Below are 55,827 nucleotides of genomic sequence, written 5' to 3' on the forward strand. Positions count from 1 at the left end.
GCGGTCGACACCACCAAGGGCTACGCCGGGATCTGCACCGGCGCCGACGCGCTCACCGGGGTCACCGTCGTGGTCGACTTCCAGGAACTGGACGGCAACGGCGGGACCGCCGCGCCGACGATCACCCGCTGCTCGCCCAACGCCTCGCCGGGCACCGCCCGCACGGGTATCAAGGCCTTGCAGGACGCGGGGATCGCGGTCGCCGGCACCGCGCGCTGGGGGCTCGCTTTCGTCTGCCGCGTGGAAGGCCGCCCGTCCGCGACGGAGACCCTCCCGCTCTCGACCAACCCGAACTACAAGGAGGCGTGCGTCACCACCCCGCCCGCAGGCGCGTACTGGGGCTACTGGCACGCCAACGGCGCCGGAAACACCTGGACCTACAGCACCACGGGTGCCGTCAACCGGAACGTGACCCCCGGCGGCTTCGAGGGCTGGTCGTTCTCGCTGAACAAGTCGGCGTCGACCAACCCGCCGCCCGGTGTCACGCCGAGGAACCCGGCCATCCCGTGAGAAGGGTTCTTCCCGCGGTGGCGGCGGTCTTCCTGATCGCCGCCACGGCACCTTCCGCGCACGCCGTCGACCAGAGCAAGGGATATCCCGGGTTCTGCAAGGACGACACCGGGGTCACCGTGGTGGTGGACTTCCAGCAACTCGGCGGAACGGCCATCGTCCGCTGCAATCCCCAGACCACGCGCGGCACCGGGCTGGACGCGCTCAAGGGCGCCGGTTTCCAGATCGCCGGGGTACAGCGCTGGGGCGAGTCGTTCGTCTGCCGGATCGAGAATCGTCCTTCCGCGGCCGAGAACATCCCGGTCAGCGGCCGCGAGACGTACCGGGAGTCGTGTGTCGACACGCCTCCCGCGCAGGCCTACTGGTCCTACTGGCACGCCGCGAACAACTGCGCGTGGGACTACAGCCAGTGGGGACTCAAGAACCGCGACTTCACCCCCGGCGGGTTCGAGGGCTGGTCGTTCTCCTTGAACGCCAACGCTCAGAGCAACCCGGTCCCGCGGGTCTCCGCCGTGCGGCCGGGGACCGAGGGGCAGCCGTGCGTGCCGCGCGACGAGGCCAAGCCCGTCACCGGCGACCCCGGTGAGCAACAGCGGCCGCAGCCAGGGAGCGGGCAGGCCGACAGCCCGCAGCCGACAGCCGGTGCGGGGGAGGCCCCCGCCGCGGGTCCGAGTTCCGGCGCGCTGCCGCCGCCCAAACCGCGGCCGAGTGCCTCGGCGCGGCCGAAGGCGCAGGATCCGTCGTCGAACGTCGCGTTCACCGGCGGGGAGAACGCCGAGGACGTCAACGCGATGATCGAACGCGAGTCCGGCGCCAGCGACTGGGCACCCTGGGCGGCGGGCGCCGCGATACTGGCGTTGTGCGTGGCAGGGTTCCTGGTGGCCCGCAGACGCAAACGCGCACAAGGAGCTGGATGAGGTCCTACTTCCTGCCGCGCGACCTGCATCCGGCCGCGTGGTGGGTGTGGGCGCTGGGGCTCGCCGTCGCCGCGACCCGCACGACGAACCCGTGGCTGCTGCTGACCATCGTGGCGGTCGCGGGTTACGTCGTCGTGGCCCGGCGCGGAGAGGCGCCGTGGGCGCTGGCGTTCCGGCTCTACCTGTACCTCGGCGCGTTCATCGTCGCGATCCGCGTGTTCTTCCGCGTCGTGTTCGGCGGTGCCGAAGGATCCACGATCATCCTGCGGCTGCCCGAGATCCCGTTGCCGGAATGGGCGGCGGGTCTCCGCCTCTTCGGCGACGTGTCCGCGGAATCGTTGCTGGGCGGGCTCTACGACGGGATGCGGCTGGCGGCGATGGTGATCTGCCTCGGCGCGGCCAACGCGCTCGCGAACCCGAAACGGCTGCTCAAGGCGATGCCGCCGGCGTTGTACGAGGTGGGCACGGCGGTGATCGTCGCGCTGTCGGTGTTCCCTCAGCTGGCCGAAAGCGTGCTGCGGGTCCAGCGTGCCCGCAAACTGCGGGGCGGTTCGGGCAAGAAGAAGATGAAGGTCCTGCACACCGTCCTCATCCCCGTGCTGGAGGACGCGCTTTCGCGTTCACTGCAGCTGGCCGCGTCGATGGACTCGCGCGGCTACGGCCGTGCGGGGCTGGTCGAGGCGCGGACCCGACTGATCACGGGGACACTGATGATCGTCGGCCTGCTGGGTGTCTGTGTCGGCGTTTACGCCACTTTGGACGGTTCCACGCCCAGGTATCTTGCCGCGCCGGTGCTTTCCGTGGGAGTCGTGATCGGGCTGATCGGCTTCTGGTCGGCGGGCAAACGGGTCCGGCGCACGCGGTACCGGCCCGATCGCTGGCACCTGCCGGAAATCGTCGTCGCGGTCAGCGGGATCGGGGTCGCGGTGACGTTGTTCGTGACCTCCAGCGTGAACCCGATGAACATGAACCCGTCGCTGATCGGCCTGTCCTGGCCGACGCTGTCCTGGGTGCCGTTGCTCGGCGTGCTGCTCGGCGTGGTGCCCGCCTTCCTGACCCCGGCCCCCGAACCTCCGTACGCCGCACTAGAAGAAGCGCACACATGATCGAACTCGACCACGTTTCCTTCACCTATCACGGCCGCACCGAACCGGTGCTGTCCGACGTGACGATGTCCATCGGTGAAGGCGAACTCGTGCTGTTCGCGGGCCAGACGGGGGCGGGCAAGTCGACGCTGCTCGGCACGGTCAACGGTCTCGTCCCGCATTTCACCGGCGGCCACCTCGAGGGCACGGTGTCCGTCGACGGCGTGACGACGCGCTCCCGGCCGCCGCGCGAGTTCGCGCACCTGGTCGGCGTCGTCGGGCAGGATCCGCTCGCGGGCTTCGTCACCGACACGGTCGAGGACGAGCTCGCGTACGGCATGGAGCAGCTCGGCCTGAGCCCGCAGGTGATGCGGCGCCGGGTGGAAGAGACGCTCGACCTCCTCGGTATCGCGGAACTGCGCAGGCGCGCGCTGCGGACGCTGTCCGGCGGGCAGCAGCAGCGGGTGGCCATCGGCTCGGTGCTGACCACACACCCCAAGGTGCTGGTGCTGGACGAACCGACGTCGGCGCTGGACCCGACCGCGGCGGAGGAGGTGCTGGCGACACTGGCCAGGCTGGTGGAGGACCTCGGCACGACGGTGCTGATGGCCGAGCACCGGATGGAACGCGTGATCCCGTTCGCGGACCGGATGATCCACGTCCCCGGCACCGGGGGAGTGATCGACGGGACACCACCGGAAGTGCTGAAGGACATGCCGATCGCGCCCCCGATCGTCCACTTGGGACGGTTGGCGGGCTGGGATCCGCTGCCGATGTCGGTGCGTGACGCCCGGCGGCGCGCTTCGTCGCTGACGCTCGGGGCTCCCCCCGCGCGGAGCACCACCGTCGGCGAGGAGCTGCTGACCGCGTCCGGCGTGGTGGTGCGGTACGGGCCGAAGGTCGCGGTGCGGGAGGTCGACCTGACCCTGCGCGCCGGCGAGGTGCTGGCGATGATGGGGCGCAACGGCTCCGGCAAATCGTCGCTGCTGTGGGCGGTGCAGGGCTCCGGGCCCCGGCAAGGCGGCAAGGTCACCATCGAAGGCAAGGACCCGAAGGCGCTGAGCAGCGCCGAGGCCCGCGCGCTCGTCGGCATGGTGCCGCAGACCGCGAGCGACCTGCTGTACTTGCAGACGGTCGCCGCCGAATGCGAAGCCGCCGACGCGGAATCGGCCGCGGAGCCGGGGCATTGCCGTGGCCTGCTCGACAGGCTCGCTCCGGGTATCGATCCCGCGTCGCATCCGCGTGACCTGTCGGAGGGCCAGCGTCTCGCGCTGGTGCTCGCCGTACAGCTGTCGGCCGCGCCCCGGATCATGTTGCTGGACGAACCGACGCGCGGTCTCGACTACACCGCGAAGGCGGCGCTGGCGCAGATGATCGCCGCGCTGACGGCCGAGGGCAAGGCGATAGTCGTGGCCACCCACGACGTCGAGTTCGTCGCGACCATCGCGCACCGGGTGATCGTGATGGCCGAGGGAGAGGTCGTCTCGGACGGACCGACCGGCGAGGTGCTCGGCGGTTCCCCGGCGTTCGCCACGCAGATCGCGAAGATCCTCGGCGAGCCTTGGCTCACCGTCGACGAGGTCCGGTCGGCGCTTCCGCAGGAGGGTCCGTGACCACGACGGCACCGGCGGTCCGGCTCGGCCCGCGCTCGGCGACGGTCCTCGGTCTCGCGTCGCTCGCGGGGCTGATGATGTTCGTCTGGCCGCTGCTGGTCCGCGTCGAGCCGCAGTCGATGCAGCACGGCCCGGACGCGCCGTTCGTGTTCATCGGGATCCTGCCGATCCTGATCGTCATCGTGCTGGCCGAAATGTCCGAAGGAGGCATGGATTCCAAGGCTCTCGCGATGCTCGGCGTGCTTTCCGCGGTGAACGCCGCCCTGCGGCCCCTCGGCGCCGGGACCGCGGGTATCGAAACCGTGTTCTTCCTGCTGGTGCTGGCCGGGCGGGTGTTCGGTCCCGGCTTCGGTTTCGTGCTGGGCTGTACGTCGATGTTCGCTTCGGCGTTGCTGACCGCCGGGGTGGGACCGTGGCTGCCGTTCCAGATGATGTGCTCGGCGTGGATCGGGATGGGCGCGGGACTGCTGCCGCGCCGTGTCACCGGCAAGGCCGAGATCGCGATGCTGGTGGGCTACGGGATCCTCGTCGCGTACGTCTTCGGATTACTGATGAACCTGTGGTTCTGGCCGTTCATCACCGACGCCGAGGTGCCGTATCACGACGGGCACATCTCCTACGTGCCCGGCGCCCCGCTGCCGGAGAACCTGCACCGGTTCGCCGTGTTCACCCTGCTGACCTCGACGGCGGGCTGGGACACGGGCCGCGCGATCACGAACGCGGTGGCGATCCTGGTGCTCGGGCCCGCCGTACTCGCGACGTTGCGCCGGGCTTCACGGAAGGCTTCCTTCGGCGTGATCCCTTCCTTCACTGACCGCAGTTGGTCCCCTGAATGCGGGACTTCCGGGGCACGACGTGGCAGGCCACGGCGAACGCCACTCCCACGGCCACGATGAGCGTGGCGAAGACGGGATGCATGTCCTTGGACAGGCTCTGTGCGCGTTCGGGGCCGATCGCCCAGAGGGCCAGTGGCGTGGCGTAGGCCGCGGTGAGGGCGATCGCGCCCCAGCGGAGCGCCTTGAGCCGGGTGTCGCGCAGGGCGCCGATCAGAACGAAGGCGACCGGGACGATGGCGAGCATCGCGAACTGGCCGACGATCATGACCGGCACGGCCCAGGCCGAGACGAGGACGGCACGCGGGGCGCGGCGGACGGTGATTTCGCGGTCGAGTGTCGGGGTGGACATCGGTTCGGTTCCTCCGGGTTCGGAAGGCGGTCGACAGTGCTCATTAGCGGCCGTCGCGATAGTTAGAAGCTATAACCGTCTCGACGTGAGTGTCAATAGGAAAAGTGATAGCTTCTAACTTAATGAGCCTCGGAAGGAGCCGTCGATGGACGTGAAGACCTCGCGTGAGCGCTACCGGGCCCAGGTGCGTGACGAGATCAAACGGCACGCGTGGGAGCAGCTGGGCACGGCGGGCGTCTCCGCGCTGTCCCTCAACGCGATCGCCAAACACGTGGGTATGAGCGGTCCCGCGCTGTACCGGTACTTTTTCGGTCGCGACGACCTGATCACGGACCTCGTCCGCGACGCTTACCGAAGCCTCGCCGACGTCGTGCGGGCGGCGGCCGAGTCCGGTGGTGTGGCCGAAGTCGCTTACGCGATCAGGGAATGGGCGCTGGCGGATCCGCAGCGATACCTGCTCGTCTACGGGACGCCGATCCCCGGCTATCGCGCGCCCGGTGACACCGCGGAGATCTCGAACGAGATCATGGGCGTGCTGCTCAAGGCGCACGCGGCGGTTCCGGACGACGGGCGGGTGACGGCGTTCGACGGTCATCTGGAGGAGCATCGCGAGTGGGCGGGCGGGCTACCGGTGTCCACGGCGGTCCTCCGTCGTGCCGTGACGTTCTGGACCAGGATCCATGGAGTCCTGTCCCTGGAGCTGGCCGGGCATTTCGCCGGTATGGGGTTCGATCCCGGCATGCTGTTCGCCGCCGAGTTCGGGCAATTGTCCACAAAGGACGGTTTCCGCTGATCGGGGCACCGTCGCCCGCTGTGCTAACTTCCGGGGATGCGCAAAGGATCCAGGGTTCCTTTCGGTCGTACGTTCGCGGTGATCGCGTCGGGCCTTCTGGCCTCACTGGTCGGGCCCGGCGCTGCCGCGAACGCGTCCGGCGGGCACGGCTGTGAATGCGCCACTCCGTCGATAGACCGGTTGCAGCACTGGCTCGCCTCCGGTGAGGGCACCACGGTGCCGCAGACCGGCAGCCTGCTCGTCCGCGAACGCGGCGGTTACGCCGCCAAGGTGGCCTTCCTCAACGCCGAATGGCACGTGGTCGTCGTCTGGCTGGGAAATTGGTTCGAAGCGCAGGCCGACCTTTCGAAATCCGCCGGTTTCTGGATGACCTACAGCGCGACCGACGACCTCTACGTCCAGCTGCGTCCGGCCTCGCAGTGGAGCGGCGGGAACAAGTGGCTCACGAAGGTGCCGTCGACCGGTGGGAAGAGGGTGAAGAAGTTCTTCGGCTTCAAGCCCGAAGCCTGGACGACGCTGCCCGAGCTGGGGACGCCCGGCCACTCCTTCGCCTCGGCGCTGACCGAGGTGCGGGGCCTGGTCTTCGTCGGCAAAACCCCGAACGAACTCGATTTCCGCGGCCTCTCGATCGATCGCTACCAGCCGCCCTGTCTCTGACCACTCCCCGGTATTCACCTGTCCGGAGCGGCGATGTCGCGCACCGTGCCCGTTTTGTCCTGTACGGTGAACATTCAGCCGCTTGCGCACGACCGATCCGAGGAGTACCCCTGATGAGCCTGTTCGACTCGCTGAAGGAAAAGGCCGCCGAGCTTCTCGGTGGCGCGGGCGACAAGGTCAGCGAGCTGACCGGCGTCGACCTTTCCGGTGCCGCCGACCAGGTCACCGAGTCCGCCGGCGGGCTGGCCGAGACCGGCCAGGGGCTCGCCGAGAACGCCACCGCCGCGGGCCAGGGCGCCGTCGACTCGGCCACCGCGGCCGGTCAGGGCGTCGTCGACTCCACCGGTGCCCTCGGCGACGCCGCCACCGGGCTGGCAGGCGACGTGATCGACCCGAACGCCCGGGGCTGAACCGCCCCCGGTCTCCCCGGTATCCCATGGATGCCGGGGAGATCGTCATGCCATGGTGCCCCGTTCGGGTGCCGGGAAAAATGAGGCCCGCCCGGCCGTCGTTCGCCGCTAGTCTTTGTCGAAACTGACTGATCTGCGGGGGAGCGGACCATGGTCGGAATCTGGATAGCCCTCGGAATTCTCTCGTTGGTGATCGGTGTCGCCGTCGTCACCGATCTGCGCGATCGAGGTCGAGGCGGGACACGCAAGTTCCTGTTGCCGGGCTGGGCCTCGCGGCGTGCCGACTACACGGAGAACGACCTCGTCCACGGGCGCTGGACGGAAAAGCCGCCGCGTGCGCAGGACGAGGAGCTCCAGCGCAAGTACCGGGCGGGTGACGAATAGGGAGTCGCGTGGTCGGCCGCGCGTTGCGGATTCCCGTGCCGGATTCCCTTCTTTCCGTGAATTCCGTGGCGTGAATGGTGTCATGTCAAAGGTGGTGACCCCGATCACAGCGACCTCTCTCATCGTGGGAACATGAGGGCCAAGGTCACCGGATCCCGGAGGGTGAATGCTCCGCAGAATGCGTCGCTGGCTCGAATTGCTCAGTCTCGGCGGGTTGGCGGTGGTCGGCTTCGCGGTCGGGATCTCCGAACAGCTCGGCCTGCTGGACAAAGTGGCGCCGAAAGGCATCTCCACGCTGACGCTGATCATGGTCAGCGGTGTGGTCGTGGTGCTGCTCATCGAGCTGACCCCGTTGCGCGCGCTGGAAGACATCCGTGATCGGCTCGCCGGCCTCGATATCGACACCATCGCCGCGAGCCGCCGCCGTTCGCACTACGGCGGCGTCGTCGAAGTGCACAAACGCTTTCCGGACGACGAGTTCGCGGCGCATATCGCGAAGGCCAAGCAGGTGACGATCCTGAACACCTGGATCCCCAATCTGCAACGCCTGGAAAAGGAACTGGAAGCCGCGATCGTCGACCGGCGAGCCCAAGTGCGCATCATGCTGCTGCACCCGAACTCGATGCTGGTTGGGCTGCGGGAAGCGGCGCTGGACCGGAGCGACGGTGCGGGCAAGACCTTCGTGAGCACGGGGATCGTGGAGTGCCTGGAGACCCTCGCCCGCCTGCACCGGAGGCTGGCGAAGCGGCAGGCCAACCTGAAGGTGCGAGTGTTCAACTCGCAGGCCTCGGTTTCGGTGTACCGGGCCGACGGGCGCTACCTGGTCAGCATGTTCCTGCACGGCCAGCTGGCGATCGATTCACCGCAGTTCGAGATCGAGGGCACGCACGACACCGTGCTCGGCGAACAGATCCAGCGCGAGCTCGACACGTTGTGGGATATCGGCCGCGACGTGGACCTCGGCGACTGGAACCGAAGCATCGACATGATCCGTTTCTGAGCAAGAGGTGTAGTGATGCGCGAACTTGACGAATTCGAAGACGGTTTGATCGAGCGGTTCCGGAACCACCCGGCGCTGCGTGGCGTCACCGAGCTGTCACCGGAGGACCTGCAGACCGTCCTGCTGCAGCGGCGTTTCCTGTCGCTGGCCTTCACCATGGCCTACGACCTGGCGATCGACCTGCTCACCGACGAGCAGTCCAAACGGATCGCCCGCGTCATCATCCGGGAGGAGTACCCGGACAACACTTCGCCCGGCAGCACGCCTTCACACCGCGAGGACATGATGGCGGACATCCTCGCGCTGGGTGTCCCGCGGGAAGCGCTGGTGCGGTCGCGGAAGTCCCTGGCCACGACGGCGTGCGTCGACACCACGATGGAGCTGATCGCCTCGGCGGGTGATTCGAAGTACGCCGACGTCGAGCTGCTGACCATCCTGCGCTTCTGGGGTGAGGTGCTGGTCTCCGTCGAATACGGCGAACTGTGGCGCCGCATCGGCCCGGTGCTCGGCGAGAAGTCCGTCTTCTATTACCCGCACCATGTGCACGACGCGAAGTCCCGGCCACTCGCCGCCGCGTCGCCGCTTTCGCTCACCCATTCCGATCAGCTCGGACTGCGGCTCGTGCAGCTGATCGACTCGAGCGAGGCGCGGGAACGGTTCCGGGAGACGGAGCAGGCGGTCGTCGCGGTCAAGACGGCGTTCTACGACCAGTTCCTGCCCGCCTCTTGAGTGTTGGTCCCCTGGCACGGAAGTACCTACTACCAACTCGCCCGGAATCCCGGCTCCAGCCGGTGCCGAGACAACACAGGACGCAGCTGACGAGGTTCATCGAGCCTGTGGCTTCCCCCGGGGGCAGGGCTGCTCAGTCGGTGTCCTCAATGTGGCATCGGAGACGCTCAGTGTCCCCAATGCCACCTTGGGGACACTCGACCGCCGACCACACTGGTAGGTGAACAAAGACGAATCCGCCAAGGAGGCCTTCACGGACCGGCCCGCGGCCGATCTCACTCGGCGACGAGACCGGAGAACCGGCCCAGCGTCTCCTCGCGGCCCAGCGCCTGGGTGATCGCGTGCAGGTCCGGGCTCCGGGTCGAGCCCGTGATCGCGATCCGGATGATCTGCGAAGCCTCGCGGATGGAGCCCGGGAAGCCTTCGGGGTTCTTCTTGAATTCCTTGGCGTTCTTCGCGAAGCCGTGCTTCGCCGCGACCTCGCGGATCTGCTGGAACCATTCCTGGCCGTCGTCGAGCTGCTGGTAGTTCTCGACGAAGTCCCGCGCCACGGCCCGGACGACCTCGGAGTCGACACCGAGGGCGGCGATCCGCTCGTCGTCGGCGCTCGCGACGGCGGCGTGCAGCTGCGGGAAGAAGAAACCGTAGACGGCGCGGAACTCGCTCCACTTCTTCAGGTCCTTGCGCGGGTTCTCGGCGCCGTCACGCTCGACGGCGAGCGCGCGGAGCGCGAGGTCCGGCTCGGCGTCGAGGACGGACCGCAGCTCGGGGTCGAACCGCTCCGCCCAGCCGCGGACCTCTTCGAGGATCTCGGCGCCGGAAAGCGTGGCGATGTGGTCGGCCGAGATGTCGTCGAGTTTGACCAGGTCGACCAGCGGGCCGGCGACGCCGCATTCCTCGAGCTTGATCGGCTCGGCCAGCGCCTGGTCGAGCGGCAGCTCGGCGAGACGGCCGTTGGCGAGGCCGCGCAGGTAGTAGAGGACGGCCTTGGTGGGGTAGCCGGACTCGATGTAGAAGTCGACGCTCGCTTCCGGGTCCTTGCGCTTCGACAGCTTGCGCTTGCTGCCGCCCTCCTGCTTCATCAGCGGCGCGATGTGCGCGTACGTGATCGGCTCGAAGCCGAGCGCGTCGAACAGCTGCTGGTGCACCGGCACCGACGAGATCCACTCGTCGCCGCGGATGACCAGGTTGACGCGCATGAGGTGGTCGTCGACGGCGTGCGCGAAGTGGTAGGTCGGCAGCCGGGGGCTCTGGTCGGAGCTCTTGAGGATGACGACGTCGTTGCGGTTGGCCTCGGCCTCCAGCGGGCCGCGGATGGCGTCGGTGAACCGGGCGCGGGCGCCCGTGTCGTCGGGCGCGCGGAACCGCACGACGTACGGGTCTCCGGCGTCGAGCTTGGCCTGGACGTCGGCGGGGTCGGCGTCGCGCCAGATGGCCCACGAGCCGTAGTAGCCGGTCGGCAGCTTCGTCGCCTGCTGCCGGGCGGTGATCGCCGCCAGTTCGTCCTTGGTGGCGAAGTCGAGGTACGCGCGGCCGGTGCGGAGCAGGTGCCGGACGTAGGTCAGGTAGATCTGCTCGCGCTCGGACTGCTGGTACGGGCCGTAGTCGCCGCCGCGGTGGATGTCCTCGTCGGCGGCGAGATCGAAGTAGGCGAAGCCGCGTTCGAACTGGTCGATGGCGCCTTCGACCTCGCGGGACCGGTCGGTGTCCTCGACCCGGACGAGGTAGCGGCCGCCGCTGCGGCGGGCGACGTCCTGGTCGATGGTGGCGACGTAGACGCCGCCGATGTGCACGAACCCGGTCGGCGACGGGCCGAACCGGGTGACCAGGGCGCCCTCGGGGAGCTCGCGGGCGGGGTAACGCTGTTCCCAGTGCTCGGGCTCGGGCAGGTCGGCGGGGAAGAGGGCGTCGATGACTGCTCGGTCCAGCATGGCGGTTCAGATCTCCCGGCGTCGTGGTGCATGGCGGTTTTCGCCACCGAAGAGCCTAACCGTCCGGCCTCCCGGCCTGGTGAGGGTGGGTCCCGAAGCCGGATCGAGACGTGCTTTTTCGTCGGTGCCCCCCGGTAAAATAGGCCTTGCCGGACATTCGGGGAGGAAATCGGTGACCACCGATAGCTCGCTTCGTGAAGAACCCCAGCTCACCATCCGACCAAAGCCTTCGGCGTTCTTTCTGCGCCGTCGTTTTCTCCGCACTTTCGGGCCCGCGCTGGTGCTGGCCGTCAGCGGTCTGATCGTCCTGCTCGTGAGCGGAACCGTCGTGGTGCCGTTCCAGCAGACGCTGGTCCTGCGCGGCAAGATGGGCTCGAAATCGGATCTCTTCGAGGACGCCAAGGTCCAGGAAATCCTGATGCGTCACCATATCCGCGTCCACGTGACCAGGACGGGATCACGGGACATCGCCACGCACGACCTCAGCCAGTACGACTTCGTGTTCCTCTCGGGCGAGCCCGCCGCGGGTCTCGTCCGGCGGTCGAGAGCCAACGAGTGGACGGGCACCGCTCGCCAGCCGTTCACCAGCCCGATCGTCCTCGCCACGTACCGGCGTTACGCGGAAACGCTGGCGGGTAAAGGGATCGCGGCGAAACCGCCGGGGCAGGACCTCTACTACACGCTGGACACCGACAAGTTCATCCAGGTGATGAAGCGGGGGGAGACCTGGGATTCGCTGGGCGTCCGCGACCACGGCGCCGCGAACGGCAACCGGGTGCTGGCGCAGACCTCGAACATCTGCGACTCCAATTCGGGCGCGACGTACCTGATCTTGCTGGCGTTCCTGGAGAACGGCCGTCAGGTCCCGGTCGTCGACCCTCAGTCCGCCGGGCCGCCGAGCCTCACGAACGCGAAGAAGCTGGCAGGCCGGGTCAAACCCCTGGTGGCGGCCCAAGGCTTCCCGTCGGCCGATCTGTCGGAGTCCTACGCGAACCTCGCCGAGGGCGACAAGCCGATCGTCGTCATCTACGAGCACCAGTACCTTGCCATGCAGTTGCGGGCGAAGGCACAGAGCGGGCAGCCGGACCACGACCGGGTGCTGCTGTACCCGAAGGACAACATCCTGACGAAACCCCAGTTCCTCGCACTGAAGCCGGAAGCGGAGCGGCTGGGTGAACTGATCACCTTCGATCCCGATCTGCAGCGCCGCGCGATGGAGCTCGGGTTCGGCGTCGCGACCCCCGCGGGCAGCACGAAGAGCGCGCGGCTGTACGACTTCCTGCGCGGGCAGGGCCTGCCGACCCCGGAGATCGCGGACAACGACAGCACCACGCCGCTGCCGGACAACCTCGTACTGGAAGAGATGATCAAGACGGTCGGGGACTGCCAGTGAAGCGGCTGCTCGCGGTCCTGTGCTGCCTGCTCCTGGTGGTCGCCGCCTGTACGAGCGGCGGCCAGAAGGTGAAACTGCGCGTGCTGGCCAGTTCCGAACTGGCCGACCTCGGCCCGATTCTCGACGACCTTCGCGGGGAAACGGGAATCGAACTGGAAATGGATTTCCGGGGAACGGTCGACGCGAGCACTTCCCTCGCTCCGGGGAAAGCGACGCACGATCTCGCCTGGCTTTCCACCGACCGGTATTTCCAGCTCAAGCACCGACAATCGGGCGACAAGGGGGAACGGCCGCTCGCGACCAAGACGATGGTGTCGCCGGTCATCGTCGGGATCACCCCGGCGAAGGCGGCGGAGCTGCGCCGCGGCAAACCGGACGGGAAGCTCTCGTGGGCGGATCTGGCGGACGCGGCGGCGGGCGGCACGTTCCGGTTCGCGATGGCGGATCCGGCCAAGTCGACCAGCGGGCTCACCTCGCTCGTCGGGGTGGCGACGGCCGCCGCGGGTACCGGCGCCGCGCTGCGCCTCCAAGACGTCGGATGCGACAAGCTCCAGGGTTTCCGCACCGGGCACACGCTCACGGCGGATACGTCGGCCGCGGTGGCCGAGCGGTTCGCGGAGCGTCAGGACGTGGACGCGATCATCGGCTACGAGTCCACGCTGCTCTCGCTCAACGCGAGCGGCAGGCTCAAGACGCCGTTGGAACTGGTGTACCCGCGCGACGGCATCGTCCAGTCCGACTACCCGGTCCTGCTGCTCGACCCGGCCAAACGGGAGGTGTACGACAAGCTCGTCTCCTGGCTCAGGAGCCCGGCGACGCAGAAGAAACTGATGGAACGGACCCTCCGGCGGCCGATCACCGGCGACGTGGCGCTCGATCCGAGGCTGCCTGCCTCGATCGGGAACTCGTTGTACTTCCCCGACGAACAGGCCGTCGTGGACAAGCTCCTCGCCGATTACGCGGCCACCGCCGTCCGCGCTCCCGGACGCGTGATCTTCGTGCTGGACTTCTCCGGTTCGATGAAGGGGCCGAGGATCGACGCGCTCCGGGCGACCTTCGCCGGGCTGAGCGGCGGACCGGACGGCGGATTCGACCGCTTCTACCGCGGCGAGCGGCTCACGGTCCTCCGTTTCGGCGGGAAGATACTGGGGGACAGGGAATTCACCGTCGGTGACCCCCGGGATCTCGACGCGCTGCGGGCCTTCATCGCCACCGACGACTTCGACGGCAATACGGCGGTCTGGTCGGCACTCGGCGAGGCGTACGCGAAGGCAGGTGCCCATCGCCGTGCCGAACCGGACCGGAGCGTTTCGATCGTGCTGATGACCGACGGCGAGAGCAACACCGGGCCGGGCATCGAAGAATTCCTGCGCGCGCCGAGGGATCCGGGCGTGCACACGTACACCATCCGGTACGGCGAGGCCGATCCCGCCGAACTGGAGCGCGCGGCCGTGGCCACCGGTGGCCGGATGGTCGACGCGAACGCGACATCCCTGCTCAAGGCCTTCAAGGAGATCCGTGGCTGCCGATAATCTGTGGTGGGACGTCTGGGGCTGGTGGCTCGCCGTCTGGGTGCTGACCGCGGTCGCCTTCCTCGTCGCGGTCGTCGTTTTCGTGCGGCATTGGCGCCGCGCCCGTTCCGACGGCGATCAGGGCATGATCCGGGGCATCGGCTTCTACCTGCACACGAAATCCGTGATGGGCCTGTATCAGTTGCATCGCTACAACGAGGCGCTGGAACAGGAGGTGGAGAAGCGGAAGAGCCGCGGCTGGCGGTTCTGGGGTTCGGCCGGATTCGGGCCGCTCAAAGGGGAATCGGAGCGCACCGACACCGATGAGGAGTTCCGGCGATACATCCGCAAGGCCGAGCCGATCACCGTGATCGGCATCGTGATGAAGGTGCTGGAGAAGCACCACGACATCATCTACGTGGACCTGGCGAAGCAGGAGCTGGTCCACAACCGGGCGCTGGTGAAGGAACTCGGCTGGGCCGACGGTCCCGAGAGCACCCGGCAGCTCAAGACCCGGCTGCGGGGTGTCGAGGCGTTCGTCTCCGTGAAGGGCCTGTTCCGCAAACGCTCCCAGACCGACACCGAGACGGTTTTCGTGGCGCCGTACGGGAATCCGGACGATCCGGAGCGGAGCAGGAGGATCCGCTTCACCTGCGTGACCAGCGACCTGCGCGACACCGCGCCCTCCGGTGCGTTCCGGGCGCGGTGTCTGGGCAAGGTCGAGGACTGGGACCCCGAAACCGGTGAACTCGTCGTTCACCCCATCGCGATCTTCAAATGATCTTCCCCGGTGTCGGCGCAGAAACACCCGACGCCCTTCGCGATCCAGTCCCGGCCTTCCCACTCGGGGTGGCGTTCGATCATCAGCGCTTCGACCTCCGCGGCGATGGTCTCTTCGGGAAGGGACGAGTCGCGCCGCGTCCAGGTTTCGTCGCGTAGGAGTTCGAGGTACTCGCGGACGTCGGTGAGGATCCGGCGTCCCGAGACCTCGCCGTGGCCGGGGACGACGATGTCCTGCCCGGCGGCGGCCAGCCGTCGCAGCACCTCGATCCAGCGCGGCCCCGAGACGTCGGTGTCGTACGGCGGGAACCACGGGAAGATCGAGAACTGGCCGGCCTCGACCAGATCCCCGGTGAACAGCACGCCCGCGTCGGGCACGGTCACCACCTGGTCACCCTTGCTGTGGGCGCGTCCGGTGGCCTCCATCCGCACCACCCGCTCGCCGAGGTCGAGTTCGTACGCGTCGTCGTAGACCACGTCCGGGGTGGCGAGGGTGACGCCGTCCAGCGCGCGGGCGACCGGGGCGCCGAGGCCGCGGAACATGTCGAGATAGCCCGGTCCTTTGTGGACCAGGTCCGCCGCCTGCGCGCTGTTGACGAGATAGGTCGCCTCGTCCGCGAAGACCTGCGCGCCGAAAGCGTGCTCGGGGTGGAAATGCGTGGTGGTCAGGTACAGCCTGCGGCCGTGGGCGTGTTCGGCCGCGAAGGCGAGCACCTTTTCGGCGTTGCGAGGACCGAGCCCGGTGTCGACGACGAGCACCGAGTGGGAGCCGCCGATGAGCCCGATGTTGGGGACGAGGTCGACGCCGAGATCCGGGATCACCACGACGTCGCGGGCGATCTCCTTGGCCTGGCCGGGTTCGACGGCGGGCTCGTGGGTGAGGGGTTCGAAGGGCATGACGCCACCTTCGCGCCGGCCTCGGCGCTCCGTCCAAGTCCGATCTCCACCACCTGATACCTGATGGGTATCATCGCTGGTGATGGAGCTTCGCCTGCTGCGCTATTTCGTGGCCGTCGCCGAGGAACGGCACTTCGGCCGGGCCGCCGCGCGGCTGCACATGACCCAGCCGCCACTGAGCCGGGCCATCCGGCAGCTGGAGAACGACCTGGGCGTCGTCCTGCTGCTCCGCTCGGCCGCCGGTGTCGAGCCCACCGCCGCCGGAGCCACGTTGTACGCCGAGGCCCGCACCCTGCTGGACCAGGCCGACCGTGCCCGCGCTCGGGTGACCGCGGCGGCGGGGCCCGCGACGCTCACCGTCGGCACCCTGGCCGACGGGGCGGGGGAGGCGGGCACCCGGTTGGCCGCGGCGTTCCGGCGACGCCATCCCGAGGTCTCGATCCGCTTCCGCGAGGCGGATTTCACCGATCCCACCACCGGCCTGCGCGCCGGGCTGGCCGACGTCGCGCTGACCCGGTCGCCGTTCGACGAAACCGGCCTCAGCGTCCGGGTCCTGCGGTCCGATCCGGTCGGGCTGGTGCTGCGCACCGGTGACCCGCTCGCCGATCGTGCGTCGCTGCGGCTCGCCGACGTCGCCGATCGGCCTTGGTTCCAGCTGCCGGAGGGTACGGATCCGCTGTGGCGCGAGTACTGGAACGGGGCGGCGCCCGTCGGGGAGCGCCCTGCCGGGCCGGTCGTGCGCACGGTCGGTGAATGCCTTCAGGCCGTTCTGTGGAACGGCTCGGCCGGGATCGCGCCGCTCGGGCACACGCTGCCCGACGGGCTCACCTGGGTGCCGTTGGCCGACATGCCCCCGAGCCCGCTGGTCGTCGCCTGGGTGACCGCGCGGGAGAACCCGCTGATCCGCTCGTTCGCGCGGATCGCCGTGGAAGGCCACCGCCGGACGCACTTGCAAGTGCGTACTTCCGTCCGGAGAGCGACTCCCCGAAAGTGAGTACAGCTTCGCTCACCATCCACAAGGGAGTCCCTTTCATGTCACGACCCGCTGCCAGGTCCCGGATCCAGGTCGGCCGGACCACCGTCACCTACCTGCCCGACGGGCACGCCTGGCTCAACCCCGCCGTTTTCCTGCCGTCGAGTGTCCCGTCCGGCTGGGCGGCCCACGACGCGTTCCTCGACGAACGCGGCTGGTTCCCGGTCAGCATCGGCTCCTTCCTGATCAGATCCGGAGACCGGACCATCTTGGTGGACCTGGGACTCGGCGCGGCCGACTTCACGCTGCCCGGTGCCGCCGAGTTCCACGGCGGCGGCCTGCTCGACGCGCTGGCCGCGGAGGGCCTGTCACCCGAAGACGTCGACACCGTGATCTACACGCATCTGCACCACGACCACGTCGGCTGGACGACGAACGTCCCGCCCGCACCGGACCGCCAGGGCGGGCCCGTGACCGGGTTGACCTTCCCGGCGGCGCGGCATCTCGTCAGCGAGGCCGAATGGGCCCACTGGTCCGGCACGAACGACCCGGTCGGTCCGGATCCGCTCGCCGTGCAGCGGCCGCTGGCCGAGGTGATCGGGTTCTTCGGCGACGGCGACGTCATCGCGCCGGGTGTGCGGATACTCGCCACGCCGGGGCACACACCCGGCCACAGCAGCGTCGTGATCACCGATCCGGCCGAGGAGGATCGCCGCCGCGTCGTCGTGCTCGGCGACGTCATGCACTGCCAGGTCCAGATCACCGAAAGCCACTGGACGTTCGCGTTCGACGTCGACCCGGCGGAGGGCGTCGCCACCCGCGAGCAACTGCTGAAGGAGATCGAGGACGACCGGACGATCCTCGCCGGCGGGCATTTCGCCGGACAGGTGTTCGGCCGGGTCCTGCCGCCCGCGATGCGCCGGATCTGGGCCGCGGGCCCGGCCACCGGATAACGTCGCGGCATGCCGGAGCCAACCCGCCGCCGTCCCCGTCCAGGCACCCCAGGCCAGGTGCTGGCCTGGTTGCCGGACGGGCGGCCCGCCGACGTGTACAGCGCGCCGTGCCCCTCACGGCAGGTGCTGGATCGCATCGCGGACAAATGGACCGCGCTGATCGTCGGCTGCCTCTCGATGGGGACCAAGCGCTACAGCGAACTGCGCGCCGCGATCGACGGGGTCAGCGAGAAGATGCTCACCCAGACCCTGCGCGGCCTCGAACGCGACGGGCTGGTCACACGCACCGTGCATCCGACGGTGCCGCCGAAGGTCGAGTACACGTTGACCGAACTCGGCAGCACCCTCACCGCGCCGTTGGCGGTGATCCGGGACTGGGCCGAATCCCATATCAACGAGATCAACGACGCCAGGACGCGGTACGACGCCGAGGTGTAGAAAGACCGGCTCCGGGGCATTCACCGGGCATGCCGGACTCATCCTCGGAACCCGACGACGCGACCATCGACGCCGTCGGAAAGCTGGTCTTCGCCCTCGAAACGGTCGAACAGGCGCGCGGGCACCTGTACGCCTTCCATCACCTCACGGGGACAGCCGACTTCGCGCTCGGCGATGCCGTCGACGGCCTCCGTAAGGCCGGGCACGCGGAGTGGGCGGACCGGATCGAGACCGAGCTGATCGGGCTCAACGTCCTGCCCGAGCGGTGGACCTTTCAGCTGATCGAGGAGTACGACGACGGCTACTACGCGGCTTTCCGGGGGATGACGCGCGACGTCGCCGACGACCTGACCGGCGGACGGCGGCACCTGCACGAAGAACGCATCAAGCGGCGACGGCGCACCGAGGGGCGGCCGGGCCACGAGATGGGACGACCGAGCGGCTGAGGGTCAGAAGATCGACCAGCCGGTCAGGGTGGTGAACCGGTCCAGCGCCGCGACGCCCGCGACGGAGTTGCCGCGCGGGTCCAGTCCCGGGCTCCACACGCAGATCGCGCACCGGCCGGGGACGATCGCCACGATGCCGCCGCCGACCCCGCTCTTGCCGGGAAGCCCGACACGATAGGCGAATTCACCCGCGGCGTCGTAGGTACCGCAGGTCAGCATCACCGCGTTGACCCGCTTGGCCGCGCTCCGCTCGAGCAGCCTGGTGCCGTCGTTGCGCACCCCGTGGCGGGCGAGGAACACCGCCGCGCGCGCGACGTCGCCGCAGCTCATCGCGATCGAACATTGGCGCACGTACTGATCGAGGACCGTGGGCACCGGATGACGCATGTTCCGGTACGACGCCATGAAATACGCGAGCGCGCGGTTGCGGTCGGCGTGGGCGGCCTCGGACGCGGCGACCTCGGCGTCGATCCCGATGGCCGGGCTGCCGCTTTCCTCGCGGAGGAACCGAAGCAATGTCTCCACCGCGTCGCCGTGGTGCGCCAATTCGTCGGTCACCACGAGCGCGCCTGCGTTGATGAAGGGATTGCGCGGGATCCCGTCCTCGTTCTCCAGCTGGATCAGCGAATTGAACGGGTTGCCGGACGGCTCGCGGCCCACCCGTTCCCACACACCGTCGCCGTGGGAGAGCGCGAGCGCCAGGGTGAAGACCTTCGACATGCTCTGGATGGAGAACGGCGTCTCCCAGTCGCCGACGCCGTGCACCCCACCGTCCACTTCGGCCACCGCCATGCCGAACCGGCCGGGTTCGACCCTGGCCAGGGCGGGGATGTAGTCCGCGACGGAGCCGCGGCCGATCTCCGGCGCGACGTCGTCGGCGATCCGGTCCAGCAGCGCTGCGAGGTCCACGGACGTAGCGTAGAAGCGCTTCTTCGCGCGCGAAGATCGGGGTTCGCCGGTGAACTTGTCAAATCGGAAAGGGAAATTCCGGGAAAACCACCAGGGTGACGTCCCGCACACCTTAAGTCTTCCTTAGCACTGTTGGTGACCTGCCGCACACGCTCTAGCGTCTGGCAACCATGGATTCCTCGCTGCTCACCGAAAAAGGTGAAAGCTACTCAAAAGCACTGGGCAACCGCCAAGTGCAGATGATCGCCATCGGCGGCGCGATCGGCGTCGGGCTGTTCCTCGGTGCCGGCGGCAAGCTCCACCAGGTCGGGCCGTCGCTGGTCCTGTCGTACGCGCTCTGCGGTATCGCCGCGTACTTCGTGATGCGCGCTCTCGGTGAACTCGTGCTGCACGAGCCGACTTCCGGCAGTTTCGTCACCTACGCCCGCAAGTTCATCGGGCCGTGGGCGGGTTTCGCCTCCGGCTGGATGTACTGGGTGAACTGGGCGATGACCGGGATCGCGGAGATCACCGCGGTGGCCATCTACGTGCACAAGTGGCTGCCCGACGTGCCGCAGTGGATCACCGCGCTGGTCGCGCTCGGTGTGCTGATCCTGGTGAACCTGCTTTCGGTGAAACTGTTCGGCGAGCTGGAATTCTGGTTCTCGGTGGTCAAGGTGCTGGCCATCGTGGTCTTCCTGGTCACCGCGACCGGGCTGGTGCTCACCAGCGCCGACATCGGCGGTACCACGGCGGGCGTGCACAACCTGACCGCCCACAATGGATTCTTCCCGGCCGGCCTCGGCATCGCGCTGATGACCCTGCAGGCGGTCATCTTCGCGTATTCGGCGATCGAGCTCGTCGGTATCGCCGCCGGCGAGACCAAGGACGCCCGCAAGGTGGTGCCCAAGGCCATCAACGGGGTCGTCTGGCGGATCGGCGTGTTCTACGTGGGATCCGTGCTGCTGCTGGCGATGCTCCTGCCGTGGCCGTTCTACAACGGCGGCGAGAGCCCGTTCGTCACCGTGTTCAGCAGGCTCGGGATCCCGGGTATCGGCGACGTGATGAACGCCGTCGTGCTCACCGCCGCGCTGTCCAGTTGCAACTCCGGGCTCTATTCGACCGGCCGCATCCTGCGCGCGCTGGCGGACAAGGGCGAGGCGCCGAAGTTCGTCGGCAGGATGAGCGGCCGCCACGTGCCCTACGGCGGCATCCTGTTCACTTCCGGTGCCTACGTGCTGGGCGTGGTGCTCAACTACCTGGTCCCGAAGGACGCCTTCGACATCGCGATCGCCTCGCTCGGCGTGATCACCACCTGGGCGACGCTGATCTTCTGTCAGATGCGGCTGCGTCAGGCGGCACTGCGCGGCGAGCTGGAACGGCCGTCCTACCGGATGCCTTGGGCGCCTTACAGCGGCTGGGCGACGTTGGGCTTCCTCGCGCTGGTCGTCGTCCTTATGGGCTTCTCCGACGGCGCCGAGAAGATCGCGTTCTATTCGATCCCGGTGCTGGTCGTGGTGCTGGCGGTCGGCTGGCGGATCGTCGGGAAACGTCAACGGCAAGAGGTCCGCTGACCCTTCACCGATTTCGTGGGTGCTTCGAGATCGGGGAGGCGTGGGCGCCGGGTGGGGTGAAGGGGGCCTTCGCTGCGTTAGATGCGGTGAAAGGCCCCTTCACCCCGCTCCGAAACACATTCAGAGGACGAAATGCGGTCGTCAGCTGGACGTCGGGAAATGGAAACCGGCGGTGGAATGCGGCCACCGCGTCGTGACGACCTTCGCCCGCGTATAGAACCGGACGCCCGCCGGGCCGTGGATCGGGCTGTCCCCGATGAGGGAGTCCTTCCAGCCACCGAAGGAGTAGTACGACATCGGCACCGGGATGGGCACGTTCACCCCGATCATGCCCACCTTCACCTCGCGCTGGAACCGCCGCGCGGCCTCGCCGCTTCCGGTGAAGACCGCGGTCCCGTTCCCGTACGGGTTCGCGTTGATCAGCGCGATCGCTTCGTCCAGAGTGGACACCCGCACGATCCCGAGTACCGGCCCGAAGATCTCGTCGCGGTAGGCGGCCATGCCGGTGGTCACGTGGTCCAAAAGGGACGGTCCGACGAAGAATCCCTCTTCGTGCCCGGCGACCCGGAGGTCCCGGCCGTCGACCACCACGGTCGCGCCTTGCTCCGCGCCGAGGGCGACGGAGTCGACCACCCGCTGCCGCGCGGCCTCCGTGACCACCGGACCCATGTCGTTGCCCGCCTCGTCACCGGGACCGACCTTGATCTCGGTGGCCTTGCGCTTCAGGATCTCGACCAGCCCGTCGCCTGCCGAACCCACGGCGACGCCGATGGAGATCGCCATGCAGCGCTGCCCGGCGGAACCGAACGCGGCGGCCGTCAGATGGTTCGCGGCGTACTCCAGATCGGCGTCGGGCAGGACGACGGCGTGGTTCTTGGCCCCGCCCAGCGCCTGCACGCGTTTGCCGGACGCCGTCGCGCGTTCGTGGACGTACTTGGCGATCGGGGTCGACCCGACGAACGAGACGGCGGCGATATCGGGATGCTCCAGGATCGCGTCGACCGCGACCTTGTCCCCGTTGACCACGTTGAACACGCCGTCCGGAAGGCCCGCCTCGGCGTACAGTTCGGCGACCAGCCGGGACGCCGACGGGACCCGTTCGCTGGGCTTGAGGACGAACGTGTTGCCCGCCGCGATGGCGATCGGGTGCATCCACAGCGGCACCATGATCGGGAAGTTGAACGGCGTGATCCCGGCGACCACCCCGAGCGGCTGCCGGAAGTCGTGCACGTCCACGTCCCGCGAGACCTGGTCGGAGAAGCCGCCCTTCAGCGCGTCGGCGATCCCGCAGGCGTACTCGACGATCTCGCGGCCGCGGACGATCTCGCCGCGCGCGTCGTCGATCACCTTGCCGTGCTCGGCGGAGATGATCCGGGCGAGTTCGTCCTCGTGCTTCACCAGCAGCTCGCGGAAGGCGAACATCACCTTCGTCCGCTGTGACAACGACGAATCGCCCCACGTTTCGAACGCCTTGCCCGCGGCGGCCACCGCGGTGTCCACATCGGACGGTTCCGCGAGGAGCACCTGCGCCCGCGGGCGCCCCGCGGCCGGGTCGAACACCGGAGCGGTGCGGGTGGAGCCCGCCGCGGTCGCGGTGCCGTTGATCCAGTGATCGATGGTCTTCACGCGTTGTCCTCCACAGGTGTTCACAGCAGTCCGACGGCCGTGTCGACGGCCTTGGCGACGTCGCCGTCGTGCGGGTAGAGCAGGGACCGGCCGACCACCAGGCCTTGCACGGTCGGCAGGGCGAGCGCGCGTTGCCAGGCGGCGAACGCGGCGTCGGGATCCTTGACCTCGCCGCCCAGCAGGACGGTGGGCAACGTCGAGGCGGCCAGCACGCGTTCCATGTCCTGCACCACCGGGAGTTTCAGCCAGGTGTAGGCCGACGAGCGGCCGAGCGCGGAGGCGATGGTGATCGAGCGGATCACGGCGTCGGGGGAGAGGTCGGTGCGGAGGCGTCCGTCGACCCAGTCCGCCAGGAACGGCTCGACCATCGCGATCAGTTTGCGGTCGGCGAGGTCGTTGACCGCCTTCGCGGTGTTCTCGAGGACGCTCGGCGTCGCCGGGTCCGTCAGGCAGATCCTGGTGAGCGTCTTGCCGCCGTCGAACCGCATCCGCTCGATCGTTTCGGCGTCGTAGCAGGCGAACCGGTCGTCGATCTCGAAAGTCGATCCCGCGAGTCCGGTGCGGTTCATCGAGCCGATGACGGTCTTGCCGTCGAGGGCGCCGAGGAGCAGTAGGTCGTCGATGATGTCCGGCGTCGCCAGCACGCCGGTGACCCCGGGGCGTTCCAGTGCCAGGCAGAGGCGGTCGAGCAGTTCGCCGCGGTCGGCCATCGCGAGCGGGTCGGAGCCGACGCCGTTCGCGCCGCGAGCCGGATGGTCCGCGGCGATGATCATCGTGCGGCCCTTGTCGTTGAAGGGCGACTTCGCCCGGACGCGGGTGGCGGCGGCCACCGCGACGGCTCCCGGATCGCGCACTCGCGCGGTGACTATCCGGCGCACTGTGTCCGACACCTTCGTACCTCCCGGCTCGCGTGGTCCCGCGACCATCGCAAGCGGTGGGAGACTTTGTCAAGACATATGGACATAAGGTCATAGTGGCCGGTCGCGGTAGGCTCCGCGCATGAAACCCTGGGCGCCCGGCGAGATCGTGGTGGATCCGAACGGTCCGGAGCCGCTGTATTCCCAGGTCGCCCGGCAGATCGGTGCCGCCATCGAAGACGGAAGGCTGCCGAACGGCGCCAGGCTGGACAACGAGCTCGACCTGGCCGCGCGGCTGCATCTCTCGCGGCCGACCATCCGTCAGGCGATCCAGTCACTGGTCAATCAGGGGCTCCTCGTCCGCAAGCGCGGGGTCGGCACGCAGGTCGTGCGCACCAAGGTCGCACGGCCGTTGCGGCTGAGCAGCCTCTTCGACGACCTCAGCGAAATCGGCGACAAGCCGGAATCGGTCGTTCTCGTCAACCGGGTCGAGCCCGCGGGTGACGACGCGATCGAGCATCTCGAGGCGCCGGGTCTGACCCACGTCCGGCGGCTCAAGCGGGTGCGCTCGACCGGCGGCGAGCCGCTGGCGATCATGAACAACTACCTGCCCGACGGCCTCATCGCCCCGGCCGACGACGAACTGCGGGACACGGGCCTCTACCAGCTACTGCGCTCGGCCGGGGTCCGGCTGCACGCCGCCCAGCAGAACGTCGGGGCCCGGCAGGCGACCGAAGAGGACGCCGAACTGCTCGACGAGAAGCCGGGCGCGGCGCTGCTCACCATGCGCCGCACCACCTACGACGAATCGGGCAAGGTCGTGGAGTACGGATGGCACGTCTACCGCGCGTCGCGCTACTCGTTCAACCTCTCACTGACCCACAACGTCTGACGGTTCGCGTTCCAGATCGGTTTCCAGCGCGTCGTACACCGAAGGGCGGAACCGCCGCAGCCAGCCGGCGAGCGCGAGCCCGGCCAGCGCGACCACCAGGAGCAGCCACGGCAGGTGCGGGACGACGCCGTTGCTCGACCCGGCGAGTGTGGGGAAGTTGAGGATCGCCAGCGTCACGATCAGCCCGAGACCCACCGCGCCCAGCCCGGGGGCGATGAGCGTCTTCACCACCCGGCGATCCCGCGTCCGGCGGAAGTAGACCAGGATCGCCACCGCCGCGAACAACTGCAGGGTGAGGATGCCGAGCGTCCCGAAGCCGGTCATGCTCGCGGTGAGATCGGCGACCGGGTCGAGGCCCGCGAGCCGGAACGCCAGCGCCACCAGCGAACCGAAGACCAGCTGGACGATCGAGGCGTAGCGCGGCGCGCCGTTGCGCGGATCGGTCTTGCCAAGCAGACGCGGCAGCACGCCGACCCGGCCCAGCGCGTACAGATAACGGGTGGCCGAATTGTGCAGCGCCAGCAGCGCCGCGAACAGGCTGACCACCAGAAGCAGCAGCATCACCTTCGTCAACGGGCCGCCGAGATACTCCTGCGCGACCGATAGCACGAGGTCCCCGCTCGACAGATGCGCGGCGGCCACGTCCTGTGCCTGCTCGGCGCCGATCGCGCTGACCACGGCCCAGGTCGTGAACGCGGCGAACACGCCGATGAACCCGATCGCGATGTAGGTCGCCCGCGGGATCGTCCGCTTGGGATCCTTGGCCTCCTCGCCGAACAGCGCCGTCGCCTCGAACCCGATGAAAGCGTTGGCGGCGAACAGCAACGCGAGACCGCCCGCGCCCTGGAACATGACGGACGGGCTGAACGCGGCGAACGAGAAGCCGTGCCGGAACAGCACGCTGAAGTCCATGATCAGCAGGATCGACACTTCGAGGATCAGCGAGACACCCAGCACCTTCGCGCTGACCGCGATTCCGCGGCGGCTGAGCAGGAAGACCAGCACGACCGAGAGCGCGCTCCAGAACAGCCAATCGAGTTTCACGCCGAAGACGTCGTCGATCGCCGTGGAGGTGAAGAACCCGCTCGTGCCGATCGCGCCCGCGACGAAACAGTTGTAGCCGAGCATCGCGACGAACCCGGCGACGAGACCCGGCGTCCTGCCAAGGCCCTTGACCACGAACGCGTAAAAGCCGCCCGCGCTGGTGAGCACCCGCGACATCTGCGCGTAGCCGACGGCGAACAGCAGCAGGACGACCGTCGCCAGCAGGAACGCCGCGACCATGCCGCCGCCGTTCCCGACCGCGATGCCGATGGCCGCGATCACGATCATCCCGGTCAGCGGCGCGACCGCGGCGAGCACGAGGAAGACGATGCCCGGCACGCCCAGGACGTTCTTGGCGAGCGACGTGTCGTCTCGGCGCATTCGGTACTCCTCGTCTCGGCTGGACGGCCAGTATGGGAGGGGGCGCCGCACCGGTCTTTGCCTTTGCGTGCCCACCGCTTGTCCGTCAGCGCCGGGTACCTCCGAGTGGGTGTCCGCGTCCGAGGCCGGTTGACCGGAATCGACGCGTTTAGAACCCGCGTGAGTGGTTAGTCCGATACGGCCGATCTTGCCGGTTTAGGCTGTTCGATCGGTTTTGCCCGTCCGGTTCACGGCACTCCATCCGACCGGGTACACGGGAGGAACGCCGTCAGGAACGATCCACCTCCGGTGTCCTCAAGGGGGCTCGAATGGACACACCGCTGGGAAAGTTCATGCTGCTGGATTCGGAGGACCCGGAGGAGACGCGGAAGTGTCTGGCCGGCCTGTTCGGGGAATGCCGGTTTCGCGCGGGCCCCACGTCGAAGGTTCGCGTGCACGCCCGGCGCACGAAGAACTTCACGGTCGCCTGCGTCTGTTGCTCCGCCGCGGCGGAACTGCGGGTCGGCGGTACGCGCCGGCACTTCCTGATCTCGATCCCGGTCACCGGCAGGGCGGCCGCCGCCGGGGAGCGGCGGAGCCTGCACCTCCGTGAGCGACGAGGGCACGTGTGCAATCCCGGTTCTGTGCTGGAGGCCCGCTGGTCGCGAGAGTTCGCCCAGATGATGGTGATCATCGACCGCGGAGTCCTCGAAATGCGGCTGAGTGCGATGCTCGGTCGCGCACTGCCTCAGCCCTTGCGGTTCGAGGAGACGCTGAATACCGGTCGTCAGCCCGCCAAGGGATGGTACGACGCCTTGACGGCTTACGTAGAGTCCTTGGACGACACGGACAGCGCGCTGGAAATCGAAGCCGTCGCGGATGCCGTCGAACAGGGATTGATGACCACATTTTTGGCTTCACAGAAGCATAATTACTGGGACGTCGTGACCGGCGAAGCGAAACTCGTGTCTTCACGCACCATTCGCGAGGCCACCCGGCTGATCGACGGGCAACCGCACCGGCATCATTCGGTGACGAGCCTCGCCCGCGAACTCGGGGTGAGCGTGCGCGCGCTGGAGAAGGGTTTCAAGCGGCATCTGGCGACCACTCCCAACGCCTATCTTCGCGATGTCCGGTTGGAACGCGCCCATGCCGACCTTTCCGCGGGCGAGCCCGACACGGTCACCGTGGCACAAGTGGCCCAACGGCACGGGTTCTTCCACTTCGGGCGGTTCGCGGCCACCTATCGTGACCGGTTCGGTGAAGCCCCGTCGCATACCTTGCGCCGCCTCGTCGGGCCCTTTCGCTCGGGGTACGGATGATGGACAGGACCGTGCGCGGAAGTGATCGCCACGGTCCACCATGCCCTCATACGGTGGAACGAAGCGTCACCCACCAGTACCTCGTTCTTCCCTGCTGCACCAGGCATACGGCGTGACGCTTCCGGTACCGCCGACGGAAGGGTCAGGCCATGCCCCGAGAGCGTGAAACGTCATCCCGAAGAGGAGGTGCCGCGGCCGTGCTGGCCGCGGACCCTCGTGTGCCGGCCGGCGACGTCCCGGCGTGGCTGACCGGCCTGCTCACCGAATGTCCCGGACCCGACGCGGCCAGCGCGTCGGCCGCGTGGGCCGGAATGGGCGAGCACTGGATCGCGCGATGGTGCTCCATCACGGGTTCCCCGGCCCCCGCGATGGACGACGCCATCCGCGACTTCATCCAGACCATGCGCGGGGAAGGTGATCTCTCCGAAGTCCAGCTGGCGCAGGTGTGTCACGCGATCGATCCCGGCCGCGGGCACACCCTCGCGGACGGCGCCGGCTCGGCGATCGAACGGTTCCTTTGGCGAGTCCGGCCGTGGCTGCCGCTCTGGGTCTCCTTCGCGCACTGGGTCGTCCGATGGTGCGTGCACCGCCGTCGCGGGCATGTCCTGTTCCTCGCGCGCGACATGCTGACGACCTATCTCACGGCGCGGCGGCTCGACCTGAAGATGTCCACCGGGCTGGACATCCGCCTCGCCCACGCGTCCCGCGCCGACCACGGCGCCCTCGCGGACGTGCTCGGACTGCGGGACGGTGAGTGGTTCGAGCCCGAACGGGTCGCGCTGGTCGACTCCGGTTGCTACGGCACGGTCATGTCGCGGCTGGCCGGGCAGATCGACGCGGAGACACGCGCCGAAGAAGAGGCCGCCTGCCTGTTCTATTTCAGCCGTAATCCCAAGATCTTCGGCTACCTCAATTATCTGCTCAGCCCCAGCATCCTCGAACGCGACATCGCGGGCACGGACGTCGCCGACTTCGTCATCTACGCCGGGGACCTCCTCGAAGCCATGCCGAAGCCGTACCGGGTCGTCCGTACCGGGGCCGGTCTGGTCGCCGAGCCGCAGGATCTGCTGACCTTCTGCCTCGGCATGACCGTGCTCAAGGAGGTCGACGACTTCGTCGCCGCCGGTCCGCTGCCGTCGATCCCCCAAGCGCAACGCCGGGCCCTGGAGCTGTACAACGCGTACTCCAACGCCCCGGCGAACCGGACGCACGCCGATTCGCTGCTGTTCCACACTCCCGCGCCGCAGCAACTGCCTGCCGCCTATGGCTTCGAAACACTCGACTTCCAGAGTTTCCCGCCACAGAACGAGATCTTCGGGTCCGCGCCCGGCTGAGGAAGAAAGGACGCACCATGACCGACATCCTCACCTTCGTCGAGTCCTGCCGTGGCAGCGACGGATTGCTCGTCGAGACCGATGAAAGCGCCCCCAGCCTCGAGGCCGCCCGGTTCGGCGCCGAAATCCGCGCGATGCGGGGGATCGGCCTGACCCGGCCGGAGCTGGAATTCGCCTCGGCGGCCCGGACCGGCGGCGCCTACGCGATGTTCCGGGACGGGGCACCGTCCTTGGGAGCGACGTACTACGCCTTGCGGTTGTATCAGCTCGCCGGGGTCACCGTGCCCGATTCCGGCGCGGTGGTCCGGTGGGTGGACGCGGCGCTCATCGCCGGGGGCCGGGTCGTCGTCGACCTGGACGACCTCTTCTACGGCGTCAGGTCTCTGATCATCCTCGGCGCCCGGCCGGACCCGGACTCCGCCGCCGAGATCCGCGCGTTCCTGCGTGCGTGTACCGGGGACGATCGTGGCTGTGCGCTCCTGCCCGGCCGTCCGTCCGACATCGAACGGACCTATTGCTCGGTCGCGATCCGGCACTGGCTCGGAACCGAGGACGATCACGCCGACGCGCAGGCGAGCGCTCCGTTCGTCGCCTCGTGCGACGACGGATTCGGGCATATCCGGATGCGGCCGTCGCAAGCGGACTGGTCACTCGCGAGTGCTTACTGGGGCGCGCGAACCGCTCAGTTGCTGAACCTGGCCTGGGACTGGGCCGGGTTGCACGCCGCGGTCCAGCGGTGCGCGCAACCGGACGGCGGGTTCAGCACGAACCCTGGTTCGACCTTGTGGGAGAGCTATTGCGCGCTGCGGGTCATGAACATCGCGGCTTCCAGGCAGGAGCAACCGGTATGAGCGCCGGTCTTCGTGAGAGCCTCGCCATCGGCGGAAGGCTGGGATTCGGTATCTATCTGATCCCTGGCTTCCCCGACTGGGACACCAGTTTCGCCGCCGTCCGTGCCGCGGTGGCCGCGGGAGTGGACTTCGTCGAGTTCCCGATCCTGCTCGACGCGGGCTTCTCCGCCAGCACCGGGAGCGTCGTCGCGGAGGCGCTGGCGAAGGCGGGGCCGGACAACCTGGACCCGCGGTCGTCCCGGCTGCCCGAATGGCTGGCGCAGGCGCCGGTGCGGGTCGGGATCGTCTACCGGTCGGCCTGGCCAGCCGCCGGCGACTGGCGTGCCGGTGACGAAATCCTGTCCGGCTGCGCGGGTCTGCTCTGCGAGCACGACATCCGGCCGTTCCCCGAGTACGCGGCCCTGGCGCGCCGCCGCGGACTCGCCCTGGTGCCGCCGCTGCGCGCGACGGCAGGGCACCTCACCGACGAAGAGGCCGACGTGCTCGGCTGCGGCGACGGGTTCGTGTATCTCGCGCTCAGCGCCGAGACCGGGCGGGCGGGCACCATCGACGACAGGCTCGGTCGCCGGATCGACGACATCCGCCGTATCCGTCCGGATCTGCCCGTCTACACCGCCTTCGGCATCCGGGACGGCGACGACGTCGCGGCGGTCGCGCGGCAAGGAGCCGACGGCTTCATCGTCGGCAGTCACGCGCTCACCGTCCTCGGTGACGGCGTGCCGGCGTTCGAGCGCTGGCTCCTCGGGATGTCCAGGGCCCGGTCCGGTCAGGCGCGGTCGTCACCGGACCTTCTGGAGAACTTCAGGTAGAGCAGCGCCCCCACCGCGAGCGCCCCCGCGAACACCAGGTACCAGCCCGCCAGCAGGAGCACGCCGAACACCAGGACCGTCGCGATGACGGCGAGCCATCGCTGTTTCCCGCCGGACGGCAGAAGCCGGACTCCGGCGGCCATCGCCACCAGGTAGATCGCGATCAGGCAGGCGTTCTCCGCGAGCAACGCCTGTTCCAGTTCGAATCCGGTGAGGATCGCGACGAGGAAGCTGAGCGCGGTCCCGACGGTCACCACGAGCAGGCTGCGCCTCGGAACGTCACCCGATCGGCTGCCCTTGGCCAGCCAATGCGGCAGTGCGCCATCACGACCGAGCGCCGCGCCGAGTTTCGCCATACTCGCCACGAACACGTTGAGCACCCCGAGAGTGACCACGACGGCGATCACCGCGGCGACCACGCGAACGGAGGTGCCGAGCCCTTCGCCGAGCAACGCGGCCAGTGGCGCTTCGGTTTCACCGGCTCGTGGTCCGAGCACGAGAATCGTCATTCCGCCGACGGCGAGATAGAGCACGCCGATGACGACGATGGAGATTCCCGTGGCCAGTGGCAGATCCCGCCGCGGATTCCGGAAATCGGGGGCCAGATGGGTCACGGTTTCCCAGCCGATGAAGGCCCACACCAGCAGGCTGATCGCGGTCGCGATACCGGCGAAACCGTGTGGCGCGAACGGCTGAAGGTTGGCCGTGTCCGCTTTCGGTGCCGCGAGCACCACGGCGCCGACCAGAAGAAGTGCCAGGAAACCGGTGAGCACCAACTGCACGCGGCCGGACAGCTGCACGCCGAAGAAGTTCACCCCGATGGCGATGAGGACCAGCACGGCGGCCAGGAACATCGTCATCGACCGGCCGCCACCGACCAATTCGGTGAGGTAGGCCGCCCCGAACGCGCTGGCGGCCGGCATTCCCGCCAGGGTGCCGAAATAGAACCACCAACCGGTCACCGCCGAGGTCTTCGGTCCGAACGCCCGGAGGGCGAACGTCGCCGGTCCGCCGGCGTCCGGATGCCGTCCGGCCAGCGCGCCGAAGGTCGCCGCGACCGGGGCGGAGACCAGCACCAGGACGAGGAAGGCGATCAGGGAAGCGGGCCCCGCGGCCTTGGCCGCCAGCGACGGCAGTACCAGCAGGCCGGTGCCGAGGACGGCGCCGACGTACAGTGCCACGCCCTGCGGCACGGTCAAATGCCGGGTGTTCGACCGAGATGAGTGCTCGACTGTTGATCGGCGCATGACCGTCGGATACCCGGGGCACGCCCTGGGTTAACTTCGTTCGCCGGTCAGGACCCCCGCGGCGCGGGGAAAGAACTCCATCCGTGCGGTTTGTCCAGAATCTCGATGGTCGCCTGGTCGACCAGGAAATACTGGCCGCCGTCCTCGCGAGGATTCGTGTACGCCGCCGTCGCGACCAAGCGGCCGAAATCGGCCATCACCGCGATGGGATAGCCACCGTCGAAGACCTCACCGTGCGCTGCCGTCGCGACGGTCCCGCTCTCGTACCAGGTGACGAAATACTGCGCCGGGCCGGTTTCGAAGACGCGCAGGGTCGCCTCCTTCTGCCGGACACCGGCGAAATCACCGGACACGCCGGTCCAGACCATCGTCGTCCGGTCCGCGTAGTGCTGCTCCAGCACGTTCCCGGAGCCGTAGTGGAAGTTCGCGCGAAGCCCGACGAGGTCGGTGCTGAGCGGATGAGTCCCGGTCACAGGGAAGAAACGGACGTCGAGTCGCACGGGCTGAAACCTCCGGATCGCTGGTATCCGCAGGTTTAGCAGCCCGTCGCGCCTCGATCGTTGTCCGGCGAAGCGATCCTGTTGTCGGTGAACGCGAGGATCAGTCGAACATGCCGGGCTGGTAGTCGCCCGCCGGCGTCCTGGCGATGACGTTGAGCCGGTTGTACGCGTTGATCGTGGCGACCAGCGCGATCAGGGCACCGATCTGCTCGTCGTCGTAGTGCTTGCGCACCTGCGCCCAGGTCTCGTCGCTGACACCGTGGTGCGCGTCGGCGATGCGGGTGCCCTCCTCGGTGAGCGCCAAGGCGGCCCGCTCCGCCTCGGTGAACACGTTCGCTTCCCGCCAGGCGGCGACCAGGTTGAGCCGCACTGAGGTCTCGCCGGCGTGCGCGGCGTCCTTGCTGTGCATGTCGGTGCAGAAGCCGCAGCCGTTGATCTGGCTGGCGCGCAGCTTCACCAGCTCCTGGGTCGCGTGCGGCAGCGAGGATTCCTCGATCGGACGGTTCGCGGCGCCGAGACGCTTGGCGTACTTGAGGATGACTTCGTTCTCGAACAGGTTGACACGCGGTTCCATGATCTTTCCTCTCCGTCGGTTCCTGCACACATGACGAGCGGGACCGAGAGGTTGTGACAGCTCGCGACGTGACGCCGGTCACGGTCAGTCCATCATGCACATCTGCGCGGAGCAAATGCGTGAAAGTGCGCCAACAGAGCATTGACGTTGCACAAAACTGCACCTAACGTGACAGCTATTGCGCACAACTGGCACGGATGGGGAGTTCATGAGCGGGACCTTCATGGCGGCGGAGATCGCGAGCCAGCCCGGCTGCTGGCGGGAAGCGGCGGCGCTGGCCTCGGCGAACAGTGACCAGTTGCCGCCGCCGGGCGCGCGGGTCGCGATCGTCGGCTGCGGCACGTCGTGGTTCATCGGCCAGGCGTACGCCGTCCTCCGCGAGTCCGCCGGGCTCGGCGAGACCGACGCCTTCGCCGCGTCCGAGTTCCCATCCGCCAGGGGATACGACCACGTCGTGGCGCTGACCAGGTCGGGTACGACGACCGAGGTCCACGCCTTGCTGGCGAAGCTGAGGGGCAAGACCCCGACCATCGCGATCACCGGCGTGCCGCGCGAGATCGAGGCCGCCGCGGACACGATCGTCGACCTCTCCGTGGTGGACGAACGCTCGGTCGTGCAGACCCGGTTCGCCACGACGGCGCTGGCGATGCTGCGCGCCCACCTCGGCGAGGACCTGACCGCGGTCGCCGACCAGGCCGAACGCGTACTCGCCGAACCGCTGCCCGGCGAACTCGTCTCCGCGGAGCAGTTCAGTTTCCTCGGCACCGGCTGGTCCGTGGGCATCGCGAACGAGGCCGCGCTCAAGTTCCGCGAGGCCTGCCTGCTGTGGACGGAGTCGTACCCGGCATGGGACTACCGGCACGGGCCGATCAGCATCAGCGAACCCGGCCGGGTGACCTGGATGTTCGGGCAGGCGCCGGAAGGCCTGGCCGAAGACGTCGCCCGCGCGGGTGGCCTGTTCGTCGAGAGCGGCCTGGACCCGCTGGCGGATCTGGTCCGCGCGCAGCGTGTCGCCGCGGCCATCGCCGCCCGCAAGGGCCTCGACCCGGACAACCCCCGCAGCCTCACCCGTTCCGTCGTCCTGACCTGAAAGCCCGTTGGCGGAGCTGTGAGGTATTCGGAAAGTGACCGGACGCGTGAACCCGCCCCGGCCGAAGGCCCCGCTATCGCGGTGGCAGGGAGCCCTATCCGCGTCGGTGACAAGGAAGACCGGGCAGCGTCCTGCCGACGTCGATCGCGGTCGCGGGTTCACCAACAGACAATGGGGCCGCCGTGATCGTCACCGTCACGCCGAACACCGCGCTGGACGTCACGTACACAGTGGACGGTCTGCGGCCCGGTGACGTGCACCGGGTGCGGGAAGTACGGCACCGGGCGGGCGGCAAGGGCGTCAACGTCGCCCGCGTGCTGCACACCCTCGGCGCCGACGTCCGCGCGGTCTTCACGGCGGGTGGCTCGACGGGAGCGGCCGTCGTGGGTGATCTCGCGGCGGCGGGCATCCCGGCGGGCGTCGTTCCCATCGGCGGGGAAACCCGGCGCACCACTACGGTTCTCGCGGGCGACGGCTCGGTCACGCTGCTCAACGAGCCGGGGCCACGGCTCACCGGGGACGAATGGCAAGCGCTTGCGGCGGCCGTCCGGTCCAGGAAACCGGAGGTACTCGTCTGCTCGGGCAGTCTGCCGCCGGGAGCCGGGGGATACGCCGGGCTCTTCGGCGACGCACCGTCCATCTTGGACACTTCGGGTGCGGCGCTGCTCGCCGGGCTGGCCGGGAAGCCGTCCGTGGTCAAACCGAACGCGGACGAACTGCGCGAGGTCACCGGCCTGCGGGACCCGGTGGCCGCCGCGGCCGAACTCCGCAAGGCCGGGGCGGGCGCCGTCGTCGTCTCGCTGGGCCCGGAGGGGCTGCTGGCGGTGACCGGATCCGGCACCTGGCACGCGGCACCGTCCACTGTGCTCCGCGGCAACACCACCGGCGCGGGTGACGCCGTCGTCGCGGCGCTGGCGTTGGGGCTCAGCCGCGTCGAACCGTGGCCGGACATCCTGCGCCGGGCCGTCGCGTTGTCCGGGGCGGCCGTGCTCGGCCCGCTCGCCGGCGACGTCGATCTCGCGCACTACCAAGCCGAACAGGGGCTGGTCGCCGTGCGCGCCCGCCCGGACTAGGAGAACTGTCATGCCTCTGGTGGGAACCGGGGAGATCGTCGGAGCCGCCGCGGCGGCCGGGCACGGCTGCGGCGCGTTCAACGCGATCCAGCTCGAACACCTCACCGCCATCGTCGACGGCGCGGCCGCGGCGGAAGCGCCGGTGATCGTGCAGCTGAGCCAGAACGCCGTGAAGTACCACGGCTCGCTGGCGCCGGTCGGCGCGGCGGCGCTGGCCGCGGCCAGAAGTGCCGCCACGCCGGTCGCGGTGCATCTCGACCACGCCGAATCGGCCGACCTCGTCCGCGAGGCGGTCGCGCTCGGCTTCGGCTCCGTCATGTTCGACGCCTCCAAACTGGACTACACCGACAACGTGCGCGCGACCCGCGAAGTCGCCGCGTACTGCCACGACCACGGGGTCTGGGTCGAGGCCGAACTCGGCGAGGTCGGGGGCAAGGACGGCGTCCACGCGCCCGGCGCGCGCACGGATCCGGACGAGGCGGCGGAGTTCGTCGCGTCCACCGGGGTCGACGCGCTCGCGGTGGCGGTGGGCAGTTCGCACGCCATGCTCACCCGTGACGCGGCCTTGGACTTCGAGCTGATCGCGCGCCTGCGGGAGCGGGTGCCGGTGCCGCTGGTGCTGCACGGTTCGTCCGGCGTGCCGGACGACGGGCTGGCCGAGGCGGTCCGGGCCGGGATGACGAAGATAAACATCGCCACCCAGCTCAACAAGGTCTTCACCGCGGCCGCCGCGGAGGACTGGCGCGCGCATCCGGAACGCGTCGACCCGCGAAAGTATCTCGGAGCCGGAAGGGCGGCGGTCGCTGTCGAGGTGCGGCGGTTGCTCGGTGTGCTCAAGCTTGATCGTGTTGAACCGGTCAAGGTGACGATTGAGCAGACTTTGCGCGATTGACTGTTGACATGTGCGCGAAACCTCACAAAACTGCGCAACAACAAGCAGAAGTTGTGTGATCTTCGATCCAGGTGGTGGCGGATGCGGGTAGGCAGGCTCACGGCATTGACGGCAGGGGCGGCGCTCCTGCTCGCGGGATGCGGCGGCGGGGACGTGGCCGGTGGCACCGGCGAGAACGCGCTCCCGGGCGTCGACCAGTTCCTCAACGCACCCTGTCCGGAAGCGGGGGTGAAGCCCGTGACGGACAAGGAATTCACGTACTGGTCCATGTGGACGGCCGACGAGCCGCAGGGCAAGGTCCTCCAGAAGGCCTTCAAATGCTTCCAGGAGAAGACCGGTGTCAAGGTCGACGTGCAGTGGCTGGGCCGCAAGGCCTACACGCAGAACCTGGTGCCCGCGCTGAACACCGACGCGGTGCCGGACCTGTTCGACCAGGACGTCAGCAAGGTCGGCGCGGCGGTGATGACGCCGGGTGGCACACAGAGCGTCGACGACGTGTTCGCGATGAAGGTCGGCGAGGGCGACAAGACCGTCAAGGACGTGCTTTCGCCCAGCTCGTACGACTTCCCGCAGAACAAGGACCGCGAGGGCCACAACTTCATGGTCCCGTACACGATCCAGTCGAGCGCCTGGTGGTTCAACAAGGACACCGCCGGCGACATCCAGCAGCCGAAGACGATGGACGAGCTGATCGGCCTGTTCGACAAGGCGAAGGCCGACGGCAAGGCCGCCATCAGCCTCGACGGCGACATCCCGTTCTACAACATGTACTTCTACACCCAGCTCGCCGAGCGGTACGTCGGCGCGGGCGGGCTCTACAAGGCCGCGACGGACAAGACCGGTCAGGCGTGGAAGACCGACCCCGGTTTCCTCAAGGCGGCCACCGAAACCGCGAAGCTGCCCAAGTACTTCATCGACGGCTGGGACGCGGCGAAGTTCCCCCAGGTGCAGCAGCGCTGGGCGGACGGCGACTCCCGGTTCCTCTACGTCGGCAGCTGGGCGCCGAGCGAGACCCGTGAGTACCTGGACAAGCAGGGCGCCGGAACGAAGATCAACTACGGCTCCTTCCAGTTCCCGATGCCCGAAGGCGCCACGCACGACACCGTCGAGCAGATGTCGATCGGTTTCTCGGTGACCAAGAAGGCCAAGCACCCCGAGGCGGCCAAGGCGTTCATCGCCTACTTCCTCAACAAGGACCTGCTCGCCGGGATCCCGATCGTGGCCGACAACCTCGTGCCGCGTGCCGACCTCGCCGTGCCGGACGACCTCAAGCAGGTCAAGGCCGCGCTGGACGACCCGAAGAAGGAACACGTCCTGCAGTACGACGGGATCGACGGCATCGCCGGCGGCAAATGGCAGACCGACGTCTTCGACCCCGCCGACATCGCGCTGCTCAAGGGCCAGATCACCCCGCAGCAGTTCGTGGACCAGCTCGCCACCAAGGGCGCCGAGTTCTGGAAGAACCAGGGCTGATGGCCACGGTCACGACACCGGTGACCCCAGCGCCACCGCCGCCACGGGCCGCGAAGGCCGGGGCGCACCTGAGCCGCAAGAAACGGCTGTTCTGGCCGTTCGCCGCGCCGGCGCTGGTGCTGTACCTGGCGTTCCTGGTACTGCCGACGATCGCGACCGTGGTGCTGAGCTTCACCAGCTGGGCCGGGGCGGGAGACACCCCGGAACCGAACGGCGTCACCAACTACACGCAGATGTGGGCGAGCGACTCGTTCCAGTACGCCTTCCGCAACACGCTGATCTACGTGTTCCTCGGCGGCATCGGCACGTTCGCGCTGGCGTTCCTGTTCACCATGGTGTTGCGGGACATGAAGGGCGGCAAGATCGTCCGCGCGATCCTGTTCTTCCCGAACATCGTCGCGCCGGTCGCGCTCGGCATGTTCCTCGGTTTCGTCTTCAAGTACCAGCCGGGGAAACAGGGGCTGGCGAACTACGTGCTGGAAAGCCTCGGCGCGGACGCGGCGAAGTTCCTCGCACCGTCCAATGTGACCGGTGTGGTGACGGCCTCGCTGATCTGGGCCAGTTCGGGGTTCTACATCACCATCCTGATGGCCGCGGTCGACCGCATCCCGCCGTATCTCTACGAGGACGCCGAGCTGGGCGGCGCTTCGCCGTGGCAGAAGTTCAAGAACATCACGCTGCCGATGACCTGGGACGTGGTCGGTGTCGCCGGCGTGCTGTGGACGATCAACGCGCTCAAGATCTTCGAGCTGGTGTTCGTGCTGGCCGGTCCGGGTACCTACGCCCCGCCCAACGAAGCCTGGACGCTGGGGATCTACGTGTTCGACCGGACCTTCGGCTCGAACGGCACACCGGACTTCGGCGCCGCGTGCGCCTGCGCGGTGGCGATGATCGCGCTGGTGTCCGTGCTCGTCGTCCTGCTCCGCCGGCTGATGCGCCGTGACGCGATCCAGTTCTGAGGGAGATCACATGTCCGTCACCGACGTCGAGGCGCCCGCGCGCCCGTCGCCGAAACCGGCGCGCAAGCCGCCGCGCAAACCGCGTCCGGCGCCCGGTTCCAAACGGTTCAGCCCGTTGCGGGTACTGGGTTCCACGATCGTGTGGCTGTTCACCGCCGGCAATATCCTGGTGCTGTACTGGCTGCTCACGGCGTCGTTCAAGACACCGGTGGAGATCTTCACCAAGCCGTTCGCCCTGCCGTACCAGTGGTTCCACGTCGGCAAGCCGTTCCGGAACTTCATCTACGCCTGGAACAACGCCGGTTTCGGACAGGCCGTGCTGACCACCGTGCTCCTGGTCGGGCTGGCGACGGTCGTGACCGTCGCCGTCTCGGCGCCCTGCGCGTATGCGCTGACCAGGCTCGGTGTCCGCGGTGCGGGCCCGATGACGAACGTCGTCGCGATCGGCATGGGCGTGCCGTTCCAGACCGTGATCATCCCGCTGTTCGTGGTGCTCAGCAAGGTGCACCTGGACAACGAGTACGGCCTGTTCGTGCTGTACGTGGCGCTGTCGATCCCGTTCACGGTGTTCCTCATGACGGGGTTCTTCCGGTCACTGCCGGACGAACTGGAGGAGGCGGCCGCGCTCGACGGTGCGTCCCCGACGCGCACGTTCTTCTCGGTCATGCTGCCGCTGACCCGCGGCGGCATGATCACCGCGCTGACGCTGAACGCCATCGGCCTGTGGAACGAGACTCTGCTGGCGATCGTGTTCCTCAAGGACCAGGCGCATTTCACGCTGTCGCGCGCGCTCTTCACCTTCTACGGGGCCGCGAGCTACCAGTCGGAGTACGGCGGCCTGATCGCCGGGGTGGCGATCGTCGTGCTCCCGATGCTCGTGCTCTACCTCGTACTCGCCCGCCGGATCATCACCGGCCTGACCCTCGGCGCCGGAAAGTAGGACCTGATGGCCACCGTGACCTTCTCCGACACCACCCGGTTCTACGCCGGGGTGGAACGCCCCGCGGTCGACGGCCTCGACCTCGAGGTCGCCGACGGCGAATTCCTGGTGCTGGTCGGCCCGTCCGGCTGCGGGAAGTCGACCACCCTGCGGATGCTCGCCGGGCTGGAAGGCGTCGACGACGGCTCCATCCACATCGGCGACCGCGACGTCACCGAACTCCCGCCGAAGGACCGGGACATCGCCATGGTGTTCCAGAACTACGCGCTCTACCCGCATATGACGGTGGGGGAGAACATCGGCTTCCATCTGAAGCTGGCGAAGATGGCCAAGGCCGAACGCGAACGCAAGGTACGCGAGGCCGCGGCCGTACTCGACCTGACCGAGTACCTCGACCGTAAACCCGCGAACCTGTCCGGCGGTCAGCGGCAGCGCGTCGCGATGGGGCGGGCCATCGTGCGGGAGCCGAGTGTGTTCCTGATGGACGAACCACTGTCCAATCTGGACGCCAAGCTCCGGGTGCAGACGCGGACGCAGATCGCGTCCCTGCAGCGGCGGCTGGGCATCACGACGCTGTACGTCACGCACGACCAGGTCGAGGCGATGACCATGGGGGACCGGGTCGCCGTGCTGAAGGACGGGATCCTGCAGCAGTGCGACACGCCGGTCGGGCTGTTCGCGAAGCCGGTCAACGTGTTCGTCGCCGGGTTCATCGGCTCACCCGCGATGAACCTGCTGGAGACCACTGTGGACAGTGATGGCGCCGTCGCCGGTGGTACGCGGCTACCGCTGACCCCGGCGCAGCGTTCGGCGCTGACCGGTCCCGGTATCGTCGTCGGTGTCCGGCCCGAGGGCTGGACGATCGGGGACGGCGGTTTCGAGGCCGTCGTCGAGGTCGTCGAGGAACTGGGCAGCGATCAGTACCTGTACTGCCGGGACGGCGACCGCGTGCTGACCGTCCGCACCCCGGGCATGGCCCCGTGGCAGCGCGGCGAGCCGATCACCCTGACACCTCAACCGGGCGCGGTGCACCTGTTCGACGCCGCCACCGGCGATCGGCTTCCGGACGCATGACGCGCCTGTACCGCACCGGGTTGGTCCTTCCGGCCGCCGAACTGGGGCCGGAGAACCCGTTACCGCCGCTCCGGAAGCCCGAAGCGGTGGCCAAGGTGTCCAATGTGGACGAGCTGCCGCCCGACCTGGCGGAGAACATCGGCTACGGCCGTCTGGACACGCCGTTGCCGTGCCTGCTTCAGGACGGTTACACCCGCGAGCGCACGAAACGTGAGCTTCCGGCGTTGGTGCTGGAGAACGACAAGCTCCGCGCCACCGTGCTGCCGTCGCTGGGCGGACGGCTGTACTCGCTGATCCACAAGCAGTCCGGCCGCGAGCTGCTCTACCGCAACCCGGTGTTCCAGCCCGCGAACCTCGCCCTGCGGGACGCCTGGTTCGCCGGCGGTGTCGAGTGGAACCTCGGCAGCACCGGGCATACGACACTGACCTGCGAGCCGATGTTCGCCGCGGAGATCGAGGGCCCGGACGGCACGCCGGTGCTGCGGTTGTGGGAGTGGGAACGCACCCGCGACCTGCCGTACCAGATCGACTTCTGGCTGCCCGACGACTCGGAACAGCTGCTCGTGGCCGTGCGGGTGCGGAACCCGCATCCCTATGACGTCCCGGTGTACTGGTGGTCGAACATCGCGGTGCCACAGAACGAAGGCACCCGCGTGCTGGCTCCCGCGACTCAGGCGTGGCACTACGGCTATTCAGGACGGCTCGACCTGGTCGACGTCCCCGGTGAGCTGACGTATCCGACCCGCGCCGAGGCCGCGGCGGACTACTTCTTCGAGGTGACCGGAAGGCCGTGGGTCGCGGCCGTCGAGGCTGACGGTACGGGGCTGGCACAGTCGTCCACCGGTCGCTTGCGCGGCCGCAAGCTGTTCCTGTGGGGCGAATCCACCGGTGGGCGCCGCTGGCAGGAGTGGCTGGCGCCCGGCGCGGGCGGCTACCTGGAGATCCAGGCCGGTCTGGCCCGCACCCAGCTGGAGCATCTGCGCCTGCCGCCGGGGGAGAGCTGGGACTGGCTGGAGGCCTACGGTCCGGTCGCCGCCGATCCGGCCGCGGTGCACGGGGAAGACTGGACGGCGGCCCGCGAAACCGTCGCCGCCGGTCTGCCGTCGGCGGAAGCACTGGACGAGTACCGGGACGACTGGCGGAAGATCGCCGACATCACCCCGGAATCCTTCCTGGCCACCGGTTCCGGCTGGGGCGCGCTGGAGAACCGGCGCGCGCCGATGTGCCTGCCCGGCACGCCGTTCCCGGACGAGTCGCTCGGGCCGGATCAGGAGCCGTGGCTCGCGTTGCTCGACGGAACGCCGCCGGACGGTGATCCGCTCGCGGTGCCGCCGCCGACGCTGGTGAACCGGTACTGGGCGGATCTCCTGGCGTACGCGCCGAAGAACTGGCTGACCTGGTATCACCGCGGTGTCGCGCACTGGGCAGCCGGACGGCATTCGGACGCTGTCGGCGCCTGGCGCGAGTCCGTCTCGGCGGCCGAGAACCCTTGGGCACTACGGAATCTCGCGGCCGTCACGGCCGGGCACGAGGCCGCCTGGCTGTACCGGCGGGCGGTCGCCCTCGCGCCATCACTGCGTCCTCTGCTCGTCGAGGCCATCGCGGCGCAACTCGCCGCGGGGCTCCCGGGCGAAGCGAGCGAGCTGCTGGACGGGCTGCCCGTGGAGGGGCGGATCGCCCTGCTGACCGCCCGCACCCGGCTGGCCCACGGCGATGTCACCGGAGCCAAGGCCGTGTACGACACCGGTTTCGAGGTCGCGAACATCAGGGAAGGGGAAACGTCCTTGTCGGACACTTGGGCGGCGGTTTCCGGTGAACCGCTGCCGGAACAGCACGACTTCCGGATGAAGTGACCGGCCGGGCCACTCGACCGGCGTGCCGCTCGCGGTGGACAACCGCGATGCAGCATACTGCTCGAAACAGTGGCCAACAGCGCAACGCCATGCGCGATAGGCCGCAGCGAGCTAGGAGTGGCGCCGATGGCCCGGCACGAACGGCTGAGCACCCTGCTGGACCTGCTGGGGCAGCGGGAGAAGATCGACGTCGAGGACGTGGCCGAGGAGCTGAACGTCTCCGCGGCCACGATCCGGCGCGACCTCGATCACCTGGCGGAGCAGCAGCTGCTCACCCGCACCCGAGGTGGTGCGGTGGCCAACGACCTCGCCTACGACCTGCCGCTGCGGTACAAGACCGCGCGGCACGTGCCGGAGAAGCAGCGGATCAGCGTCGCCGCGGCGGCGCTCGTCGCGCAGGGCATGGTGGTGGGCCTCAACGGCGGGACGACGACGGCCGGCGTCGCGCGGTCGCTGGCGACGCGGTCCGATCTGGCCGGTCTCCGTGATTCGCCCGGGCTCACGGTGGTCACCAACGCGCTGAACATCGCACACGAACTCGCGGTCCGGCCGCATGTGAAGATCGTGGTCACCGGCGGGGTCGCGCGTCCGCAGTCGTTCGAGCTCAGCGGACCGCTGGCGACGCGCGTGCTCAGCGAACTGACGATCGACCTGCTGTTCCTCGGCGTCGACGCGTTCGATGCCGACGCCGGCGCCTTCGCCCATCACGAGGGCGAGGCGAGTATCAACCGGCTGATGGTCGAGCGGGCGGAACGCGTCGTCGCGGTCGCCGACGGATCGAAACTGGGCCGCCGTGCGTTCGCGCGGATCTGCGCGACTCCTCAGGTGCACGCCTTGGTGACCGACTCCAACGCCGATCCGAAGGTGCTGCGGGCGTTCGAGGCCGCGGGCGTCGAGGTCCAAGCCGTCTGAGTCCAGGTACATGAAGGCCCCCTTCCTTGCGCCCAGGTACAGGAAGGGGGCCTTCATGTACCTGAGTCCCGTTGCCCCATAAGGATCTCCGGGCGACCCGACGAAAGTCGGCAGCACCGCTTCGGCGGATGACTTTGCGCGAACCGTGCGCTATACAGAGACCATCTTGCGTATTCATGCGCGAAAGGTGTCTAGAATGAGCAGAGTTGCGCAATCCCTGAGTTGTTTGGCCGCAGTGGCCTTACTCGGGCTTTCCCCGGTCGCCGCGCACGCCGATCCGGCCGCGGCGGCGTCGGGCAAACTGGGTGATCTGACCGCCATCTCCGCCGACGGCCCCACGGTCACCCTGAAGTCGGGAAGCGCCGCGGTGCGCGTCAGCTTCCCGGCCGAAGGCGCCGTCCGGGTCTGGCTGGCGCCGGACGGCACGTTCACCGATCCGGCCGGGAGCAAGATCGTGCTGCCGCGCACCGGCGACCCGGTGACGCCGAAGAGGACGGACAAGGGGGACTACTGGGCGGTTTCCACGGCCAAGGCGACGCTGCGGGCGTACAAGCACCCGCTGCGGCTCGCGTTGTACGACGGCGCGGACCGCAAACGGCTGTGGGAGGAGTCGGCGCCGCTGTCCTGGACCGACAAGCAGACCACACAGACCCTGGCGCGGACGGCGGCAGAGCAGTTCGTGGGCGGCGGCGAGCAGAACGGCCGGTTCAGTCACCGCGACCAGACGATCCGGATCTTCGCGGACTACAACTGGAACGACGGCGGGGCCCCGAATTCGCAGCCGTTCTACGCCTCCACGGCGGGATACGGCGTGCTGCGCAACACCTTCGCGCAGGGCACGTACGCCTTCACCGAGCCGGTGCGCACGACCCACGACGAGCGCCGCTTCGACGCGACCTACGTCGTCGGCAACGGGCTCAAGGACGTCATCACCGGTTACACCGATCTGGTCGGGAAGCCTTTCCTGCCACCGCTCTACGGTCTCGAACACGGTGACGCCGACTGCTACCTGCACAACGCCAACCGCGGTGAGCGGCGCACGCTGGACGCGGTCAAGGTCGCGGAGGGGTACACCGAGCACGGCATGCCCAACGGCTGGATGCTCGTCAACGACGGCTATGGCTGCGGGTACGAAAACCTCCAGCAGACCGGCGAAGGGCTCCGCAAGAACAACATGCAACTCGGGCTGTGGACCGAGGACGGCGTGCCCAACCAGGTCGAGGAGGTCAAGGCCGGGGTCCGGGTCCGCAAACTCGACGTCGCGTGGGTCGGCCCTGGCTATCAGTTCGCGCTGGACGCCTGCGACACCGCGCACAAGGGCATCGAGGACAACAGCGACGCGCGCGGTTTCGTCTGGACACCGGTCAGCTGGGCGGGCGCGCAGCGTTGCGGCGTGCTGTGGAGCGGCGACCAGGCCGGTTCCTACGACTACATCAAGTGGCAGATCCCGACCTACGCCGGCGCCACGACGTCGGGGATCGCGTACAACACCGGCGACATCGACGGCATCTTCGGCGGCAGCCCGCAGACCTACGTCCGCGACCTGCAGTGGAAGGCGTTCCTGCCGGTCTCGATGACGATGGACGGCTGGGCGGCGTCGGACAAGCAGCCGTGGCGCTACGGCGAGCCGTACACCTCGATCAACCGCAAGTACCTGCTGCTCAAGGAGCGGCTGCTGCCCTACACCTACAGCCATTCGGTGGAGGCGCACCAGACCGGCGTCGGCCAGGTCCGCCCGCTGGCGCTCGAGTACCCAGACGATCCGAACGTCTGGGGCGAGAAGGCGAAGTACGAGTTCCTGTCCGGCAAGGACTTCCTGGTCGCGCCGGTGTACGAGAACTCGACCGTGCGCAACGGCATCTACCTGCCGAAGGGCACCTGGGTCGACTACTGGAGTGGCAAGACCTACACCGGTCCGACCACTGTGGACGGTTACGACGCGCCGCTCGACACGCTGCCGCTGTTCGTCCGCGCCGGAGCCGTGGTGCCGATGTGGGCCGAGGGCACGAAGTCGTGGCAGACCAGGGACAAGGGCGTGCTCGACCTCGACGTGTACCCGCAGGGCAAGGGTTCGTTCACGCTCACCGAGGACGACGGCGTGACCCGCGCTTACAAGAACGGCGACCAGGCGAAGCAGACGTTCACCGTCGACGCGCCGATGTCCGGCCTTGGCACGGTGACGGTCGGGATCGGCGCCAGTTCCGGTTCCTACGCCGGGAAGCCCGCGTCTCGGAACTACCAGCTGACCGTCCACACGGGAAGCAAGCCCGCGACGGTGCTGGCCGGGACTTCGATCCTGCGGCAGTACGGCAGCAAGGCCGAACTAGACGCGGCGGCGGCGGGGTGGTGGTTCGATCCGGCCGCAGGCGGGGTCGCGCGGGTCAAGACGGGCAAGATCGGCGCCGGTGAGCGCCAGGACGTCCGGCTGTTCGGCACGAGCGCGGTCGGCGGGATCTTCCCGGAGGACCGCAACGGCTCGGTCACCCTGTCCGTGCCGGCGGTCGCCGGTCCAGGGCAGACCGCGACGGGCACGCTGAGCTTCACCAACGGCACGCCGCTGCCGGTCCGGAACGTCCAGTTCTCCCTGCCCGCCAACGGCTTCCGTGTCGAGGTGCCCGCCGGTCCGCGACTGGTGATGCCCGGCAGGACCGTCCGAGTCCCGGTGAAGGTGACACCGGACGCGGGCATCAAGCCGGACGACTACCAGCTCACCGCGTCTGCGTCGTACCAGGCGCGGCTCGGGGCGAACCGGGTCACCGACTCGGTGACGGTCACCGTGCCGCACGCTTCGCTGGCCTCGGCGTACGGCAACGTCGGCGTCACCGACGTGGCGCACGTCGCGGTGGGGGACATCGACGGGGGTGGCAGCAGTTTCAGGGCGGAAGGCCTCGCCGAAGCCGGTCTCAAACCCGGCGCGGGCTTCTCCGCGCTCGGTGCTCAGCTGATCTGGCCTGTGACCGGTGCCGGGCAGAAGGACAACGTCCTCGCGTCCGGCCAGACCATCGCGGTACGCGGTACGGGCGCCAAGCTGGTGCTGGCGGGAACCGGTACGGGCACGGCGAAGGGCACTGTCGTCGTCCGCTACGCCGACGGCAGTACGAGTCAGGCCGAACTCGGGTTCCCCAACTGGTGCTGCGCCGATCCGGCCCAGTACGGCGCGACCACGGTGGCGACCGTGATGGGCAAGAACACCCGCGCGGGGGCGGCGTACCCGACCACGCCGTACCGGGTGTTCGCGAACTCCGTCCCGCTGGCCGCGGGAAAGGAGGTCGTCGCGGTGACCTTGCCATCGAACAGCGCGATGCACGTGTTCGCGGCGGGCATCGGTTGAGTCTTCACGGACTCGAACACCGCCACGTTCGCCCCACAGGCACCAGTGGTCACAACAGTCACAACCGTGGCGAGTGAAGGCCCCCGAGGTACATGAAGGACCCCTTCCTTGCGCCTAGGTACAGGAAGGGGTCCTTCATGTACTGGAAGGCAAGGCCACTGCTGCTGAGTCAGGCCGCGACGGGCGTCCACAGCGCGTCGATGGCGCGTTCGGCCTCGGCCTGGCTGGCCTCGGCAAGCGGGATCAGTTCCGCCATCGCCGGATTGACCATCGCCATGGTCAGCTCTGCGGTGACGAACCGCGGTTCGAGGCCGGTCAACGAGATACCGTGCGGGATCCACGCCTGCGCGTGGTCCCAGCCCTCGCGCGGGGTTCCTTCGCCGTAACCGCCGCCGCGTGCGGTCACGACGATGAAGTCACGGCCGCCGAGCAGGCCTTCCCTGGTCTCGGCGTCGAGCGTCAGCCCGGGCACGATCAGATGGTCGACCCAGGCCTTGACCGTGCTCGGCGGCCCGAAGTTGTACAGCGGCAGGCCCAGCACGATCGTGTCGGCCGCCTTCACCTCGTCGACCAGTTCCGTGATGAGCCGCCACGCCGCGGCCTGCTCCGGGGTGTGCTGCTCCGGCGGCAGGGCCTTGGCGATGTTGGCCGCCGCGTTCAGATGCGGGAGCGGGTCGGAGCCCAGGTCGCGGTAGGTGACGGTGCCCTCCGGATGCGCGGCGCGCCACGCGGCCGCCGCCCGCGCGGTGAGGCGGCGGCTGGTCGAGTGCTCGCCCGTGATGCTCGAGTCGATGTGCAGCAGGTTCGTCATGTGTACTATCTTGCATAGATAGTTTGTGTAACGCAAACCATTGATGCTGTGTTGGTCATCATGGGGGAACGTACACTTGACGAGTGCCCGAACTCCCGGTCGTGAACCAGCCCCCGCATCGCTGCGGCGCGCTGCTCGACCACGTCACCCGCCGGATCCGGCTGCGCAGCGAGTCCGTCCTCGCCCCGCTCGGCCTGCGGCCCCGGCATCTCGTCGCGCTGACCGTGCTGCGGGACTTGCGCGGCTGCTCGCAGCAGGACCTCGCGAAGACGCTGGAGATGGACAGCACGAACGTCGTAGGTCTGTTGAACGACCTCGAGGCCGCGAACCTGATCGAACGCAGGCGGTCACCGGAGGACCGGCGGCGGCACATCGTCGAACTCACCGACGTCGGCACCAAGCAACTGGTCAAAGCCGAGTTCGCCCTCGCCGCGGTCGAGGACGAGGTGCTCGGCGCGCTCGACAAGGATCAGCGCGAGACGCTGTACACCCTGCTGTACCAGGCGGCGGGGCACGCCGAGCCCGCGGCCTGCGTCGAAGCCGCGCACAGCGAAGACTGCTAGGCCCCGAGATCGAACAGGTCGTGAAGCTGTTTGGTGGCTTCGGCGCCGTACATGACGCTTCCGACCGGGACCTCGCTTCCCACCGCGTCGATCACCCGCGCCGTCCACACGGGACCGAACGCGCCGCACAGCTCGATCAGCTGCGCCCCTTCGTCGACCAGCCGCCGGACCGCGGCGACGACCTGGTCCACGCGGCCCACCCCGATCAGCACCGTCAGGCACCGCCCACTGTCCACACGGGACACATCCCGCGCCGGGTCGCAGCCATCGGCCAAGTACACGAAACCCCACTGTCGCATGACGATTCTCCTTCGTTCTCGAACACCGTGAGGTAATCGCGAAACGAGGGGCGCCGTCCACGAGGCGGTTCCGTACGGCCGTTCGGGGTCACCGAAGAGGGGAGGCCGGGCGGGCGGCGCGGAAAACCGATGTGGGCGGCGTCATACCAGTGCCGCGATCCGGTCCGAAGACTCGTGCGCCGGATCCCACACGAGCGCGTGCCGGACGACCGGCGCCTCCCGCAGCGGCAACCAGCGCAGACCCTCGGCAGGCTCTTCGCTGGGACGCAAGGCGACGACGTCCCCGCCGTGCCGCAATTCGGCGACGAACAGCGATCGCCGCGGGGGCCCGGCGCGGACGTGAGCCGGCCGCCAGCCGGCCGTCGCGCAGCCCGCGAGCAGCCAGTCGTGGTAACCGGGAGCCAGCTTTCGTTCGTACAGAAGGAGGTCGAGCCCCGTGAGGTCTTCCCAGCCCACCGCGTCGGGCCGGGCCAGTGGATGAGCGTCGGACACGAGCGCGCCCAACGGTCTCTCGCTCACGACGGCGACGCGCAGGCCTTCCACGTCTTCCGGCAGGGCGAGCAGGCCGGCGTCGAGCGCGCCGCGGCGGAGGAGTTCGAGCTGCCGTGCGGCGGACAGATCGTCGATCTCCACCGCTCCGGCGTACAGGGTCGCGAGGACGGCCGGAGGCGCGCCCGGCGTCACGCCGACGCGGAGTGGCCTGCCCACGGTGTCGTGGACGGCCCGCGCGCCGAGTTCGGCCTCCTCGAGTATCCGTCGGGCGTGGGGGAGCAGGGCCAGTGCGGCGGTGGTGGGCGTCATCCCCGCCTGGGTCCGGACGAACAGGGTCGCGTCGAGCTCCCGTTCCAGCGCGATGATCTGCTGGCTGAGCGACGACGCGCGGATGCCGAGGCGCTCCGCGGCGCGGGTGAGATGCCCTTCCTCCGCCACGGCGCACAGATATCGAAGACGTCGTAACTCCACAGCGGCACAGTAGCCGTAGGACCAGGCAGAATCGGTGGGGTGAGTGAATGGCGCAACACCACGCACGACTGGGCCGTGTCCGTGGACGCAGAGCATTTGAGGCGTATCCGCCGGAACCCCGAGGAGTTCGCCCCGGGCGGGGTCGCGCACCTCGTCCTCGAAGTGCTCGCGTACGCGGCGGAGGAAGCCGAAAGCACCGGCGGCGGGAGTGCCGTCGTCACGGTTCACCCCGACAGCTCGGTTTCGGTGGCGGATGACGGGCGAGGCACCGCCACCCGCGCGGACGGGCACGGCGGCTTCGTGAAGAAACCGGTCATGTCGACCAAGGATCTGCGCTTCTTCGATTTCCCTGGAAGGCAATGGCTTCCGGACGGTCATCCGCGTCGCGGCGTGTCGGTCGTCGCCGCGTTGAGCGAATGGCTCGTGCACACCAACCGGCGGCACGACGGATCTTGGACCCGGCGTTACGAACGCGGCGTCCCGGTAACCGATCTGACGCCGATCGCCGGCGACGGCACGAAAGGGACGACAGTGCACTTCTCGCCGGGCGCGGAAGTCGGCCCCGTGCGGCTGCCGGACGTCGATGGGTGGCCGTACTTGAGCGTGGAGGTCGTCCGATGAAGAAGTGCCTGGCAGCGGCGGCTTCGGTCCTGGCCCTGCTCACCGGTTGCTCAGCCGAACAGCCGCCCGCCAAACCCGTCTACGACCTGCCCGCGCGTGAGGTCCGCCCGGACGAGACCGCGCTGCACCTGCCACCCGCGCTCAACGGGGAGACGGAGTTCTCGCTCATCGGCCTGGCCGCCGGGCTCCCCAGCCTCACCGGCAGTCACGCCGAATTCGAGGCGAAGGGACAGTTCGTCCGGCTCCGGCTGGTGGTGGCGGGAAAGGGCCTGTCCGGGATCCTCTTCGACACGCGGCGCCAGCAACTGGTCACCGATTCCGGCACGGTGATCGCGGTCGACAACCAGGCGATGACGATCAAACGGCAGCCGGACAAGTTCGAGCTGGGACGCGGCGTGCGGGTCGAGTTCGACCTCTACTTCGACCTTCCCAAGGAAGCGAAACCCTTGGTGCTGCGGGCTTTCGGCGGTCCGACGCTGACCGACATGAAGAACCTCACCGGCACCGACATCAAGCTGGGATGAGAAAGGGCCCCGCCGCGAAACGCGACGGGGCCCCTTCCGAAGGGCGTCAGACGCCCAGGTCGCCACCGAGGTAGGCGGCCCGCACCTGCGGGTCGTCCAGCAGCTCGGCACCGCGGGCGCTCTTGACCACTTGCCCGGTCTCCAGCACGTACGCGCGGTCGGAGAGCTTCAGCGCCTGCTGCGCGTTCTGCTCCACCAGCAGGACCGTGGTCCCGCGTTTGTTGATCTCACGGATGATGTCGAAGATCTGCGCGATCAGCATCGGCGCCAGACCCATGGACGGCTCGTCGAGCAGCAGCACCTTGGGCTTGGTCATCAGCGCGCGGCCGATGGCGATCATCTGCTGCTCGCCACCGGACATCGTGCCGCCGAACTGGGTCTTGCGCTCGTTCAGCCGCGGGAACAGTTCGTAGACCTCGTCGAGGTCGGCCTTCAGGTCGTCCTTGCGGGTGTAGGCACCCATCAGGAGGTTCTCCTGCACCGTCATACCGGGGAACACGCCCCGGCCTTCCGGTGACTGGCCGATCCCGAGCTCGACCCGTTTGTGGCCGGGCGTCTTCGAGATGTCCTTGCCGTCGAAGAGGATCCGGCCGCTGGTCAGCGGACGCAGGCCCGAGATCGTCTTCAGTGTCGTGGTCTTGCCTGCACCGTTGGCGCCGATGAGCGAAACGATCTCGCCCTCGCCGACCTCGATGGTCATTCCCTTGAGCGCGGCGATCTTCCCGTAGTGGACGTTGATGTCCTGAACCTCAAGAAGCATCTTCCGCCACCCCCAGGTAAGCCTCGATCACCTTCTGGTTGTTCTGCACCTCTTGGGGGAGCCCTTCTGCGATCTTCTGGCCGAAGTCGAGCACGGCCAGCCGGTCGGCGATCTGCATGACCAAGCCCATGTCGTGCTCGATGAGCAGCACGGTCCGGCCGTCGTCACGGATCTTGCGGATCAGCTGCTGCAGCGAGTTCTTCTCCGCCGGGTTCATCCCGGCGGCGGGCTCGTCGAGCAGCAGCAGCTTCGGGTCGGTCGCGAGCGCACGCGCGATCTCCAGACGGCGCTGGTCGCCGTAGGAGAGGTTCTTCGCGGTGTTGTGCTCGACCCGGCCGATGCCGACGAAGTCCAGCAGGTCCCTCGCCAGCTCACGGCCCCGCTTTTCCTCTTTGCGATGTGTCGGCAGGCCGAGGGTCGCGGTGATCGCCCCGGTCTTGTGGTGCGAGTCCGCACCGACCATCACGTTCTCGAGTGCCGACATGTTGTGGAACAACCGGATGTTCTGGAACGTTCGCGCGATCCCGGTCTGGTTGATCTTGAACCGCTTCATCCCGTCGATCCGGGTGCCGTTGAACCGCACCTGGCCTTCGGTCGGCTGGTAGACACCGGTGACCACGTTGAACACGGTGGTCTTGCCCGCGCCGTTCGGGCCGATCAGGGCGAAGATCTCACCCTGGTTGATGCTGACGTTGACTTCCTTCAACGCCGTGACACCGCCGAAGCGCATGGTCACATTGTCGAATTCGAGCAGCGTGCTCATTTCGTCACCTCCGCCGAAGCCTCGGAATCCGGACCCGCGACTTCGGCGCCCATGGCACCCATCCCGCCCGTTCCATCACGTAGTTCCGCTTGGCGTTGCCGCGACGGCAGCAGACCCTCCGGTCGCAGCGCCATCATCAGCACCAGCACGGCACCGAAGATCAGGATCCGGTACTCCAGGAGGAACCGGAACCGCTCCGGGAGCCAGGCGACGAGGAAGGCGCCGAGGATCACGCCGGGCAGGTTCCCCGCGCCACCGAGCACGACGGCCGCGAGAATGGTCGCCGAGAGGATAAACGGGAAGTTCTCCGGAGCGATGAAGACGGCCTTGCTGGCGTGGATGCCGCCCGCGAACCCGCCGATCATGGCGCCGATGGCGAACGCCAGCAGCTTGAACTTGAACGTCGGGACGCCCATCAGTTCGGCGGCATCCTCGTCCTCGCGGATCGCGGCCCATGCACGCCCGACGCGGCTCTTCTGCAGGCGAACCGAGAAGACGATCGCGATCACGATCGCGGCCAGGATCAAGTAGTAGTACGGTGCCGCGTCCAGCAGGAACTCGGTGCCGAACAGGGGCTCCGGGTGCGGGATGTTGGTGATACCGCGTGCGCCACCGATGGCGTCGGTGTTGTTCGCGGTGATCCGGACGATCTCACCGAAGCCGAGCGTGACGATCGCCAGGTAGTCACCGCGAAGCCGCAGTGTCGGAGCACCGAGGATGACTCCTGAAATAGCGGCGAGGAAGATGCCGACCAGCAAGGTCGGCCAGACGAGCCAGCCGTAGTTCACCCCCATTGTCGCGAGGGTGTAGGCGCCGATCGCGAAGAACGCGACGAAACCGAGGTCGAGCATGCCCGCGTGACCGACCACGATGTTCAGGCCGATCGCCAGCAGGATGTAGATCCCGATCGGGAAGATCAGGACACTCGTCCAGTCCGAGTCCGGGGACATGAACGACCCGATGGCGGGCGCGGGCAGGATCAACGCACCCGCGATCAAGGCCAGGTAAACACCATAACGTTGCCAATGCGGGGCGCGTGCCCACCAATCCCGCATACCGTCAACGGGGTGAAAGCCGGCGCGCTTGGCCGTGCCGTTCTCTGGGGACTTTTCAGCCACTTCTTCGTTGCCCTTCATGCGCGTGCCCGCTGCAGCGATTCACCGAGGATGCCGGTGGGCCGGAACATCAGGACCAGCACCAGTACCACGAACGCGGTGACGTCCTTCCATTCCGAACCGAAGAAGATCGAACTCCAGTTCTCCACCAGACCGAGCACGATGCCACCGAGCAGAGCGCCGCGCAGGTTGCCGATACCTCCCAGCACGGCCGCGGTGAACGCCTTGATGCCGAGGAGGAACCCGATGCGGTAATCGGTGTTCTCGTATTCCATGACGTACAGCGCGGCGGCGACACCGGCCATCGCGCCACCGAGCAGGAACGTGAGGCGCACGATCTTGTCGATGCTGACGCCCATCAGCACCGCGGCTTCGGGATCCTGTGCGGTGGCACGGATACCGCGGCCGATGCGGGTGCGGCTGACCAGCTGGTCGAGCACGACCATCATGATCACGGCACCGACGATGACGAACACGTGGTCCGTGCGCACGACACCGTTGCCGATGCGGAAGAGCTCCTCGTGCGGGATGAACCGCGGCGCGTTCTGTTGCACACGGCCGGATTTGTCCGTGATCCATTCGATGACCTCGAGGCCGAACAGCTCCTGCAGGAACAGCGAGGCGCCGATGGCGGAGATCAGGGCGGCGAGCCGGGTCGCGCCCTTCTTGCGGAGTGGCCGGTACGCCACTTGCTCCAGCAACACCGCCGCGCCGCCGGACACGGCGGCCGAAGCGATGATGATCAGCAGCAGTACGGCGATCATCCCGAACACGCCGAGCGTGATCGGGGCGGTGCCGCCCGCGATGGTGATCAGGACGAACAGGGACGTGATCGTCCCGATCATGAAGATTTCGGAATGCGCGAAGTTGATGAGCCGGAGCACGCCGTAGACCATTGTGTAGCCGAGGGCGATGAGGGCGTAGATGCTTCCGGCGACCAGTCCGCCGATGGTGCTACCGAGGAACTGGGCTTGCAGATCTTGAAGCATGACGTGGATGCCTTACGGGACGGGGCGGATTCTTTCGCCACATTTGCGGGAAGCGGGGGTGCTGTGTTCGCACAGCGCCCCCGCTTCCGTTAGGTGTTCCTGCCTGCTCCGTCAGCCGTTGAGCTTGGCTTCGGTCGAGGCGCCGAGGTTCTTGATGACGCCGTTGGTGACCTGGTAGACGTAGATCGCGTTCGTCTGCGGCTCGCCGTTCTCCTTGAACTTGATCTGCTTCGAGACACCCTTGAAGTCGACCGTCTTCAGGAACTCGTTGATCTTCTCCGAAGTGGTGTTGCCTGCCTTGACCGCGTTGATGATGGCGGTCGCGGCGTCGTAGCCCTCGGTCGCGTAGATCGCCGGGTCGGCGTTGTACGCGGCCTTGTACTTGGTGACGAACTCGTCGCCGGTGCCGGCGTCCTTGATGTTGCAGGGGCAGCCGATGACGGCCTTCTCCGCGGCCGCGGCACCCGCGCCGCTCACGAGCTGGGCGTCGAGCGAACCGTCGCCGGTGGCGAAGGTGGCGGTCACCTGGCTGTCACGCAGCTGCTTGAGCAGACGGCTGCCCTGGGCGTAGTAGCCACCGAAGAGGATGACGTCCGGGTTGGCGGCCTTGACCTTCTGCACGGTCGAGGAGTAGTCCGACGCGTCCTTGGCGAACTTGTCGCGGTCGACCGGGACGTTCTTCTCCTTGAAGGTCTTCTCGAAGGCGTCCGCGAGGCCGACGCTGTATTCCTGGTCGTCCGAGATGACGTAGGCCTTCTTGGGCGACTTCGCCGTGATGAGGAAGTTGGCGATGGCCGGGCCCTGGTCGTTGTCGTTCGCGACGACACGGTGCCAGTACTTCCAGCCGTTGGCGGCCAGGCCCGGGCCCGTCGCCGAGGGCGAGACGCTCGGGATCTTGTTCTGCTCCAGCTGACCACCGATGGCCTTCGACTCACCGGAGAAGGCCGGGCCGATCAGGGCGGTGATCTTGTCCTGGCCGACGGCGGTCGCGATCAGCGACGTCGCCTGCTCGGGCTTGCCCTGGCTGTCGTATTCCTTGAGTTCCAGCTTCGTCGCCGGGTTCGTCTTGTTGTACTCGTCGATAGCGAGCTTGGCGCCGTTGCGGGGCGGGATCACGATCCCGGAGTTCTCACCGGTGAGGTCACCCATGAACCCGATCTTCAGCGTGCTGCTGTCACCGCTGCCGGACGAGCTGCTGCCGCCTGCACAGCCCGCCAGCGCCAGCGACGCAGCCGCCGCGACGGCGAAAACCCGTCCAAAACGCACTCCTGACACCGACTACCTCCCATGACCAACCAGCCGCCGGTAGGCGTTGCCCCCGACACAGGGGCTAGGTTAGGGCAGGAAGATATCCCCCTACGCCATGATCTGCCCAGACGCCCATCACTCTGTGTCCACATCGTGACGGTCGAAACCAGAACGAATTGCACGAAAAGGCGAATGTTGCCGGTTGTCGAGTCTTCGCTGGTCACGCTGGGGATTCACCGCTACCACGTCGATCATGCTGGTGGGTAAGGATCATGTTTCGGCCGCGTATCTTGCGCTTTTTCAGCTCTTCCGTGGGCGGCCGTTCGTCGTAGCAATGCTGCCCCAAAGGGCGTCAACGGTGCCCCCTCTTCTCTCGCGCCGTGACAACCGATGGTTGTCGTCGCGGTCCGAACGGCTGTTGGATTCCGGCCCTGGCCTCGCGATTAGCTGTCCCCATGACGATGAGTACCGAAGTGATCGAAGGCGTGGCCGCGGGAGTCCCGTTCGTGGCGGTGCCGCCGTCGGACGGGAAGCGTCCGGCGCCGCTGGTGCTGACCTGGCATCTGCTGGGCGCGCCGTTCAGTGAGGCGGCCATGGCGGCGGCGCTGCCGATGCGGGACCTGCACGCGTGGCGGGTGCACCTCGGGTTGCCGCTGACCGGTAAACGGTTCCCCGATGGCGGTTTCGAGGGCTTCTTCCGCCTCGCGAGCGAGGACAACGTGCTCAACGTCGTCGAACCGCTCACCAGGCAGGTCGAGGCGGAGTTCCCGGCCGCGGTGGCGGAACTGCGCTCCCGCCTGTCCATTGAGGACGGACCGGTCGGGCTGGTCGGCGGTTCGCAGGGCGGCGCGGTCGCGTTGCAGATGCTGACCCACCCGGAGATCCCGGTGGCGGCGGCCGCGCTGGTGAACCCGGTGACCCAGCTGGCGCCGGTGATCGCGGCGAACGAGCGGGTCTACGACGTCACCTATCACTGGTCGGACCGGTCCCGCGCGGTCGCGAACGAGTACGACTACGTGCGGCGGGCCGACGAACTGACCGCGCCGGTCCTGCTCGTCATCGGCGAGGAGGACGACGTTTCGATCACCGAG

Annotated in this window: 56 protein-coding genes (2 of these 56 cut by a window edge); 38 read left to right on the forward strand and 18 right to left on the reverse strand. The window is 68.3% G+C overall.

Annotated elements, in window-relative coordinates; translation table 11 throughout:
- The 5 genes in view from ACFVM3_RS05755 to ACFVM3_RS05775 are tightly spaced (each overlapping or abutting the next) and all read left to right on the forward strand, a layout consistent with a single transcriptional unit that may run on beyond the window.
- Positions 1–510, forward strand: partial view of a flagellar hook-length control protein FliK gene (locus ACFVM3_RS05755; RefSeq protein WP_378435917.1) — the 3' portion only. The gene continues 69 nt to the left of window position 1, outside the view; only the last 510 of its 579 coding nucleotides appear in the window; the start codon falls outside the window, past its left edge; the stop codon is at positions 508–510.
- Entirely contained in the window at positions 507–1,427 is a 921-nt protein-coding gene (locus ACFVM3_RS05760; protein WP_378435919.1) for an ABC transporter substrate-binding protein, read from the forward strand. Before ACFVM3_RS05755 ends, ACFVM3_RS05760 begins: the two co-directional genes overlap by 4 nt.
- The gene (locus tag ACFVM3_RS05765; protein ID WP_378435921.1) at positions 1,424–2,533 is read left to right on the forward strand and encodes an energy-coupling factor transporter transmembrane component T; all 1,110 of its coding nucleotides are present in this window, start codon (positions 1,424–1,426) and stop codon (positions 2,531–2,533) included. The genes ACFVM3_RS05760 and ACFVM3_RS05765 overlap by 4 nt, the downstream gene beginning before the upstream one ends.
- The gene (locus tag ACFVM3_RS05770; RefSeq protein ID WP_378435923.1) at positions 2,530–4,125 is read left to right on the forward strand and encodes an ABC transporter ATP-binding protein; all 1,596 of its coding nucleotides are present in this window, start codon (positions 2,530–2,532) and stop codon (positions 4,123–4,125) included. Before ACFVM3_RS05765 ends, ACFVM3_RS05770 begins: the two co-directional genes overlap by 4 nt.
- Positions 4,122–5,021 carry an ECF transporter S component gene (locus ACFVM3_RS05775; protein WP_378435925.1) on the forward strand — a complete coding sequence of 300 codons (900 nt, stop codon included), beginning with the start codon at positions 4,122–4,124 and terminating at the stop codon, positions 5,019–5,021. Before ACFVM3_RS05770 ends, ACFVM3_RS05775 begins: the two co-directional genes overlap by 4 nt.
- On the opposite strand, the gene ACFVM3_RS05780 is transcribed toward ACFVM3_RS05775, so the two are convergent.
- A complete protein-coding gene (locus ACFVM3_RS05780; RefSeq protein ID WP_378435926.1) occupies positions 4,933–5,310 on the reverse strand; it encodes a hypothetical protein in 378 nt (125 codons plus the stop codon). The two genes, ACFVM3_RS05775 and ACFVM3_RS05780, sit on opposite strands and share 89 nt — an antisense overlap.
- 145 nt (positions 5,311–5,455) lie before the next feature.
- Between ACFVM3_RS05780 and ACFVM3_RS05785 the strand changes: the two genes are divergently transcribed.
- The 6 genes from ACFVM3_RS05785 (at position 5,456) to ACFVM3_RS05810 (ending at position 9,283) form a co-directional block, all read left to right on the forward strand.
- Positions 5,456–6,103 (forward strand): TetR/AcrR family transcriptional regulator, encoded by a 648-nt coding sequence (locus ACFVM3_RS05785; protein WP_378435928.1) that lies wholly within the window; start codon positions 5,456–5,458, stop codon positions 6,101–6,103.
- Between the two features lie 36 nt (positions 6,104–6,139).
- On the forward strand, positions 6,140–6,760 hold the full coding sequence (locus ACFVM3_RS05790; protein ID WP_378435930.1) for a hypothetical protein: 621 nt from the start codon (positions 6,140–6,142) through the stop codon (positions 6,758–6,760).
- Between the two features lie 113 nt (positions 6,761–6,873).
- Positions 6,874–7,170 (forward strand): hypothetical protein, encoded by a 297-nt coding sequence (locus ACFVM3_RS05795; RefSeq protein ID WP_378435932.1) that lies wholly within the window; start codon positions 6,874–6,876, stop codon positions 7,168–7,170.
- Between the two features lie 150 nt (positions 7,171–7,320).
- Complete coding sequence (locus tag ACFVM3_RS05800) at positions 7,321–7,554, forward strand: hypothetical protein (RefSeq protein ID WP_378435934.1); 234 nt, start codon at positions 7,321–7,323, stop codon at positions 7,552–7,554.
- Between the two features lie 166 nt (positions 7,555–7,720).
- Positions 7,721–8,554, forward strand: a complete 834-nt coding sequence (locus tag ACFVM3_RS05805) for a hypothetical protein (RefSeq protein ID WP_378435936.1) — start codon at positions 7,721–7,723, stop codon at positions 8,552–8,554.
- Positions 8,555–8,569: 15 nt separating this feature from the next.
- Complete coding sequence (locus ACFVM3_RS05810; RefSeq protein ID WP_378435938.1) at positions 8,570–9,283, forward strand: hypothetical protein; 714 nt, start codon at positions 8,570–8,572, stop codon at positions 9,281–9,283.
- A 275-nt stretch (positions 9,284–9,558) separates the two neighbouring features.
- On the opposite strand, the gene ACFVM3_RS05815 is transcribed toward ACFVM3_RS05810, so the two are convergent.
- Positions 9,559–11,214, reverse strand: a complete 1,656-nt coding sequence (locus ACFVM3_RS05815; protein WP_378435940.1) for a glutamate--tRNA ligase — start codon at positions 11,212–11,214, stop codon at positions 9,559–9,561.
- A gap of 172 nt (positions 11,215–11,386) precedes the next feature.
- Here ACFVM3_RS05815 and ACFVM3_RS05820 point away from each other — a divergent pair, with 172 nt between their 5' ends.
- From ACFVM3_RS05820 to ACFVM3_RS05830, 3 genes are read left to right on the forward strand one after another with little or no spacing between them, the layout of a single operon-like run.
- Positions 11,387–12,607, forward strand: coding sequence for a hypothetical protein (locus ACFVM3_RS05820; protein ID WP_378435941.1), 1,221 nt, complete (start codon positions 11,387–11,389; stop codon positions 12,605–12,607).
- Complete coding sequence (locus ACFVM3_RS05825) at positions 12,604–14,139, forward strand: substrate-binding domain-containing protein (RefSeq protein ID WP_378435943.1); 1,536 nt, start codon at positions 12,604–12,606, stop codon at positions 14,137–14,139. Before ACFVM3_RS05820 ends, ACFVM3_RS05825 begins: the two co-directional genes overlap by 4 nt.
- On the forward strand, positions 14,126–14,899 hold the full coding sequence (locus tag ACFVM3_RS05830) for a hypothetical protein (protein ID WP_378435945.1): 774 nt from the start codon (positions 14,126–14,128) through the stop codon (positions 14,897–14,899). Before ACFVM3_RS05825 ends, ACFVM3_RS05830 begins: the two co-directional genes overlap by 14 nt.
- On the opposite strand, the gene ACFVM3_RS05835 is transcribed toward ACFVM3_RS05830, so the two are convergent.
- Complete coding sequence (locus ACFVM3_RS05835; protein WP_378435947.1) at positions 14,875–15,795, reverse strand: MBL fold metallo-hydrolase; 921 nt, start codon at positions 15,793–15,795, stop codon at positions 14,875–14,877. The genes ACFVM3_RS05830 and ACFVM3_RS05835 overlap by 25 nt on opposite strands.
- Before the next feature lie 82 nt (positions 15,796–15,877).
- Between ACFVM3_RS05835 and ACFVM3_RS05840 the strand changes: the two genes are divergently transcribed.
- From ACFVM3_RS05840 to ACFVM3_RS05855, 4 genes are read left to right on the forward strand one after another with little or no spacing between them, the layout of a single operon-like run.
- Positions 15,878–16,789, forward strand: a complete 912-nt coding sequence (locus ACFVM3_RS05840) for a LysR substrate-binding domain-containing protein (protein WP_378435949.1) — start codon at positions 15,878–15,880, stop codon at positions 16,787–16,789.
- Positions 16,790–16,827: 38 nt separating this feature from the next.
- Positions 16,828–17,721 (forward strand): MBL fold metallo-hydrolase, encoded by an 894-nt coding sequence (locus tag ACFVM3_RS05845; RefSeq protein ID WP_378435951.1) that lies wholly within the window; start codon positions 16,828–16,830, stop codon positions 17,719–17,721.
- Positions 17,722–17,730: 9 nt separating this feature from the next.
- Positions 17,731–18,159 (forward strand): winged helix-turn-helix transcriptional regulator, encoded by a 429-nt coding sequence (locus ACFVM3_RS05850; protein ID WP_378435953.1) that lies wholly within the window; start codon positions 17,731–17,733, stop codon positions 18,157–18,159.
- Between the two features lie 29 nt (positions 18,160–18,188).
- The gene (locus ACFVM3_RS05855; RefSeq protein WP_378435955.1) at positions 18,189–18,605 is read left to right on the forward strand and encodes a hypothetical protein; all 417 of its coding nucleotides are present in this window, start codon (positions 18,189–18,191) and stop codon (positions 18,603–18,605) included.
- Between the two features lie 3 nt (positions 18,606–18,608).
- On the opposite strand, the gene ACFVM3_RS05860 is transcribed toward ACFVM3_RS05855, so the two are convergent.
- Entirely contained in the window at positions 18,609–19,514 is a 906-nt protein-coding gene (locus ACFVM3_RS05860; RefSeq protein WP_378435957.1) for a glutaminase, read from the reverse strand.
- Between the two features lie 170 nt (positions 19,515–19,684).
- Between ACFVM3_RS05860 and ACFVM3_RS05865 the strand changes: the two genes are divergently transcribed.
- Positions 19,685–21,067 carry an amino acid permease gene (locus tag ACFVM3_RS05865; protein WP_378435959.1) on the forward strand — a complete coding sequence of 461 codons (1,383 nt, stop codon included), beginning with the start codon at positions 19,685–19,687 and terminating at the stop codon, positions 21,065–21,067.
- A gap of 141 nt (positions 21,068–21,208) precedes the next feature.
- Here the strand turns inward: ACFVM3_RS05865 and ACFVM3_RS05870 are convergent, their stop codons facing one another.
- Together ACFVM3_RS05870 and ACFVM3_RS05875 are read right to left on the reverse strand one after the other, a co-directional pair.
- On the reverse strand, positions 21,209–22,693 hold the full coding sequence (locus ACFVM3_RS05870; protein WP_378435960.1) for a CoA-acylating methylmalonate-semialdehyde dehydrogenase: 1,485 nt from the start codon (positions 22,691–22,693) through the stop codon (positions 21,209–21,211).
- A gap of 20 nt (positions 22,694–22,713) precedes the next feature.
- On the reverse strand, positions 22,714–23,583 hold the full coding sequence (locus tag ACFVM3_RS05875; RefSeq protein ID WP_378435962.1) for an aldolase: 870 nt from the start codon (positions 23,581–23,583) through the stop codon (positions 22,714–22,716).
- Between the two features lie 109 nt (positions 23,584–23,692).
- Here ACFVM3_RS05875 and ACFVM3_RS05880 point away from each other — a divergent pair, with 109 nt between their 5' ends.
- Positions 23,693–24,442 (forward strand): GntR family transcriptional regulator, encoded by a 750-nt coding sequence (locus tag ACFVM3_RS05880; protein WP_378435964.1) that lies wholly within the window; start codon positions 23,693–23,695, stop codon positions 24,440–24,442.
- On the opposite strand, the gene ACFVM3_RS05885 is transcribed toward ACFVM3_RS05880, so the two are convergent.
- A complete protein-coding gene (locus ACFVM3_RS05885) occupies positions 24,422–25,867 on the reverse strand; it encodes an APC family permease (RefSeq protein WP_378435966.1) in 1,446 nt (481 codons plus the stop codon). The two genes, ACFVM3_RS05880 and ACFVM3_RS05885, sit on opposite strands and share 21 nt — an antisense overlap.
- 308 nt (positions 25,868–26,175) lie before the next feature.
- Here ACFVM3_RS05885 and ACFVM3_RS05890 point away from each other — a divergent pair, with 308 nt between their 5' ends.
- The 4 genes from ACFVM3_RS05890 to ACFVM3_RS05905 all read left to right on the forward strand — a co-directional run bounded on the left by ACFVM3_RS05890 (position 26,176) and on the right by ACFVM3_RS05905 (position 30,162).
- Positions 26,176–27,168 carry an AraC family transcriptional regulator gene (locus ACFVM3_RS05890; protein WP_378435968.1) on the forward strand — a complete coding sequence of 331 codons (993 nt, stop codon included), beginning with the start codon at positions 26,176–26,178 and terminating at the stop codon, positions 27,166–27,168.
- A gap of 197 nt (positions 27,169–27,365) precedes the next feature.
- The gene (locus tag ACFVM3_RS05895) at positions 27,366–28,502 is read left to right on the forward strand and encodes a hypothetical protein (RefSeq protein WP_378435970.1); all 1,137 of its coding nucleotides are present in this window, start codon (positions 27,366–27,368) and stop codon (positions 28,500–28,502) included.
- Positions 28,503–28,519: 17 nt separating this feature from the next.
- Positions 28,520–29,353, forward strand: a complete 834-nt coding sequence (locus ACFVM3_RS05900; RefSeq protein WP_378435972.1) for a hypothetical protein — start codon at positions 28,520–28,522, stop codon at positions 29,351–29,353.
- The gene (locus ACFVM3_RS05905) at positions 29,350–30,162 is read left to right on the forward strand and encodes a tryptophan synthase subunit alpha (RefSeq protein ID WP_378435974.1); all 813 of its coding nucleotides are present in this window, start codon (positions 29,350–29,352) and stop codon (positions 30,160–30,162) included. Before ACFVM3_RS05900 ends, ACFVM3_RS05905 begins: the two co-directional genes overlap by 4 nt.
- Here ACFVM3_RS05905 and ACFVM3_RS05910 read toward each other — a convergent pair.
- The 3 genes from ACFVM3_RS05910 to ACFVM3_RS05920 all read right to left on the reverse strand — a co-directional run bounded on the left by ACFVM3_RS05910 (position 30,120) and on the right by ACFVM3_RS05920 (position 32,483).
- Complete coding sequence (locus tag ACFVM3_RS05910) at positions 30,120–31,343, reverse strand: APC family permease (protein WP_378435976.1); 1,224 nt, start codon at positions 31,341–31,343, stop codon at positions 30,120–30,122. The genes ACFVM3_RS05905 and ACFVM3_RS05910 overlap by 43 nt on opposite strands.
- Before the next feature lie 113 nt (positions 31,344–31,456).
- The gene (locus tag ACFVM3_RS05915) at positions 31,457–31,909 is read right to left on the reverse strand and encodes a MoaF C-terminal domain-containing protein (RefSeq protein ID WP_378435978.1); all 453 of its coding nucleotides are present in this window, start codon (positions 31,907–31,909) and stop codon (positions 31,457–31,459) included.
- Between the two features lie 100 nt (positions 31,910–32,009).
- On the reverse strand, positions 32,010–32,483 hold the full coding sequence (locus ACFVM3_RS05920; protein WP_378435980.1) for a carboxymuconolactone decarboxylase family protein: 474 nt from the start codon (positions 32,481–32,483) through the stop codon (positions 32,010–32,012).
- A gap of 208 nt (positions 32,484–32,691) precedes the next feature.
- Between ACFVM3_RS05920 and ACFVM3_RS05925 the strand changes: the two genes are divergently transcribed.
- The 10 genes from ACFVM3_RS05925 (at position 32,692) to ACFVM3_RS05970 (ending at position 46,080) form a co-directional block, all read left to right on the forward strand.
- Positions 32,692–33,573, forward strand: coding sequence for an SIS domain-containing protein (locus ACFVM3_RS05925; RefSeq protein WP_378435982.1), 882 nt, complete (start codon positions 32,692–32,694; stop codon positions 33,571–33,573).
- 182 nt (positions 33,574–33,755) lie between these two features.
- Positions 33,756–34,646 carry a 1-phosphofructokinase family hexose kinase gene (locus ACFVM3_RS05930; protein ID WP_378435984.1) on the forward strand — a complete coding sequence of 297 codons (891 nt, stop codon included), beginning with the start codon at positions 33,756–33,758 and terminating at the stop codon, positions 34,644–34,646.
- A 10-nt stretch (positions 34,647–34,656) separates the two neighbouring features.
- Entirely contained in the window at positions 34,657–35,538 is an 882-nt protein-coding gene (locus ACFVM3_RS05935; protein ID WP_378435986.1) for a ketose-bisphosphate aldolase, read from the forward strand.
- An 81-nt stretch (positions 35,539–35,619) separates the two neighbouring features.
- Entirely contained in the window at positions 35,620–37,011 is a 1,392-nt protein-coding gene (locus ACFVM3_RS05940) for an ABC transporter substrate-binding protein (RefSeq protein WP_378435988.1), read from the forward strand.
- Entirely contained in the window at positions 37,011–37,970 is a 960-nt protein-coding gene (locus ACFVM3_RS05945; protein WP_378435990.1) for a carbohydrate ABC transporter permease, read from the forward strand. Before ACFVM3_RS05940 ends, ACFVM3_RS05945 begins: the two co-directional genes overlap by 1 nt.
- 10 nt (positions 37,971–37,980) lie before the next feature.
- The gene (locus tag ACFVM3_RS05950; protein ID WP_378435992.1) at positions 37,981–38,910 is read left to right on the forward strand and encodes a carbohydrate ABC transporter permease; all 930 of its coding nucleotides are present in this window, start codon (positions 37,981–37,983) and stop codon (positions 38,908–38,910) included.
- Positions 38,911–38,916: 6 nt separating this feature from the next.
- Positions 38,917–39,984 (forward strand): ABC transporter ATP-binding protein, encoded by a 1,068-nt coding sequence (locus ACFVM3_RS05955; protein ID WP_378435994.1) that lies wholly within the window; start codon positions 38,917–38,919, stop codon positions 39,982–39,984.
- Complete coding sequence (locus tag ACFVM3_RS05960; protein ID WP_378435996.1) at positions 39,981–41,837, forward strand: DUF5107 domain-containing protein; 1,857 nt, start codon at positions 39,981–39,983, stop codon at positions 41,835–41,837. Before ACFVM3_RS05955 ends, ACFVM3_RS05960 begins: the two co-directional genes overlap by 4 nt.
- Positions 41,838–41,963: 126 nt before the next feature.
- Positions 41,964–42,749 carry a DeoR/GlpR family DNA-binding transcription regulator gene (locus ACFVM3_RS05965; protein WP_034316006.1) on the forward strand — a complete coding sequence of 262 codons (786 nt, stop codon included), beginning with the start codon at positions 41,964–41,966 and terminating at the stop codon, positions 42,747–42,749.
- Positions 42,750–42,945: 196 nt separating this feature from the next.
- Positions 42,946–46,080: a TIM-barrel domain-containing protein gene (locus ACFVM3_RS05970; protein WP_378435997.1), complete on the forward strand. Its 3,135-nt coding sequence runs from the start codon at positions 42,946–42,948 to the stop codon at positions 46,078–46,080.
- A gap of 169 nt (positions 46,081–46,249) precedes the next feature.
- Here ACFVM3_RS05970 and ACFVM3_RS05975 read toward each other — a convergent pair whose 3' ends face one another.
- Complete coding sequence (locus ACFVM3_RS05975; RefSeq protein ID WP_378435999.1) at positions 46,250–46,891, reverse strand: FMN-dependent NADH-azoreductase; 642 nt, start codon at positions 46,889–46,891, stop codon at positions 46,250–46,252.
- A gap of 83 nt (positions 46,892–46,974) precedes the next feature.
- On the opposite strand from ACFVM3_RS05975, the gene ACFVM3_RS05980 reads away from it, so the two are divergent.
- Complete coding sequence (locus ACFVM3_RS05980; protein WP_378436001.1) at positions 46,975–47,454, forward strand: MarR family winged helix-turn-helix transcriptional regulator; 480 nt, start codon at positions 46,975–46,977, stop codon at positions 47,452–47,454.
- On the opposite strand, the gene ACFVM3_RS05985 is transcribed toward ACFVM3_RS05980, so the two are convergent.
- Complete coding sequence (locus ACFVM3_RS05985) at positions 47,451–47,753, reverse strand: DUF6506 family protein (RefSeq protein WP_378436003.1); 303 nt, start codon at positions 47,751–47,753, stop codon at positions 47,451–47,453. The genes ACFVM3_RS05980 and ACFVM3_RS05985 overlap by 4 nt on opposite strands.
- Positions 47,754–47,894: 141 nt before the next feature.
- Positions 47,895–48,716: a LysR family transcriptional regulator gene (locus ACFVM3_RS05990; protein WP_378436005.1), complete on the reverse strand. Its 822-nt coding sequence runs from the start codon at positions 48,714–48,716 to the stop codon at positions 47,895–47,897.
- 39 nt (positions 48,717–48,755) lie between these two features.
- On the opposite strand from ACFVM3_RS05990, the gene ACFVM3_RS05995 reads away from it, so the two are divergent.
- Both ACFVM3_RS05995 and ACFVM3_RS06000 read left to right on the forward strand, forming a co-directional pair.
- Positions 48,756–49,337 (forward strand): ATP-binding protein, encoded by a 582-nt coding sequence (locus ACFVM3_RS05995; protein ID WP_378436007.1) that lies wholly within the window; start codon positions 48,756–48,758, stop codon positions 49,335–49,337.
- Positions 49,334–49,861, forward strand: coding sequence for a hypothetical protein (locus ACFVM3_RS06000; RefSeq protein ID WP_378436009.1), 528 nt, complete (start codon positions 49,334–49,336; stop codon positions 49,859–49,861). The genes ACFVM3_RS05995 and ACFVM3_RS06000 overlap by 4 nt, the downstream gene beginning before the upstream one ends.
- Positions 49,862–49,907: 46 nt before the next feature.
- Here the strand turns inward: ACFVM3_RS06000 and ACFVM3_RS06005 are convergent, their stop codons facing one another.
- The 5 genes from ACFVM3_RS06005 to ACFVM3_RS06025 form a co-directional block, all read right to left on the reverse strand.
- Positions 49,908–50,621, reverse strand: a complete 714-nt coding sequence (locus ACFVM3_RS06005) for an ABC transporter ATP-binding protein (protein WP_125783240.1) — start codon at positions 50,619–50,621, stop codon at positions 49,908–49,910.
- Positions 50,611–51,384 (reverse strand): ABC transporter ATP-binding protein, encoded by a 774-nt coding sequence (locus ACFVM3_RS06010; protein WP_378436011.1) that lies wholly within the window; start codon positions 51,382–51,384, stop codon positions 50,611–50,613. The genes ACFVM3_RS06005 and ACFVM3_RS06010 overlap by 11 nt, the downstream gene beginning before the upstream one ends.
- The gene (locus ACFVM3_RS06015) at positions 51,381–52,520 is read right to left on the reverse strand and encodes a branched-chain amino acid ABC transporter permease (RefSeq protein WP_378436013.1); all 1,140 of its coding nucleotides are present in this window, start codon (positions 52,518–52,520) and stop codon (positions 51,381–51,383) included. Before ACFVM3_RS06015 ends, ACFVM3_RS06010 begins: the two co-directional genes overlap by 4 nt.
- Positions 52,517–53,488, reverse strand: a complete 972-nt coding sequence (locus tag ACFVM3_RS06020; protein WP_378436015.1) for a branched-chain amino acid ABC transporter permease — start codon at positions 53,486–53,488, stop codon at positions 52,517–52,519. The genes ACFVM3_RS06015 and ACFVM3_RS06020 overlap by 4 nt, the downstream gene beginning before the upstream one ends.
- A gap of 111 nt (positions 53,489–53,599) precedes the next feature.
- Entirely contained in the window at positions 53,600–54,754 is a 1,155-nt protein-coding gene (locus tag ACFVM3_RS06025; protein WP_378436017.1) for a branched-chain amino acid ABC transporter substrate-binding protein, read from the reverse strand.
- 437 nt (positions 54,755–55,191) lie between these two features.
- Between ACFVM3_RS06025 and ACFVM3_RS06030 the strand changes: the two genes are divergently transcribed.
- On the forward strand, positions 55,192–55,827 hold the 5' portion of the coding sequence (locus tag ACFVM3_RS06030) for an alpha/beta hydrolase family protein (protein WP_378436019.1). 177 nt of this gene lie beyond the right edge of the window; only the first 636 of its 813 coding nucleotides appear in the window; it begins with the start codon at positions 55,192–55,194; its stop codon lies off the right edge, out of view.

Origin of the sequence: Amycolatopsis sp. NPDC057786, from assembly GCF_042797905.1 — a bacterium.
Lineage (GTDB): Bacteria > Actinomycetota > Actinomycetes > Mycobacteriales > Pseudonocardiaceae > Amycolatopsis.

Bases quoted from the DNA above. Each gene is read 5' to 3' on its own strand.
- ACFVM3_RS05855 (WP_378435955.1), top strand. From the start codon at position 18,189: ATGCCGGACTCATCCTCGGAACCCGACGACGCGACCATCGACGCCGTC.
- ACFVM3_RS05780 (WP_378435926.1), bottom strand. From the start codon at position 5,310: ATGTCCACCCCGACACTCGACCGCGAAATCACCGTCCGCCGCGCCCCG.
- ACFVM3_RS05885 (WP_378435966.1), bottom strand. From the start codon at position 25,867: ATGCGCCGAGACGACACGTCGCTCGCCAAGAACGTCCTGGGCGTGCCG.
- ACFVM3_RS05785 (WP_378435928.1), top strand. From the start codon at position 5,456: ATGGACGTGAAGACCTCGCGTGAGCGCTACCGGGCCCAGGTGCGTGAC.
- ACFVM3_RS06015 (WP_378436013.1), bottom strand. From the start codon at position 52,520: ATGAAGGGCAACGAAGAAGTGGCTGAAAAGTCCCCAGAGAACGGCACG.
- ACFVM3_RS05840 (WP_378435949.1), top strand. From the start codon at position 15,878: ATGGAGCTTCGCCTGCTGCGCTATTTCGTGGCCGTCGCCGAGGAACGG.
- ACFVM3_RS05800 (WP_378435934.1), top strand. From the start codon at position 7,321: ATGGTCGGAATCTGGATAGCCCTCGGAATTCTCTCGTTGGTGATCGGT.
- ACFVM3_RS05950 (WP_378435992.1), top strand. From the start codon at position 37,981: ATGTCCGTCACCGACGTCGAGGCGCCCGCGCGCCCGTCGCCGAAACCG.
- ACFVM3_RS05815 (WP_378435940.1), bottom strand. From the start codon at position 11,214: ATGCTGGACCGAGCAGTCATCGACGCCCTCTTCCCCGCCGACCTGCCC.
- ACFVM3_RS05805 (WP_378435936.1), top strand. From the start codon at position 7,721: ATGCTCCGCAGAATGCGTCGCTGGCTCGAATTGCTCAGTCTCGGCGGG.
- ACFVM3_RS05925 (WP_378435982.1), top strand. From the start codon at position 32,692: ATGAGCGGGACCTTCATGGCGGCGGAGATCGCGAGCCAGCCCGGCTGC.
- ACFVM3_RS05975 (WP_378435999.1), bottom strand. From the start codon at position 46,891: ATGACGAACCTGCTGCACATCGACTCGAGCATCACGGGCGAGCACTCG.
- ACFVM3_RS05945 (WP_378435990.1), top strand. From the start codon at position 37,011: ATGGCCACGGTCACGACACCGGTGACCCCAGCGCCACCGCCGCCACGG.
- ACFVM3_RS05865 (WP_378435959.1), top strand. From the start codon at position 19,685: ATGGATTCCTCGCTGCTCACCGAAAAAGGTGAAAGCTACTCAAAAGCA.
- ACFVM3_RS06005 (WP_125783240.1), bottom strand. From the start codon at position 50,621: ATGCTTCTTGAGGTTCAGGACATCAACGTCCACTACGGGAAGATCGCC.
- ACFVM3_RS05955 (WP_378435994.1), top strand. From the start codon at position 38,917: ATGGCCACCGTGACCTTCTCCGACACCACCCGGTTCTACGCCGGGGTG.
- ACFVM3_RS05970 (WP_378435997.1), top strand. From the start codon at position 42,946: ATGAGCAGAGTTGCGCAATCCCTGAGTTGTTTGGCCGCAGTGGCCTTA.
- ACFVM3_RS05900 (WP_378435972.1), top strand. From the start codon at position 28,520: ATGACCGACATCCTCACCTTCGTCGAGTCCTGCCGTGGCAGCGACGGA.
- ACFVM3_RS05795 (WP_378435932.1), top strand. From the start codon at position 6,874: ATGAGCCTGTTCGACTCGCTGAAGGAAAAGGCCGCCGAGCTTCTCGGT.
- ACFVM3_RS05965 (WP_034316006.1), top strand. From the start codon at position 41,964: ATGGCCCGGCACGAACGGCTGAGCACCCTGCTGGACCTGCTGGGGCAG.
- ACFVM3_RS05845 (WP_378435951.1), top strand. From the start codon at position 16,828: ATGTCACGACCCGCTGCCAGGTCCCGGATCCAGGTCGGCCGGACCACC.
- ACFVM3_RS05935 (WP_378435986.1), top strand. From the start codon at position 34,657: ATGCCTCTGGTGGGAACCGGGGAGATCGTCGGAGCCGCCGCGGCGGCC.
- ACFVM3_RS05905 (WP_378435974.1), top strand. From the start codon at position 29,350: ATGAGCGCCGGTCTTCGTGAGAGCCTCGCCATCGGCGGAAGGCTGGGA.
- ACFVM3_RS05790 (WP_378435930.1), top strand. From the start codon at position 6,140: ATGCGCAAAGGATCCAGGGTTCCTTTCGGTCGTACGTTCGCGGTGATC.
- ACFVM3_RS06020 (WP_378436015.1), bottom strand. From the start codon at position 53,488: ATGCTTCAAGATCTGCAAGCCCAGTTCCTCGGTAGCACCATCGGCGGA.
- ACFVM3_RS05810 (WP_378435938.1), top strand. From the start codon at position 8,570: ATGCGCGAACTTGACGAATTCGAAGACGGTTTGATCGAGCGGTTCCGG.
- ACFVM3_RS05940 (WP_378435988.1), top strand. From the start codon at position 35,620: ATGCGGGTAGGCAGGCTCACGGCATTGACGGCAGGGGCGGCGCTCCTG.
- ACFVM3_RS05985 (WP_378436003.1), bottom strand. From the start codon at position 47,753: ATGCGACAGTGGGGTTTCGTGTACTTGGCCGATGGCTGCGACCCGGCG.
- ACFVM3_RS05880 (WP_378435964.1), top strand. From the start codon at position 23,693: ATGAAACCCTGGGCGCCCGGCGAGATCGTGGTGGATCCGAACGGTCCG.
- ACFVM3_RS06010 (WP_378436011.1), bottom strand. From the start codon at position 51,384: ATGAGCACGCTGCTCGAATTCGACAATGTGACCATGCGCTTCGGCGGT.
- ACFVM3_RS05765 (WP_378435921.1), top strand. From the start codon at position 1,424: ATGAGGTCCTACTTCCTGCCGCGCGACCTGCATCCGGCCGCGTGGTGG.
- ACFVM3_RS05960 (WP_378435996.1), top strand. From the start codon at position 39,981: ATGACGCGCCTGTACCGCACCGGGTTGGTCCTTCCGGCCGCCGAACTG.
- ACFVM3_RS05770 (WP_378435923.1), top strand. From the start codon at position 2,530: ATGATCGAACTCGACCACGTTTCCTTCACCTATCACGGCCGCACCGAA.
- ACFVM3_RS05850 (WP_378435953.1), top strand. From the start codon at position 17,731: ATGCCGGAGCCAACCCGCCGCCGTCCCCGTCCAGGCACCCCAGGCCAG.
- ACFVM3_RS05890 (WP_378435968.1), top strand. From the start codon at position 26,176: ATGGACACACCGCTGGGAAAGTTCATGCTGCTGGATTCGGAGGACCCG.
- ACFVM3_RS05920 (WP_378435980.1), bottom strand. From the start codon at position 32,483: ATGGAACCGCGTGTCAACCTGTTCGAGAACGAAGTCATCCTCAAGTAC.
- ACFVM3_RS06000 (WP_378436009.1), top strand. From the start codon at position 49,334: ATGAAGAAGTGCCTGGCAGCGGCGGCTTCGGTCCTGGCCCTGCTCACC.
- ACFVM3_RS05835 (WP_378435947.1), bottom strand. From the start codon at position 15,795: ATGCCCTTCGAACCCCTCACCCACGAGCCCGCCGTCGAACCCGGCCAG.